Annotated in this window: 56 protein-coding genes (2 of these 56 running past the window's edge); 17 read left to right on the forward strand and 39 right to left on the reverse strand. The window is 64.9% G+C overall.

All coding sequences use genetic code 11. The features are described from left to right. The 3 genes from plsX to J4G43_RS30340 all read right to left on the reverse strand — a co-directional run. A protein-coding gene (plsX, locus tag J4G43_RS30330) for a phosphate acyltransferase PlsX (RefSeq protein WP_063982863.1) crosses the window boundary here: on the reverse strand, nt 1-686 show its 5' portion. It extends 376 nt beyond the left edge of the window; only the first 686 of its 1,062 coding nucleotides appear in the window; it begins with the start codon at nt 684-686; its stop codon lies beyond the left edge, outside the window. Between the two features lie 298 nt (nt 687-984). After that, nucleotides 985-1,554, reverse strand: a complete 570-nt coding sequence (locus tag J4G43_RS30335; protein ID WP_208087229.1) for a YceD family protein — start codon at nt 1,552-1,554, stop codon at nt 985-987. After that, nucleotides 1,551-2,132: a ubiquinol-cytochrome C chaperone family protein gene (locus tag J4G43_RS30340; protein ID WP_208087230.1), complete on the reverse strand. Its 582-nt coding sequence runs from the start codon at nt 2,130-2,132 to the stop codon at nt 1,551-1,553. Before J4G43_RS30340 ends, J4G43_RS30335 begins: the two co-directional genes overlap by 4 nt. 98 nt (nt 2,133-2,230) lie before the next feature. On the opposite strand from J4G43_RS30340, the gene J4G43_RS30345 reads away from it, so the two are divergent. Continuing rightward, entirely contained in the window at nt 2,231-2,716 is a 486-nt protein-coding gene (locus J4G43_RS30345) for an outer membrane protein assembly factor BamE (RefSeq protein ID WP_028152489.1), read from the forward strand. Between the two features lie 117 nt (nt 2,717-2,833). Next, nucleotides 2,834-3,835 carry a Bug family tripartite tricarboxylate transporter substrate binding protein gene (locus J4G43_RS30350; protein WP_208087231.1) on the forward strand — a complete coding sequence of 334 codons (1,002 nt, stop codon included), beginning with the start codon at nt 2,834-2,836 and terminating at the stop codon, nt 3,833-3,835. A gap of 168 nt (nt 3,836-4,003) precedes the next feature. Here the strand turns inward: J4G43_RS30350 and J4G43_RS30355 are convergent, their stop codons facing one another. The 9 genes from J4G43_RS30355 to glyA form a co-directional block, all read right to left on the reverse strand. Beyond that, nucleotides 4,004-6,124 carry a sodium-translocating pyrophosphatase gene (locus tag J4G43_RS30355; protein ID WP_071913231.1) on the reverse strand — a complete coding sequence of 707 codons (2,121 nt, stop codon included), beginning with the start codon at nt 6,122-6,124 and terminating at the stop codon, nt 4,004-4,006. Between the two features lie 283 nt (nt 6,125-6,407). After that, on the reverse strand, nt 6,408-7,016 hold the full coding sequence (locus J4G43_RS30360) for a hypothetical protein (protein ID WP_208087232.1): 609 nt from the start codon (nt 7,014-7,016) through the stop codon (nt 6,408-6,410). A gap of 121 nt (nt 7,017-7,137) precedes the next feature. Next, nucleotides 7,138-8,136, reverse strand: a complete 999-nt coding sequence (gene thiL / locus J4G43_RS30365; protein ID WP_208087233.1) for a thiamine-phosphate kinase — start codon at nt 8,134-8,136, stop codon at nt 7,138-7,140. 175 nt (nt 8,137-8,311) lie between these two features. Then, on the reverse strand, nt 8,312-8,809 hold the full coding sequence (nusB, locus tag J4G43_RS30370) for a transcription antitermination factor NusB (RefSeq protein ID WP_208087234.1): 498 nt from the start codon (nt 8,807-8,809) through the stop codon (nt 8,312-8,314). 2 nt (nt 8,810-8,811) lie between these two features. After that, a complete protein-coding gene (gene ribH / locus J4G43_RS30375; protein ID WP_166342075.1) occupies nt 8,812-9,303 on the reverse strand; it encodes a 6,7-dimethyl-8-ribityllumazine synthase in 492 nt (163 codons plus the stop codon). A 186-nt stretch (nt 9,304-9,489) separates the two neighbouring features. Next, nucleotides 9,490-10,098, reverse strand: a complete 609-nt coding sequence (locus J4G43_RS30380) for a riboflavin synthase (RefSeq protein ID WP_208087235.1) — start codon at nt 10,096-10,098, stop codon at nt 9,490-9,492. Next, entirely contained in the window at nt 10,098-11,246 is a 1,149-nt protein-coding gene (gene ribD / locus J4G43_RS30385) for a bifunctional diaminohydroxyphosphoribosylaminopyrimidine deaminase/5-amino-6-(5-phosphoribosylamino)uracil reductase RibD (RefSeq protein WP_208087236.1), read from the reverse strand. The genes J4G43_RS30380 and ribD overlap by 1 nt, the downstream gene beginning before the upstream one ends. Further along, nucleotides 11,243-11,725, reverse strand: coding sequence for a transcriptional regulator NrdR (nrdR, locus tag J4G43_RS30390; protein WP_007603426.1), 483 nt, complete (start codon nt 11,723-11,725; stop codon nt 11,243-11,245). Before nrdR ends, ribD begins: the two co-directional genes overlap by 4 nt. A 15-nt stretch (nt 11,726-11,740) precedes the next feature. Further along, on the reverse strand, nt 11,741-13,039 hold the full coding sequence (gene glyA, locus J4G43_RS30395) for a serine hydroxymethyltransferase (protein WP_208087237.1): 1,299 nt from the start codon (nt 13,037-13,039) through the stop codon (nt 11,741-11,743). A 299-nt stretch (nt 13,040-13,338) separates the two neighbouring features. Here glyA and J4G43_RS30400 point away from each other — a divergent pair, with 299 nt between their 5' ends. Continuing rightward, a complete protein-coding gene (locus J4G43_RS30400; RefSeq protein ID WP_208086805.1) occupies nt 13,339-14,403 on the forward strand; it encodes an IS630-like element ISRj1 family transposase in 1,065 nt (354 codons plus the stop codon). 9 nt (nt 14,404-14,412) lie between these two features. Here the strand turns inward: J4G43_RS30400 and J4G43_RS30405 are convergent, their stop codons facing one another. The 4 genes from J4G43_RS30405 to J4G43_RS30420 all read right to left on the reverse strand — a co-directional run bounded on the left by J4G43_RS30405 (nt 14,413) and on the right by J4G43_RS30420 (nt 16,657). Beyond that, on the reverse strand, nt 14,413-14,634 hold the full coding sequence (locus J4G43_RS30405; RefSeq protein WP_008131709.1) for a hypothetical protein: 222 nt from the start codon (nt 14,632-14,634) through the stop codon (nt 14,413-14,415). A 37-nt stretch (nt 14,635-14,671) separates the two neighbouring features. After that, nucleotides 14,672-14,908, reverse strand: coding sequence for a hypothetical protein (locus J4G43_RS30410; RefSeq protein WP_028152498.1), 237 nt, complete (start codon nt 14,906-14,908; stop codon nt 14,672-14,674). Between the two features lie 199 nt (nt 14,909-15,107). Continuing rightward, on the reverse strand, nt 15,108-15,626 hold the full coding sequence (gene ldtR, locus J4G43_RS30415) for a transcriptional regulator LdtR (RefSeq protein ID WP_011087797.1): 519 nt from the start codon (nt 15,624-15,626) through the stop codon (nt 15,108-15,110). A 527-nt stretch (nt 15,627-16,153) separates the two neighbouring features. Next, nucleotides 16,154-16,657, reverse strand: coding sequence for a DUF6163 family protein (locus J4G43_RS30420; RefSeq protein WP_028155097.1), 504 nt, complete (start codon nt 16,655-16,657; stop codon nt 16,154-16,156). A gap of 138 nt (nt 16,658-16,795) precedes the next feature. Between J4G43_RS30420 and hemB the strand changes: the two genes are divergently transcribed. From hemB to J4G43_RS30435, 3 genes are all read left to right on the forward strand, one after another. Further along, nucleotides 16,796-17,857 carry a porphobilinogen synthase gene (gene hemB, locus J4G43_RS30425; RefSeq protein WP_063986325.1) on the forward strand — a complete coding sequence of 354 codons (1,062 nt, stop codon included), beginning with the start codon at nt 16,796-16,798 and terminating at the stop codon, nt 17,855-17,857. 275 nt (nt 17,858-18,132) lie between these two features. After that, nucleotides 18,133-18,672 (forward strand): RDD family protein, encoded by a 540-nt coding sequence (locus J4G43_RS30430; RefSeq protein WP_063982851.1) that lies wholly within the window; start codon nt 18,133-18,135, stop codon nt 18,670-18,672. 130 nt (nt 18,673-18,802) lie between these two features. After that, nucleotides 18,803-19,579: an arginyltransferase gene (locus J4G43_RS30435; protein ID WP_208087238.1), complete on the forward strand. Its 777-nt coding sequence runs from the start codon at nt 18,803-18,805 to the stop codon at nt 19,577-19,579. Between the two features lie 131 nt (nt 19,580-19,710). Here J4G43_RS30435 and J4G43_RS30440 read toward each other — a convergent pair whose 3' ends face one another. Then, on the reverse strand, nt 19,711-21,063 hold the full coding sequence (locus tag J4G43_RS30440; protein ID WP_208087239.1) for an Nramp family divalent metal transporter: 1,353 nt from the start codon (nt 21,061-21,063) through the stop codon (nt 19,711-19,713). Nucleotides 21,064-21,229: 166 nt separating this feature from the next. Here J4G43_RS30440 and J4G43_RS30445 point away from each other — a divergent pair, with 166 nt between their 5' ends. Both J4G43_RS30445 and J4G43_RS30450 read left to right on the forward strand, forming a co-directional pair. Then, a complete protein-coding gene (locus tag J4G43_RS30445) occupies nt 21,230-22,474 on the forward strand; it encodes an MFS transporter (protein ID WP_208087240.1) in 1,245 nt (414 codons plus the stop codon). A 42-nt stretch (nt 22,475-22,516) separates the two neighbouring features. Beyond that, a complete protein-coding gene (locus J4G43_RS30450) occupies nt 22,517-23,581 on the forward strand; it encodes an IS630-like element ISRj1 family transposase (protein ID WP_208084520.1) in 1,065 nt (354 codons plus the stop codon). Nucleotides 23,582-23,590: 9 nt separating this feature from the next. On the opposite strand, the gene pdxR is transcribed toward J4G43_RS30450, so the two are convergent. Next, nucleotides 23,591-25,075, reverse strand: a complete 1,485-nt coding sequence (gene pdxR / locus J4G43_RS30455; RefSeq protein WP_208087241.1) for a MocR-like pyridoxine biosynthesis transcription factor PdxR — start codon at nt 25,073-25,075, stop codon at nt 23,591-23,593. Between the two features lie 162 nt (nt 25,076-25,237). Here pdxR and J4G43_RS30460 point away from each other — a divergent pair, with 162 nt between their 5' ends. Next, complete coding sequence (locus J4G43_RS30460) at nt 25,238-25,801, forward strand: pyridoxamine 5'-phosphate oxidase family protein (RefSeq protein WP_063982847.1); 564 nt, start codon at nt 25,238-25,240, stop codon at nt 25,799-25,801. Here the strand turns inward: J4G43_RS30460 and J4G43_RS30465 are convergent. After that, nucleotides 25,798-27,057, reverse strand: coding sequence for an adenylate/guanylate cyclase domain-containing protein (locus tag J4G43_RS30465; protein WP_208087242.1), 1,260 nt, complete (start codon nt 27,055-27,057; stop codon nt 25,798-25,800). The two genes, J4G43_RS30460 and J4G43_RS30465, sit on opposite strands and share 4 nt — an antisense overlap. A gap of 175 nt (nt 27,058-27,232) precedes the next feature. Here J4G43_RS30465 and J4G43_RS30470 point away from each other — a divergent pair, with 175 nt between their 5' ends. Together J4G43_RS30470 and J4G43_RS30475 are read left to right on the forward strand one after the other, a co-directional pair. Further along, entirely contained in the window at nt 27,233-28,390 is a 1,158-nt protein-coding gene (locus J4G43_RS30470) for an MFS transporter (RefSeq protein ID WP_063986324.1), read from the forward strand. A gap of 31 nt (nt 28,391-28,421) precedes the next feature. Further along, nucleotides 28,422-28,613, forward strand: a complete 192-nt coding sequence (locus tag J4G43_RS30475) for a hypothetical protein (protein ID WP_071913207.1) — start codon at nt 28,422-28,424, stop codon at nt 28,611-28,613. On the opposite strand, the gene J4G43_RS30480 is transcribed toward J4G43_RS30475, so the two are convergent. The 3 genes from J4G43_RS30480 to dmeF form a co-directional block, all read right to left on the reverse strand. Then, a complete protein-coding gene (locus J4G43_RS30480) occupies nt 28,610-29,488 on the reverse strand; it encodes a DMT family transporter (protein ID WP_208087243.1) in 879 nt (292 codons plus the stop codon). The two genes, J4G43_RS30475 and J4G43_RS30480, sit on opposite strands and share 4 nt — an antisense overlap. Nucleotides 29,489-29,569: 81 nt before the next feature. Beyond that, nucleotides 29,570-30,403: an N-acyl homoserine lactonase family protein gene (locus tag J4G43_RS30485; RefSeq protein WP_208087244.1), complete on the reverse strand. Its 834-nt coding sequence runs from the start codon at nt 30,401-30,403 to the stop codon at nt 29,570-29,572. 86 nt (nt 30,404-30,489) lie between these two features. Continuing rightward, nucleotides 30,490-31,452: a CDF family Co(II)/Ni(II) efflux transporter DmeF gene (gene dmeF, locus J4G43_RS30490; RefSeq protein ID WP_208087245.1), complete on the reverse strand. Its 963-nt coding sequence runs from the start codon at nt 31,450-31,452 to the stop codon at nt 30,490-30,492. 194 nt (nt 31,453-31,646) lie between these two features. Here dmeF and J4G43_RS30495 point away from each other — a divergent pair, with 194 nt between their 5' ends. The 3 genes from J4G43_RS30495 to J4G43_RS30505 all read left to right on the forward strand — a co-directional run bounded on the left by J4G43_RS30495 (nt 31,647) and on the right by J4G43_RS30505 (nt 34,749). Then, entirely contained in the window at nt 31,647-32,465 is an 819-nt protein-coding gene (locus J4G43_RS30495; RefSeq protein WP_063982842.1) for a chromate resistance protein ChrB domain-containing protein, read from the forward strand. Beyond that, nucleotides 32,465-33,850, forward strand: coding sequence for a chromate efflux transporter (chrA, locus tag J4G43_RS30500; RefSeq protein WP_208087246.1), 1,386 nt, complete (start codon nt 32,465-32,467; stop codon nt 33,848-33,850). Before J4G43_RS30495 ends, chrA begins: the two co-directional genes overlap by 1 nt. A gap of 248 nt (nt 33,851-34,098) precedes the next feature. Continuing rightward, complete coding sequence (locus J4G43_RS30505; protein ID WP_249814661.1) at nt 34,099-34,749, forward strand: outer membrane protein; 651 nt, start codon at nt 34,099-34,101, stop codon at nt 34,747-34,749. A gap of 2 nt (nt 34,750-34,751) precedes the next feature. On the opposite strand, the gene J4G43_RS30510 is transcribed toward J4G43_RS30505, so the two are convergent. The 13 genes from J4G43_RS30510 to rpoZ all read right to left on the reverse strand — a co-directional run bounded on the left by J4G43_RS30510 (nt 34,752) and on the right by rpoZ (nt 49,057). Continuing rightward, entirely contained in the window at nt 34,752-36,296 is a 1,545-nt protein-coding gene (locus J4G43_RS30510; protein WP_208087247.1) for a GMC family oxidoreductase, read from the reverse strand. A gap of 4 nt (nt 36,297-36,300) precedes the next feature. Then, nucleotides 36,301-37,851 carry an ABC transporter substrate-binding protein gene (locus tag J4G43_RS30515; RefSeq protein WP_208087248.1) on the reverse strand — a complete coding sequence of 517 codons (1,551 nt, stop codon included), beginning with the start codon at nt 37,849-37,851 and terminating at the stop codon, nt 36,301-36,303. 314 nt (nt 37,852-38,165) lie between these two features. Then, nucleotides 38,166-40,424, reverse strand: coding sequence for a DNA topoisomerase IV subunit A (gene parC, locus J4G43_RS30520; protein ID WP_208087249.1), 2,259 nt, complete (start codon nt 40,422-40,424; stop codon nt 38,166-38,168). A 60-nt stretch (nt 40,425-40,484) separates the two neighbouring features. Beyond that, nucleotides 40,485-40,763 carry a hypothetical protein gene (locus J4G43_RS30525; protein WP_208087250.1) on the reverse strand — a complete coding sequence of 93 codons (279 nt, stop codon included), beginning with the start codon at nt 40,761-40,763 and terminating at the stop codon, nt 40,485-40,487. A 105-nt stretch (nt 40,764-40,868) separates the two neighbouring features. Beyond that, nucleotides 40,869-41,621: a DNA repair protein RecO gene (gene recO, locus J4G43_RS30530; RefSeq protein WP_208087251.1), complete on the reverse strand. Its 753-nt coding sequence runs from the start codon at nt 41,619-41,621 to the stop codon at nt 40,869-40,871. A gap of 140 nt (nt 41,622-41,761) precedes the next feature. Further along, entirely contained in the window at nt 41,762-42,142 is a 381-nt protein-coding gene (locus J4G43_RS30535) for a hypothetical protein (RefSeq protein ID WP_028150631.1), read from the reverse strand. A gap of 21 nt (nt 42,143-42,163) precedes the next feature. Further along, nucleotides 42,164-43,090 (reverse strand): GTPase Era, encoded by a 927-nt coding sequence (gene era / locus J4G43_RS30540; RefSeq protein ID WP_085399877.1) that lies wholly within the window; start codon nt 43,088-43,090, stop codon nt 42,164-42,166. Next, complete coding sequence (gene rnc, locus J4G43_RS30545) at nt 43,080-43,946, reverse strand: ribonuclease III (RefSeq protein WP_208087252.1); 867 nt, start codon at nt 43,944-43,946, stop codon at nt 43,080-43,082. Before rnc ends, era begins: the two co-directional genes overlap by 11 nt. Next, nucleotides 43,943-44,707, reverse strand: a complete 765-nt coding sequence (gene lepB, locus J4G43_RS30550; protein ID WP_014494746.1) for a signal peptidase I — start codon at nt 44,705-44,707, stop codon at nt 43,943-43,945. Before lepB ends, rnc begins: the two co-directional genes overlap by 4 nt. Before the next feature lie 250 nt (nt 44,708-44,957). Continuing rightward, nucleotides 44,958-45,377 (reverse strand): holo-ACP synthase, encoded by a 420-nt coding sequence (gene acpS / locus J4G43_RS30555; protein WP_014494745.1) that lies wholly within the window; start codon nt 45,375-45,377, stop codon nt 44,958-44,960. Beyond that, nucleotides 45,374-46,126 (reverse strand): pyridoxine 5'-phosphate synthase, encoded by a 753-nt coding sequence (locus J4G43_RS30560; RefSeq protein WP_208087253.1) that lies wholly within the window; start codon nt 46,124-46,126, stop codon nt 45,374-45,376. The genes acpS and J4G43_RS30560 overlap by 4 nt, the downstream gene beginning before the upstream one ends. Nucleotides 46,127-46,171: 45 nt before the next feature. Then, nucleotides 46,172-48,457 (reverse strand): RelA/SpoT family protein, encoded by a 2,286-nt coding sequence (locus J4G43_RS30565; protein ID WP_071913178.1) that lies wholly within the window; start codon nt 48,455-48,457, stop codon nt 46,172-46,174. A 207-nt stretch (nt 48,458-48,664) separates the two neighbouring features. Beyond that, nucleotides 48,665-49,057: a DNA-directed RNA polymerase subunit omega gene (gene rpoZ / locus J4G43_RS30570; RefSeq protein WP_014494742.1), complete on the reverse strand. Its 393-nt coding sequence runs from the start codon at nt 49,055-49,057 to the stop codon at nt 48,665-48,667. 329 nt (nt 49,058-49,386) lie between these two features. Here rpoZ and J4G43_RS30575 point away from each other — a divergent pair, with 329 nt between their 5' ends. Together J4G43_RS30575 and J4G43_RS30580 are read left to right on the forward strand one after the other, a co-directional pair. Then, nucleotides 49,387-50,034, forward strand: coding sequence for a LabA-like NYN domain-containing protein (locus tag J4G43_RS30575; protein WP_014494741.1), 648 nt, complete (start codon nt 49,387-49,389; stop codon nt 50,032-50,034). Further along, nucleotides 50,015-50,689 carry a uracil-DNA glycosylase gene (locus tag J4G43_RS30580; protein WP_063982832.1) on the forward strand — a complete coding sequence of 225 codons (675 nt, stop codon included), beginning with the start codon at nt 50,015-50,017 and terminating at the stop codon, nt 50,687-50,689. The genes J4G43_RS30575 and J4G43_RS30580 overlap by 20 nt, the downstream gene beginning before the upstream one ends. Here J4G43_RS30580 and J4G43_RS30585 read toward each other — a convergent pair. From J4G43_RS30585 to dapA, 4 genes are all read right to left on the reverse strand, one after another. Next, entirely contained in the window at nt 50,686-51,267 is a 582-nt protein-coding gene (locus J4G43_RS30585; protein ID WP_208087254.1) for a peroxiredoxin, read from the reverse strand. The genes J4G43_RS30580 and J4G43_RS30585 overlap by 4 nt on opposite strands. A 17-nt stretch (nt 51,268-51,284) precedes the next feature. Then, nucleotides 51,285-51,758 (reverse strand): SsrA-binding protein SmpB, encoded by a 474-nt coding sequence (gene smpB, locus J4G43_RS30590; protein ID WP_008133025.1) that lies wholly within the window; start codon nt 51,756-51,758, stop codon nt 51,285-51,287. Nucleotides 51,759-51,832: 74 nt separating this feature from the next. After that, complete coding sequence (gene mscL, locus J4G43_RS30595; protein WP_208089454.1) at nt 51,833-52,246, reverse strand: large conductance mechanosensitive channel protein MscL; 414 nt, start codon at nt 52,244-52,246, stop codon at nt 51,833-51,835. Nucleotides 52,247-52,296: 50 nt separating this feature from the next. Next, nucleotides 52,297-53,187, reverse strand: coding sequence for a 4-hydroxy-tetrahydrodipicolinate synthase (dapA, locus tag J4G43_RS30600; protein WP_038975901.1), 891 nt, complete (start codon nt 53,185-53,187; stop codon nt 52,297-52,299). A 280-nt stretch (nt 53,188-53,467) separates the two neighbouring features. Here dapA and J4G43_RS30605 point away from each other — a divergent pair, with 280 nt between their 5' ends. Further along, nucleotides 53,468-55,346, forward strand: the 5' portion of a protein-coding gene (locus J4G43_RS30605) for a lytic transglycosylase domain-containing protein (RefSeq protein ID WP_208087255.1). The gene runs 518 nt beyond the window's last position; the window shows 1,879 of its 2,397 coding nt (coding positions 1-1,879); it begins with the start codon at nt 53,468-53,470; the stop codon falls past the right edge of the window.

Here is a 55,346-nt window from a genome sequence, read left to right on the forward strand (position 1 = left end):
ACGTCGGCCAGCCCTTTGCCGATACCATCCCCCTCGACGAAGCCGAGATAATCGAGCTCCGGCAGGTTCACCGCACGCAGCCTGTCCCCGGCCTCGCGGATCTCCTCGTGCCCCTTGATCTCCTCGGTCCCGATATTGAGCAGGCCGACCGTGGGCCGGGGCTTGTCGAACAGGACGCTCGCCATCGCGGCGCCCATGACGGCGAGCGACACCAGATGGTGTGCGTCGCCACCGATGGCGGCACCGAGGTCGAGCACGACCGATTCGCCGCGCTTGGTCGGCCATACTCCGGCAATCGCCGGGCGGTCGATGCCCGGCAGCGTGCGCAGGTGGAAGCGCGACATCGCCATCAGCGCGCCGGTATTCCCGGCGGAGATCACGACATCCGCCTCACCCTTCTTCACCGCGTCGATGGCGAGCCACATCGAGGAGGTCTTGCGGCCGCGCCGCAGCGCCTGGCTCGGCTTATCATGCATGGCGACGGCGACGTCGGTATGGATGATCTTCGAAGCGGCCTTGAGGGCGGGATGCTTCTCGAGCTCGGGCTCGATCTTGGCGCGGTCCCCGACCAGCAGGAATTCGATCTCGCGATGCCTGTGAAGCGAGATGGCGGCGCCTGGAATGACCACGGCGGCGCCGACGTCGCCCCCCATGGCGTCAAGCGCGATGCGAACCTTGCTTGGCATAAAAGTCCTGGAAACCTGGTCTGGTGCGGTCTTGAACGAGCGGTGCCGCAAAATGGGTCCGCCATGGACATGGCGACCGGTCAGGCGCCACGCGGCGCCCGGACCGGGGCGCGACAATAGCGTTTTGTTATCCCGAAACAACCTCTTGCCCCCAGCCTTTTGCATTCGGGGCGACCCGCGGGCGGCGGCGAAAATTCACAATAAGCGTATTGAAATCAAACAGATATAAGCTCCTTTCAAAGCATCCGGACAGGCATCTCACGCACCCCGCAAAGCGATCCCCACCGGGAATGCCCAGCTATTTGCCCTTCTTCTTGTCCTGGAGCGCCTTCAGCGCCGCGAACGGATGGTCCTCGGGGTCCAGCGCGGTGACCTCGGCCTCGAACTTGACGCCCGGCTTGCGCGGATAGGGATCGACCGCCAGGAACAGCGCATCGGTGGCAATCCAGCCGAGATCGATGATGCCGTTCACGATTGCCTCCGGCGGATCGATCACCTCCGGCGGCTCCGCGTCGTCCTGCCCCTCCTCGATCAGGTCGGCCATCTTCCGAACCTCGGCTTCGGGGGCGAACACCAGATCGACGTCCTCCTCGATCTCGCTCTCGATCGGATCGAGGGTGACGACACAGATCTGGCCGATCCGGGCGCGGACGTGCCCCGTAACCTGGATCCGGCCGCCGCTCTTGGGGACGACGTCGAAAGCAGCCTGGGCGGAGAGCACCTCCCGCAAGCCGCCGACCTCGGCGATGGCCTGCAGCTCGGCGACCGAAGCCTTGAGCTTGCGGTGCAGGCCGGTGTCGGGGATCTGCGCGACGATGACGGGGGACCGCCAGGGATCGGGTCGGGATTCGGCGTTCGGTCGGCTCATCGCGTGATGTCCTCAGTGAGCGCTGGGGGATACTTGAAGGATGCGCACAGCAGCTTGGCCTCGTCTGTCCGGCCGAGATCGGCCTCGGTGGCCCGGGCGTAGGCCGCGAGCTGGCGCGCCTGGTCCATGCCGGTCCCATTCAGGATATTCTTGCAGATGGCGGCCGCCAGCGCCTCGCCGCCCCCTTCGATGGCTTGGTCATAGGCCTGGACGCGGCCGTAAAACGCCTCGCCGAAGGCCCGCATCCGCTTCGGCACGGTCTGGTCGCCTATCCCCATCTCGCGCAGATTGTCGTCCATGTCCTCGCAGAAGCGGTCGAACAGCGCCTGCGACAGCTCCGTGGCGCCTTGGCCCTGGTTGGCGGCTTGGTTGACGCTCTGGACCGTGCGCAGGCGTCGCAGCAGCAGCCAGAGATGCAGCAGCAACAGGTCGAAACGCCCGTTAACCGTATCGGGCACGCCCAAGTCGCGGTAAAATATGGGTTCTCGCGCCTGCGTCACGATCATGCCATAGATGGCTTCAATGGTGCCGCGCGGGGCTTGCCGGGGTTTACTGAAGTGATTGAACGGCCAAACCATTGTGGGTTCCGCAAGCGGGCGTGCGCGTGTTGCAATTGCAGTCTCCGCCCGGTACTTCAGCGCCTCGCGCGACGCAAGGGGACGGAATCAGTTCCACGATGACGATAACGAACCAGACCAGCCTGCGCGCCAACAAGCCGCGCGGCCTTCATGCACGCTGGCGCGGTTTGCGCATGCTCGCGGCCGTCGCCCTGGTCGGCGCCGCCCTTGCCGGCTGCACCGGCGAGCAATTCCAGAAGGGTTACATCCTGCCGCCCGGCGCGCTGGAGCAGATTCCGATCGGCGCGAGCCAGGACCAGGTGCTGATCGTGATGGGCACCCCCTCCACGGTCGCGACCCTCGACGGCGAGGTGTTTTATTACATCTCGCAGCGCTCGGAGCGGATGGTCGCCTTCATGAACCAGAAGGTGGTCGACCAGCGCGTCATCGCGGTCTATTTCGACAAGAATCGGCGCGTGCGCCGGCTGGCGAATTACGGCCTTCAAGACGGCAAGATCTTCGACTTCATCAGCCGGACCACGGCGACGTCGGGTCAGGAGATGAACTACCTAACGCCGCTGTTCAAGCTGCTCAGCTTTAACTGAGTCTTCAGCCTGCGGCGTCGTGCCGCCCTCCGCGCGGCACTTGCCGTCGCGTGCGGCTTGCCGTTGCGCGCCCGGTTCCATACGCTCCCTGCAAAACAAGAAGCAGGGAGTGGATTCGTGCCCAAGACTTTGTTGTCCCGCCGTCGCGTGCTCGCCGGTGCTGCCGGCCTCTCGGCCGCAGCGATCCTGCCGCGATCGAGCCTGGCGGACTGGAAGCCCACCGAAAACGTCCGCATCATCGTGCCGGCTGCGGCCGGCGGCTCGACCGACGTCATGGGCCGGCTGCTGGCCGCGCATCTGCAGACCGCCTGGGGCCAGTCGGCGGTCGTGGAGAACCGCTCCGGCGGCGGCGGTACGATCGGCACGGCCGAGGCCGTCCGCGCCAAGCCTGACGGCCACACCATCCTGATCGGCAACCCCGGGCCGAACGCGATCGCCTACAGCATCTTCAAGAACCTCACCTACAAGCCGGACCAGCTCCAGCCGGTCTCCAACATGATCCGGATCCCGAACATCGTCTCGGCGCATCCGAAGACCGGCATCAAGTCGGTCGCCGAGCTGATCGCGTATCTGAAGACCAACCCAGACAAGCTCAGCTACGCCTCGTCCGGCGTCGGCCAGAGCCCTCACCTCACCGGCGCCTGGTTCCTCCAGCTCACCGGACTGAAGATGACGCACATCCCGTTCCGCGGCGCGGGCCCCGCGCTCCAGGCCGCGCTGGCCGGCGACATCCAGATCCTGTTCGACAATCTCTATCCGAGCCTGCCGCAGGTGCAGAACGGCACCCTCACCGGCCTCTGCGTCACCACGACCGACCGCAGCGACCTCGCGCCGAACCTGCCGACCATGCGCGAGAGCGCGCCGGAGCTGGCCAATTTCGATGTGTCGTCGTGGTTCTCGGTGTTCCTGCCGAAGGGTGTGCAGCCCGCCGTGCTGGAAGCGCTCAATCTTCAGGTCAAAGCGATGCTGGAGCGCGACGACATCAAGAAAAACATCGCCGCCATGGGCGCCCGCGCCGATTACGGCTCGCCGCAGCAGTTCGCCGACTTCGTGGACGCCGAGACGAAGAAGTTCGCCGGCATCATCCAGAAGGAAGGCCTGCAGATGGACGTGCAGTAGGCACCACATCCGTCATTGCGAGCGCAGCGAAGCAATCCAGACTTTCGCCGCGGGAAGATTCTGGATTGCTTCGCTACGCTCGCAATGACGTGGTGAGAGCCTCCAGCCCATCAAACAAAAACCCCGCGGCTCGCGCCGCGGGGTTTTGTCGTGTGTCGCTTGCGCCGTTCAGTGCGCGAGGATCGCCAGCAGCAGCAAGGCCACGATGTTCGTGATCTTGATCATCGGGTTCACCGCCGGTCCCGCCGTATCCTTGTAGGGATCGCCGACGGTGTCGCCGGTGACGGCCGACTTGTGGGCATCACTGCCCTTGCCGCCGAAGTGACCGTCCTCGATGTACTTCTTGGCGTTGTCCCAGGCGCCGCCGCCCGAGGTCATGGAGATCGCGACGAACAGGCCCGTCACGATCACGCCGAGCAACATCGCGCCCACCGCGGAGAACGCAGCCGACTTTCCGGCCGGGCCGCCACCCGCGATCGCATAGATCACGAAGTAGACGAAGATCGGCGACAGCACCGGCAGCAGCGAGGGGATGATCATCTCCTTGATCGCCGCCTTGGTCAGCAGGTCGACCGCCTTGCCGTAATCCGGCTTGTCGGTGCCCTGCATGATGCCCGGCTTTTCGCGGAACTGCCGGCGCACCTCCTCGACGATCGCGCTTGCCGCGCGACCGACCGCAGTCATGCCCATCGCGCCGAACAGATACGGCAAGAGGCCGCCGAACAGCAGGCCGACAACCACGTAGGGGTTGTTGAGCGAGAAGTCCGGATTGACGCCGGCGAAGTACGGATGGTGCGCGGAGTCCGCAACGAAGAACTTGAGGTCCTGGTTGTAGGCCGCGAACAGCACGAGGGCACCGAGACCGGCGGAACCGATCGCGTAGCCCTTCGTCACCGCCTTGGTGGTGTTGCCGACCGCATCGAGCGCGTCGGTCGACTTGCGCACCTCCTTCGGCAGGCCCGCCATCTCGGCGATGCCGCCCGCGTTGTCCGTGACCGGGCCGAAGGCGTCGAGGGCGACGACCATGCCGGCCAGCGCCAGCATGGTGGCCGTCGCGATCGCGATGCCGAACAGGCCCGCCAGGCTGTAGGTGACCAGGATGCCGGCGATGATGACGATCGCGGGCAGCGCGGTCGCTTCCATCGAGACGGCGAGACCCTGGATCACGTTGGTGCCGTGACCGGTCACCGACGCCTGGGCGATCGACTTCACCGGCCGATAGTCGGTGCCGGTGTAGTATTCGGTGATCCAGATGATCAGCGCGGTGACGACGAGGCCGACGATGCCGCATTGGAACAGCGACATGCCGGTGTAGTCGACGCCGTCGAGCTTGCCGAAGCCGATCAGATAGTAGATCACGCCGGCGATGCCGATCAGCGACAGGATGCCGGTTGCGATCAGGCCCTTGTAGAGCGCGCCCATGATCGACTGGCTCGGCCCGAGCTTCACGAAGAAGGTGCCGATGATCGAGGTGATGATGCAGATGCCGCCGATGGCGAGCGGCAGCGTCATCATGTTCATGAGGATCGGCGTCTTGGCGAAGAAGATCGCCGCGAGCACCATGGTGGCGACCGCAGTCACCGCATAGGTCTCGAACAGGTCGGCAGCCATGCCGGCGCAGTCGCCCACGTTGTCACCGACGTTGTCGGCAATGGTGGCCGGGTTGCGCGGATCGTCCTCGGGGATGCCGGCCTCGACCTTGCCGACGAGGTCGCCGCCGACGTCCGCACCCTTGGTGAAGATGCCGCCGCCGAGACGGGCGAAGATCGAGATCAGCGAGGCACCGAAGCCGAGCGCCACCAGGGCGTCGACCACGAGACGGCTATCAGGCGCCAGTTTCAGTGAGTGCACCAGGAAGCCGAAATAGAGGGTCACGCCGAGTAGCGCGAGACCCGCCACCAGCATGCCCGTGATGGCGCCTGCCTTGAAGGCGAGCTCGAGGCCGCCGGCAAGCGACGTGGTCGCTGCCTGGGCGGTGCGCACATTGGCGCGAACCGAGACGTTCATGCCGATGAAGCCGGCCGCCCCCGACAGGACGGCGCCGATCAAGAAGCCGATGCCGACGTAGAGACCAAGGAAATAGACAAGCAGGACGAAGATGACGACGCCGACAATACCGATCGTCGTATACTGGCGCCGCAGATACGCCTGTGCGCCTTCAGCGACTGCGCCTGCAATTTCCTGCATGCGCGGTGACCCCGCATCCGCACTCAACACCGAAGACGTCGCCCAGATCGCGTAGACGATGGAAAGCACTCCGCAGAGCACTATCAACCATAATGCTGTCATGTGATTTTTGCCTCAGATCCTTGATGTACGTACCCCCGGCGCCTTTTGTTTTTCCGTCATGCGGTGGGCGCCCTTATGTTGAACAGGGCCGCCCCTCGCACGAAGGTGTGGCCCTGGTCGGTCACAAGCTTGCCAAAATCAAATTGAGGGTGCAACGCCGGATAAGGTCGAAAAAGCCGATCTCGGCAGGTATTTAGGCCAATTCTGGTGCGTTTGACCGACGGCTTGACGCAACTCCGCGAGGCGCCTCTTCGAAACCGGCGAGGCTTGGCCGCGGCCACGCCTATGCGGCCGACCTCACGGGATGGCGAGACGCTGCCGCCAGGTCCAAGGTCTGCCCGTCGGCTGTCGTGCGTCGGTTGAAGATCTTGACGTCGTAGACGCTGCCATTGGGGCCAGCCTCCAGCGTCACCGAAACGGCCTGCTCGGGCTTGAGGACGCCGAGCGGCACATCCTGGTCGGGCAGGATGAGCGTCGCCTGCTCATTGACCAACACCACGACAAGATGGCCTTTCGCCATGTTGGCCTTCGACAACCCGCGCAACTGGCCGTGATAAGGCTCCCGGGTCCAGGCCGATGGCAGGCCGGGATCGACCACGACATGGATGTTGTTAGTCCCGGGATGCAAGGTGAGCACCATCTTCGACTGATCCGGCTTCCATTGCATGGACATCGACGGCATGGTTTTCCAGAGACAATTGAACGCGGCGCACTCGTCCGGCAGATTGTCGTGGATCGTGCAACCCCGGCCGGGCTTGCAATGCGAGCACCATTTGCCAGCGGCCTTGCCGAGCTCGACCACGTTGTAGACCTTGCAACAGAGCGTGCAGCTTCCGCACTCCCTCCCGGGAACAATCTGCGCCTCGCTCAAACCCGCAACGGCCGCCGTCATCGAATCAAATCCATTGGCTTCATTCGCACCAACGGTTCGGATACATCTACTTGCTTTCGTCGGGGTTGCGGCAAGCGGCGAACGGCAAATCCGGACAGATCGGGCTTGAGGCGGGTCGAATTCAGAAGTGGCTGTAGGACAGGCGCTTCAAGGCCAGTTCCTGGCCCTGACCGTCCAAAAAGCGCGGCCGTTCGCGGCCCGCGACGATCGTGCCGATCGCCGTGACGGCCACGCCCGCCGCCTGCCCTGCGGCAATCAGCGCCTCACTTTGCGCCGGCGGCACCGTGCACAGCACCTCGTAGTCGTCGCCCCCGGCGAGCAGCGTCTCAACGCAAATAGCGTTGCGCGCGATCAGGCCGGCCGCAGCAGCCGAGAGCGGCACGTTCGCGACGTCAACCGTGGCCGAGACGCCCGACGCTGCACAGAGTTTCGCCAGATCGCCGGCGAGCCCGTCGGAGACATCCATCGCGGCCGTCGCGTGGTCGCGCACGGCCTGCGCCACCACATTGCGCGGCTGCGGCACGCGATAGCGTGAGACCAGCATCTCCTTCGCTTGCTGTTCGGACGCGAGCGCCCCGGCCACGGCGCCGCCTGTGAGCACGTCGAGGCCGAGCGCGGCGTCGCCGATCGTTCCCGTTACCAGGATGAGGTCGCCCGGCCGCGCGCCGGTACGGCCGACCATCCGTCCCTTCGGCACGCGGCCGAAGGCGGTGATCGAGATCATCTGCGGCCCCGGCGTCGACACCGTTTCGCCGCCAAGCAGCGGGCACGCGAAAGCCCTGCTGTCCTCGCCGAGCGCATCGGCGAACGGCCTGAGCCAGGCATCCTCCTTGCTGCGCAGCGCCAGCGTCAGCACGAAGCCGGCGGGCGCCGCGCCCTTGGCGGCGAGATCCGACAGGTTTACCCGCAGCGCCTTGCGCGCGATGGTGCCGGGCGGATCGGTGGCGAGAAAATGCACGCCTTCGACGACGGCGTCGGTGGTGACGACGATGTCGTCGCCGGACGAGGACAAGACCGCGGCATCATCGACCAGCCCGAACGCGCCGGGGTCAGTCGCCAGCGGCTTGAAATAGCGCGCGATGAGGGAGTCTTCGGCGGAGGGGTTTTGAGAGTCTGCCATCGGCCTTAGCCACACCCAATGCTGTCATCGCCCGGCTTGACCGGGCGATCCAGTACGCCGAGACGGCAGCGATGAATTACGACCGCCGCGGCGTACTGGATCACCCGCCTTCGCGGGTGATGACAGCGGAGTATGGGGCAGCCGCATCGCATCTCTTCACCGCCCTCGTGGATAACTACCCCCGCCCGAACTCATCGCCGCGGAACAGGCGGCCGATCTGGTCGAGCACGGCGTTGACCATGCCGGTCTCCTCGCGGTCGACGAATGCATTCGCAACGTCGACATATTCGGACACGACGACGCGGCCCGGCACGTCCTTGCGATGCTGGAGCTCATAGGCCCCTGCCCGCAGCACCGCGCGCAGGATGGCCTCGATCCGCTTCAGCGGCCAGCCCTTCGACAGCGCCTCGTCGATCAGGGGATCGAGCATCTTCTGGTCGCGCACGACGCCGGAGACCACGTCGCGAAAGAAGGCGGCTTCCGCCGGCAGATAGGTATCGCCCTCGACCTCGTTGCCGAGCCAGTGGCTCTCGAACTCCGCAAAGATGTCGTTGATGCCGGCGCCGGCGATGTCCATCTGATACAGGGCCTGGACGGCCGCGAGCCGCGCCGCACCGCGCCGGTTCGCTTTCTTCTCGGTGCCGGCCGGCGGCTTTTTGCTGTGATCGGCCATGATCAAGCCCGCGCCAGCCGGCGCTTGATGCGCAGCATCGCAAGCGCGGCGCGCGCGGCATCGCCGCCCTTGTTGAGCTCGCTGGCGCGCGCCCGCGCCCAGGCCTGCGCCTCGGTGTTGACGGTGAGGATGCCGTTGCCGAGCGGCAGCTTTCGCGAAACCGCAAGATCCATCAGCGCGCGCGAGGATTCCTGCGAGACGATCTCGAAGTGGATGGTGTCGCCGCGGATCACGCAGCCGAGCGCGATCACCGCGTCATAGGGCTTGCCGTTCGCCGCCGCGGCATCGATCGCGATGGCGACCGCCGCCGGGATTTCCAGCGCGCCGGGAACCGTGATGACGTCATGCGTCAGACCGGCTGCCTTCAGCTCGGTCACCGCGCCGTCCAGAAGCGCATCCTGGAGATCGTCATAGAACCGCGCCTCGACAATCAGCGCGCGTGCGCCGGAAATGTCGGTCTGGTCCTTCAGGGGTGCGCGTCGCGCGTCTGCCATCGTCTAAATCCGTTCTACAGAGGTCGGCGCTATGTAGTCGCCGGACGCATGTAAGCCAAGTTCAAAAGACACTGTCATTCCGGGGGCGATGCGAAGCATCAAGCCCGGAATCTCGAGATTCCCCGGTGCGCAATTGCGCACCTGTGGTCTGGTCCTTCGGACCATCCCGGAATAACGGCTCCGCCGTCACTTCATTTCCGTCAGCCGCGCGGCATAGCGGGCCATCAGGTCGACCTCGATATTAACCTCGGCGCCCGCTTTCCAGCCGCCGATCGTCGTGACCGTCAGAGTATGCGGGATGATCAGCACCGAAAAGGTCACGTCTCTCACCGTATTGACCGTCAGCGAAACGCCGTCGAGCGTGATCGAGCCCTTGGTGGCGATGAAGCGCGCGAGCTCCCGCGTGGTCGAGAGCTCGAACCGCGCCATATCAGGCAGGTCCTCGCGACTGACGAGGGTGGCGACACCGTCGGCATGGCCGGCGACGATATGGCCGCCGAGCTCGTCGCCAATCTTGAGCGCGCGCTCGAGATTGAGCCTCGTGCCGACCTTCCAGTGCCTTGCAGTCGTCAGCGCCAGCGTCTCGGCGGCGGCATCGACGTCGAACCAGGTTGTGCCGCCTTCGACGCCGGAAGCAACCACCGTCAGGCAGACGCCGTTGCAGGCGATCGAGGCGCCGTCGGCGATGGTGGTCTGATCGTAGCGGCAAGCGATGCGCAGCCTGTGCAACTGGCCCTGCGCTGTTGGCGTGAAGCCGACGATCTCGCCGATATCGGTGACAATGCCAGTGAACATTACGCGCGCTCGTAGATGGTGAGAGTATCCTTGCCGAATGTCTCGCTAGCATGAACCTTATAGGCCTGCGACTGCGTGATTTTCGACAGGGGCAATGCATCGAGCGCATCGACGCCGCCCGGGCCGACCTCTTCCGCTCCGCGGAACAGCCAGATCTCGTCGGCGAGGTCGGCCGCGACGAAGGACGCCGCGACGCGGCTGCCGCCCTCGACCATCAGCCGCGTGATGCCTTTCTCCGCCAGCACATGCAGCACGGCCGAAAGATCAAGCCCGGAAGCGCTTCCTGGCGGTACGCGGATGATCTGAGCGCCGGCCGCTCCGAGCCGCGTGGCGGCGGCGGCTTCCGCAAGCTCCGAGCCGATCACCCAGAGCGGCGTCTCCCGCGCGGAACGACCAAGCTGGCTCGCGGCCGAAATGCGCAGATTCTGGTCGAGCACGACGCGTATGGGAGAACGCGCTTCCATGCCCGGCAGGCGACAATTGAGCTGCGGATCATCCGCCAGCACCGTGCCGATGCCGACCAGGATGGCGTCGCTCTGGGCGCGGAGCAGATGCACGCGATTGCGGACGGCCTCGCCCGTGATCGCAAGCGGCTTGCCGCCAGCCGCACCGATCCTGCCGTCAGGCGAGACCGCGAGCTTCAGGATCACGTGCGGGCGCTTGTCACGGATGCGGCGGAAATGCCCGGCGTGGTCGAACGCGGCCTCTGCCGCACACAGACCCACATCCACCGTGATGCCGGCGGCGCGCAAGCGAGCATGACCCTGGCCCGCGACTTCCGGATTGGGATCCTCGATCGCCGCGACCACCCGCGTGATGCCGGCGGCGATCACCGCGTCTGCGCAAGGCGGCGACTTGCCGAAATGCGAGCACGGCTCCAGCGTGACATAGAGCGTGGCGCCTCGCGCGGCCTCGCCGGCCCGGCGCAGCGCTTCGGGCTCGCCATGCGGTCGCCCGCCTGGCTGCGTCCAGCCGCGGCCGATGATGACCCCGTCTTTGACGATGACAGCGCCCACGGCAGGATTGGGCCAGGTGCGCCCCTGCCCGCGCTTGCCCAGCGCCAGCGCAAGCTGCATGAAGCGGCGATCAGCGTCCTTGGACTCGCGGGCCTTCTGCGCGAACTGATCCTCCAGGATCCGGAAGATCATTTGCGGATCGCGGCGAGCCGCGCTTCCTCCTCACCGGAGAGCTCGCCGAGCACGTCAGCGAAATCCTTGGCCTCGCGGAAATTGCGATAGACCGAGGCGAAGCGCACATAGGCGACGTCGTCGAGCGTGCGCAGATGCTCCATCACGGTCTCGCCGATCACTTCGGAGGAGATCTCGGCCTCGCCACCGGTCTCGAGCTCGCGGACGATGGTGGAGACCATCTTCTCAACCCGCTCCGGCTCGACCTGCCGCTTGCGCAAGGAGATCGACACCGAGCGCATCAGCTTGTCGCGGTCGAACGGCACGCGGCGGCCGTTGCGCTTGATCACCGTGAGCTCGCGCAACTGCACGCGCTCGAAGGTGGTGAAGCGGAAATTGCAGGCGACGCACACGCGCCGCCTGCGGATCACGGAAGAGTCCTCGGTCGGACGCGAGTCCTTTACCTGCGTATCGAGACTGTTGCAGTTCGGGCAGCGCATCCGTGTACCTTGACCTTACTGATAGATCGGGAACCGATCGGTGAGCGCCTTGACCCGTTCCTTGATCGCGGCTTCGACCAGCGGCGCCTTGCCGTCGTCGGACTGCGCGATCGCGTTGAGGACCTCGGCGATCATGCCGCCGACCTGCTGGAATTCGGCGACACCGAAACCGCGGGTCGTCGCCGCCGGGGTGCCGAGACGCAGGCCCGAGGTGACGAAGGGCTTTTCGGGGTCGAACGGAATGCCGTTCTTGTTGCAGGTGATGGCGGCGCGGACCAGCGCCTTCTCCGAGACGTTGCCCTTCAGGCCCTTCGGCCTGAGGTCGACCAGCATCAGATGGTTATCGGTGCCGCCGGAGACAATATCGAACCCGTGGCTCTTCATCGCCTCGGCCAGCGCCTTGGCGTTCTCGACGACGTTCCTTGCATAGATCTTGAAGTCCGGACGCAGCGCCTCGCCGAAGGCGACCGCCTTCGCCGCGATCACATGCATCAGGGGCCCACCCTGCAGGCCCGGGAAGATCGCCGAATTGAGCTTCTTGGCGAGCGCCTCGTCGTTCGAGAGGATCAAGCCACCGCGCGGACCGCGCAGCGACTTGTGCGTGGTGGTGGTGGTGACGTGGGCATACGGCACGGGCGAGGCATGCACGCCGCCGGCGACGAGACCGGCGAAGTGCGCCATGTCGACCAGGAGGTACGCGCCGACGCTGTCCGCGATCTCACGGAAACGCTTGAAGTCCCAAGCGCGCGAATAGGCCGAGCCGCCAGCGACGATCAGCTTGGGCTTGACCTCTTCGGCCTGCTTGGCGACCGCGTCCATATCGATAATCTGGTCCTCGCGGCGCACGGTGTAGTGCGCGGCCTTGAACCACTTGCCGCTCATGTTGACGGGCGAGCCGTGGGTGAGATGGCCGCCGGCCGCGAGGTCGAGGCCCATGAAGGTGTCGCCGGGCTGCAGCAGCGCCAGGAACACCGCCTGGTTCATCTGGCTGCCGGAGTTCGGCTGCACGTTGGCGAAGTTGGCGCCGAACAGCTTCTTGGCGCGATCGATCGCGAGGTTCTCGGCGACGTCGACCCACTCACAACCGCCATAGTAGCGCGCGCCCGGATAACCCTCTGCGTACTTGTTGGTCATCACCGAACCCTGCGCTTCCAGCACGGCACGGCTGACGATGTTCTCGGAGGCGATCAGCTCGACCTCATGGCGCTGCCGGCCGAGCTCGCCCTTGATGGCGGCGGCGATTTCCGGGTCGGCCTGGTCGAGCGAGGCGGTGAAAAACGAGTCGGGCGCGGAGGCGGTTCTGGCTGAGGTCATCTTGCGAATATCTCCACCGCCGCAGCCTTTTGGCGGGCTACGGGCGGTCTGGTGTGGCGATCGGAAGCGGCGAGCGCGATCTACCACATCACCCGCCCCCGGCCAAGTATTTGCGGGTCGAGAGCGAGAATTATGCCAGATATGGTGGGGATTGAAGAATCCGGGCGAGAGGACGGCTGCTTGAACCGTCCGCCCCGATCAGTCCTGAAGGGTCCGATTTGGACCTTAAAATCCGTGCGGGCCGGACCTGCCCCTAGTACCCACTTTTCTTGGAACGTGAGTCGTGATTCAAGGTCGGGATGATACCCGAAGCAAGAGAAGTCCACCTTTCGAGGAAAGATCGCAAGGTGCTTGAGGCGTGTTATCGCTCTCCGGTGACGTTGCAGCGCGATTTGAAGCGGGCGCGGATAGTTCTGTTGGCGGCGGATGGGCGCAGCACCCGGTCGATCGCCAAGGAAGTTGGGGTCCAGCCGCGGATTGTCAGCCTTTGGCGGCATCGCTATGCCGACCATGGCCTTGAAGGGCTGCAAGACAAGCCGCGGCCTGGCAAGCAGCCGATCTATACGAAGACGACCGACAAGCGGATTCTGAAGCTGCTGGATAAGCCGCCACCGCAAGGGTTTGCGCGCTGGACCGGCCCCCTGCTGGCCGAGGCGCTGGGCGATGTCGATGTCCAATATGTCTGGCGGTTCCTGCGCAGCCACAAGATTGACCTGGTGGCTCGCAAGTCCTGGTGCGAGAGCAACGACCCGAACTTTACGGCCAAAGCCGCCGATGTTGTCGGCCTCTATGTCGCGCCGCCGGCGAAGGCCATTGTGCTGTGCGTGGACGAGAAGCCCTCGATCCAGGCTTTGGAGCGAGCGCAGGGTTATCTGAAGTTGCCCAATGGCCGCGCCTTAACCGGCCAAAGCCACGATTACAAGCGGCATGGCACCACAACATTGTTTGCGGCGCTCGAAGTCGCCACCGGAAAGATCATCGCGACCCATTCAAAACGCCGGCGCCGCGTCGAGTTTCTCGATTTCATGAACAGCGTCACCGCGACTTTTCCGAACCGCAAGCTTCACGTCATCCTCGACAACCTCAACACCCATAAAAAGAACGAGGACTGGCTCAAGGCCCACCCCAACGTGCAATTTCATTTCACGCCGACAAGTGCGTCATGGCTCAATCAGGTCGAAGTATGGTTTTCCATCTTGCAGGGGCAGTCGCTCAGCGGCACCTCCTTCACGAGCCTCAAGCAGCTTCAGGAACACATCGATGCCTACGTCAACGCATACAACGACAGAGCCGAGCCCTTCGTCTGGACCAAGAAAAAGGTCCGTCAACGCCGTTTCAAAGGCCGCCGTATCACTCAGCTCTGATTCCGGGTACTAGAGCCCGGTATACCCCGCCTTCACGGGATCGACGCTGCCGTCGAGCTGGCGCAGATAGGTCAGTCCGCACACCGTCAACCTGTGGGTGTCCTTCTCGCCGGCTTCCATCAACGTATTGAGGTAGTTCGTGACCTTGGCCCGTGCCTCCGCGCTCGCCGCGGACGTGCGGTTCGCAAGCAGGTCATAAGTCTGCATGATCCGGTCGATGGCAGCTTCCATGTCACCCTCTGGTTCTGTCGAATTTTGGGAGTTTTGATCAGGCAACCGCGCGGGCCCCGGACTGGGCCTCGAACCGACCAATGGCCTTGTTAGCGAGCCTGATCTTGTTCAATTCGCCGTGCTGGAGCAGCTTGATGATGATCTCGAGCAGGCTTTCGTTGGTGACCAGCGTGTCGGGAATCGCGCCGGAGCGGCGGAGGTAATTCGCTGCGATGGCATAGGCGTCGCTCACGAGTTCGACGTTCATTGCCTGAAGCCCGCGCTCGACCAGCATCGCATCCTCCGATCCGCAGTAACAACTGCGGTGCGGGGAACTGGTTCCGCCTGGCCGGCAATTATTTCGCAGTCGCGAAACGACAAAACGCACCGGTCCGGGGCAGAGCCGGGCCGGCGCGCTTGGGGAGGTCAGGCACGTTCGGGAGGCTTGCCGGTCTTGTTGCGGGCCGGCTTGGCCAAGTCCCGTCGCAAAGAACTCAGAGACGATACAGGATCTGGTCGGTCCAGAACCGCTCGAGGCGGTGCAGCGACTTGTTGAGGGTCGAGAACTCCTCGCCCGAGATGCCGCCGACCTGCTCCACCGTCTTGACGTGCTTCTGGTAGAGGGAGTCGACGATGCGGCGGACTTCCTGGCCCTGCGGGGTCAGGCGGATGCGCACCGAGCGGCGATCAACGCGCGAGCGCTGATGATCGAGGAAGCCGAGCTCGACGAGCTTCTTCAGATTGTAGGAGACGTTGGAGCCGAGATAGTAACCGCGCGTGCGCAGCTCGCCCGCGGTCAGCTCCTTGTCGCCGATGTTGTAGAGCAGGAGCGCCTGGACCGAGTTGATGTCCGCACGGCCGCGGCGATCGAATTCATCCTTGATGACGTCGAGGAGCCGGCGATGCAGCCGCTCCACCAGAGTCAAAGCTTCCAGATAGAGCGACTGCACCGAACCCTGCTGGCCGGAGACGCGCTCTGCGGTATCTGCCGCAGTTGCGACGGCTTTCATCATGACACTTCCCCTGTTGTCGTTTTTATCGACACTCATTCGACGAAACTTGTGCTCCGTCTGATAGGTGCAACTTAAGGGGGGCGTTTGAAGATCGGCTTAAATAAGAGAATAAAGAGATCATGAATTTAAGACAGTGAATTGCGGATTAAGCCTGTGTCACAAGGGCTTTTCGCAACCGTCTGTTGACCCTCGCAAGGTCCTGTTCACCCTCCGTCCGCCACCTCTGTCGCATTCCAGTACAGGGCCGCCCCGTTTCGAAACGGGCGCGTAAGAGCTGTGGCGGAACGCACGGAGTCAATGAAAAGTTACCTCGAATTTTAGGCAACGAACGGTCAACCAAGCCACGACTTCGGAAATGCCGCTCTCGTGTCCCGGACAAGCGCAGCGAAGCGGAGCGCAGAGCCGGGACCCAGAAGCCGCAAACGAGATCGTGGAGAGCTGGGCCCCGGCTCAGCAGCGCATCACTGCGTGCTGCGCTGCGTCCGGGGCACGAGAGAGTGTGAGTGTGCGTTGAAATCGTAAGCGCGCTACGGCGGCCGCTCGCGCGCGGCCATCCAGGCGAGCGCGAGATAGGCGGCGAGCATGAAGGCTTCGACACCGACGACGATCAGGCTGCCGCCGTAGATGCCCGGGAACATCAGTTCGATCACCGCCATCGACACGACGGTCGTCAGCCAGACCACCGCGCCCCACGGCGTCGCGAGCCAGAGGCCGACCGCGGCAACGAGCTCGATCACGGCAAAATAGACGGTGGCGGCCTGCCAGGCCATCGACTGGTTCTCGAACGCCTCGTCCTCGCCGCCGACGAAGCCGGTGACCTGGGCCCAGTGATAGAGGCCCTTCAGAATCGACAGCAGTGCCATCACGCGCAGGAACAGCACGAGCCGGCGCGTCCAGACATTGTCGTCGGACTCGGGGCGCTCCGACGAGATCGCCGCCACCGACATCGCGTTGTCTCTGGCGTTGTCTCTGGCGGCGTCCCTGGCACTGGCGCCGTCGCGGGCCGCATCGCGGGTGGAGATTTCGGACATGGTCCCCTTCTGGCTGCTTCGCCCCGCAAAATCAATCGGCTGCCCGATTGACCTCAATTTTGCCTTGCGGCAGGTCAAGCCGCGGTGACGGGAACCATGCGAGCTGGTATAAGAATAATTCCAGCCGGAGGAAGAATGATGGCGATCAAATACGGACGACCGATCGAATTGCGCGAGGTTTCGCGCCGGGATGGCGCCAGTGCCTCCCCTGCCCTCGATCTGGCCGTCCGCCCGCGCCGCAACCGCAAGGCCGAATGGGCCCGGCGCATGGTGCGCGAGAACGTGCTGACCACCGACGATCTGATCTGGCCGCTGTTCCTGATCGACGGCAACAACAAGCGCGAGCAGATCGCCTCGATGCCGGGCGTCGACCGCCTCAGCGTCGACCAGGCCGTGCGCGAGGCCGAGCGCGCCATGAAGCTCACCATCCCCTGCCTCGCGCTGTTTCCCTACACCGACCCGTCCCTGCGCGACGAGGAAGGCTCCGAGGCGACCAATCCGAACAACCTGGTCTGCCAGGCGGTGCGCGCGATCAAGAAGGAGTTTCCTGACATCGGCATCCTCTGCGACGTCGCGCTCGATCCCTTCACCAGCCACGGCCATGACGGCCTGATCTCCGACGGCAAGATTTTGAACGACGAGACGGTCGCGGTGCTGGTGCGTCAGGCGCTGGTCCAGGCCGAAGCCGGCTGCGACATCATCGCGCCCTCCGACATGATGGACGGCCGCGTCGCCGCGATCCGCGAGGGGCTGGACCGCTCTGGCCTGCTCGACGTGCAGATCATGGCCTATGCGGCCAAATACGCCTCCGCCTTCTACGGCCCGTTCCGCGACGCCATCGGTTCGGCCAAGACGCTGACCGGCGACAAGCGCACCTACCAGATGGACAGCGCCAACACCGACGAGGCGCTGCGCGAGGTCGATCTCGACATCTCCGAGGGCGCCGACATGGTGATGGTGAAGCCCGGCATGCCCTATCTCGACGTGGTCCGGCGCGTGAAGGACACCTTTGCGATGCCGACCTTCGCCTACCAGGTCTCCGGCGAATACGCGATGATCGCAGCGGCCGCCAACAATGGCTGGCTCGACGGCGAGCGCGCGATGATGGAGAGCCTGTTGGCGTTCAAGCGCGCCGGCGCCGACGGCGTGCTCAGCTATTTTGCGCCGAAGGTGGCGGAGAAGCTGCGGAGCCAAACGTAAGGCATCGCGGGGTGGGCCAAGCGGCTTGTCCGCCGTAGCTCGAAGAGCGAAGGCGGAAGCGTGCCCACCATGCCAGCTAGCGATCGCGGAACGATGGTGGGCACGGCGCTAACGCGCCTTTGCCCACCCTACGACGCCTTCCCTGAACGACAGCGGTAACAGCCCCGCCCCCGAATTGCCGGAATATTTCGGCTTGTTGACGCCCGCACGCCCTTGGCACGGGGATGACTTGCTCCCATGTCCTGCCACGGGAGTTTCGCTTGGGAGAACGGACTATGTCGTATTCGGACTCGGGCAATGCCTGGCGCAATGACGGCGCCATGCAACCGCACGCCTTCGATCCCTATCTGCACCCGGAATTGTTCCGTGGCGTGGCAACGCGGCGGGCGTTCGCGTTCCTGATCGACATGGTCGTGATCTCCGTTCCCGTGATCCTCGGCTACATCTTCATCGCGCTGTTTGGCATCGTCACGCTCGGCATCGGCTGGGCGCTGTTCTGGCTGGCCTGGCCGGCCTCCGTTGTTTGGGCGATCGTCTATTACGGTGCCTGCATCGGCGGTCCGTCGTCCGCGACGATCGGCATGCGCCTGATGGATCTGGAGTTGCGCACCTGGTACGGCGCGCCCGGCTATTTCGTGCTCGGCGCCACCCATGCCGTGCTGTTCTGGGTGACGGTCTCGTTCCTGACACCTTTCGTGGTGCTGGTTGGGCTGTTCAACGGCCGCCGGCGCCTGCTGCATGATGTCGTGCTGGGAACGGTCGTGATCAACAATTCTGTCCGCGCGCCCGTGCCGCAGGCCGCAAGGACCTACTGAGAGCCTGATGATCAAGAACCTATCAACCAGGACCGACTAAACTGACCGATCAGACCTGCCGAGTAGACCGATTGACCGGGGGCCTTCGTAGCGCGATGTTAATGCCCACTTTGGAGGCCCACGACGTCCCTTGACCCAGCACTCGCGCGACACCCCCCAATTTTACCTCACGGCGCCCTCTCCCTGCCCGTATCTGCCGGGCCGGCATGAGCGCAAGGTGTTTACGCACCTCGTGGGGGAGCGCGCGGGCGACCTCAACGACCTCCTGACCCATGGCGGGTTCCGCCGCAGCCAGTCGATCGCCTACCGGCCGGCCTGTGACCAGTGCCGCGCCTGCGTCTCCGTCCGGGTGGTCGCCAACGAATTCCGCCCCTCCCGAAACTTCCGCAAGGTGATCGCGCGCAACGCCGACATCATCGGCGAGCAGCGCAGTGCGGTGCCGACCTCCGAGCAATATTCGGTGTTCCGCGCCTATCTCGACTCCCGCCACCGCCATGGCGGCATGGCCGACATGACCGTGCTCGATTACGCCATGATGGTCGAGGACAGCCATGTCGAGACCCGCATCATCGAGTACCGCAAGCGCGGCCCCGACAGCGGTATCACCGGCCGCGGTGAGGAGCTGATCGCGGTGGCGCTGACCGACGTGCTCAGCGACGGCCTCTCGATGGTCTATTCGTTCTTCGAGCCGAGCCAGGTCAGCCGGTCGATGGGCACCTTCATGATCCTCAACCACATCGCCCGCGCCCGCCGCCAGGGGCTGCCTTACGTCTATCTCGGCTACTGGATCGAAGGCTCGAAGAAGATGGACTACAAGGCCCGCTTCCTGCCGCAGCAGCGCCTCGCGCCGTCAGGTTGGCTGCGCATCGACGCGCAAGGTGACGCGACGTCAGAGCCGCAGGATTAGCTCGCTGTCATGCCCCGGCTTGACCGGGGCATGACAGTACGCCGCGGCTTCTCGGCTCAATCACAAACGTCTCTGGAATACCGGGTCGCCCGGTCAAGCCGGGCGACGATGGCGGTGTGTTGGGCGAACACTCACCCGAACAGCGTATCCACCAGCAACTTCACGTTCAAAATCACGATGATGCCCGCGACGATCCACGCGATCGCGGCGACGTATGGCGGTATCGCGAACTTCCCCATCTTGCGCCGATCCGAGACGAAGCGCACCAGCGGGATGACGGCGAAGGGCAGCTGCATCGACAGCACGACCTGGCTGAACACCAGCAGATCGGCTGTGCCACGTTCGCCATAGATCGCGGTGACGACGATCACCGGAACGATGGCGATGCCGCGCGTCAGCAATCGCCGCGCCCAGCTCGGCAAACGCAAGTCAAGAAAACCTTCCATCACGATCTGGCCGGCGAGCGTCGCTGTCACCGTCGAGTTCAGGCCCGAGGCGAGCAGCGCAATCGCAAACAGCGTCGAGGCGATACCGAGGCCGAGCAGCGGCGACAACAGCTCGAAGGCCTGGCCGATCTCGGCGACGTCGGAATGGCCGCTCTTGTGGAAGGTCGCGGCTGCCACGACAAGGATCGCGGCATTGATGAACAGTGCCAGCATCAGGGCGATGGTCGAGTCCGTCGTCGCCCATTTGATCGCTTCGCGCCGGCCGGTGTCGTTGCGCTCATAGGCACGCGTCTGCACGATCGAGGAGTGCAGATAGAGATTATGCGGCATCACGGTCGCGCCGATGATGCCGATCGCGATGTAGAGCATTTCCGGATTGGTGAAGATCTCGGTCTTCGGCATGAAGCCGTGCAGGACTTCCGCCATCGGTGGCGCGGCGGCCACGATCTGGACCACGAAGCAGACCGCGATCACGACAAGCATCGCGATGACGAACGCTTCGAGGAAGCGAAAGCCGCGGTTCATCAGGAGCAGCAGCAGGAACGCATCGAGCGCAGCCAGCAGCGCGCCGCCGATCAGGGGAATGCCGAACAGCAGTTTGAGCGCGATCGCTGTGCCGATGACCTCGGCGAGATCGCAGGCGATGATCGCCGCCTCGCAGGCGAGCCAGAGCAGGAAGTTCACCGCCGGCGAATAGGTCGCGCGGCAGGCCTGCGCGAGGTCGCGGTCGGTGACGATGCCGAGCCGCGCCGCCAGCGACTGGAGCAGGATCGCCATCAAATTCGAGAGCAGGATGACCGAAAGCAGCGTGTAGCCGAACTTCGACCCTCCGGCGAGGTCGGTCGCCCAGTTGCCGGGGTCCATGTAGCCGACCGAGACCAGATAGCCGGGGCCGACAAAGGCGAGGAATCGCCGCCACCACACCCCCGCCGTGGGGATGGCAATCGTGGCGTTCACCTCGGCGAGGCTCTTGGTAGCAGGCGCATCAGTGCGCCTGCCGGCGGCATCTTGGGTCAAATCGGGGGAGCGGGCATCCATAGCAGCAGAATACCGAAGTCGAAGCTTATTGCAACTCATTTGCAACTGCATCTAGCCGATGAGGTCCCGACGCGGCGGTTATCCGCCGCCCTGTCGGGAAGCGGGTGGGTTTGGCCGTCCTCGGGGGCGGATACTGGCGCCAACACGACTTTGCAGGAAATGCGCCATGTCAAACCCGCTTCGCCTCCCCGACACCTTCAACCGCCTCGCCTGGTCCAACCTGGCGGCGCAATCGGCCGAGCAGATCGCGCTGGCCGCGGCCCCCATCGTCGCCGTGCTCACGCTGGGTGTTGCGGAAGGCCAGACCGGCCTGCTCCAGACCGCCCTCACCCTGCCCTTTGTCCTGTTCGCCATTCCGGCCGGCCTACTCGCCGACCGCATCTCCCGCCGCTCGCTGATGGCGGGTGCCGAAGCGCTGCGCGCGGTCGCGCTGGCGGCCATCGTGCTGCTGCTCACACTTGGCGCGTTCAATTTGCCGCTGCTGGCTCTGCTCGGCTTTGCCGCCGTATGCGGCACGGTCGTCTACAGCGTGGCGGCGCCGGCCCTGGTGCCCTCGCTGGTGAGCGCGGAGCTGTTGCCGTCGGCAAATGCCCGCATCGAACTCGCCCGCACCATCGCCTTTGCAAGCGGGCCTGCGCTCGGCGGCGCGCTGGTCGGCTGGTGGGGTGCGAGCCCGGCCTTCGGCTTCGCCGCGGCGCTCTCGGCCATCGCCGTCGTGCTGCTCTCCGGCATCTACGAGCCCACCCGGACTCCCTCGCCGCGGCGCCATCCGTTCCAGGACATCCGCGAGGGCGCGGCCTTCGTGTTCCACCATCCGCTGCTGCGGCCGGTGTTCATTACCCAGTTCATCTTCAACACCGGCTGGTTCCTCCAGATCGCCGTGTTCGTGCCGTATGCCGTGCGCCATCTCGGCCTGACGGCCGCAGGCGTCGGCAGCGTGCTGACGATGTACGGCGTCGGCATGGTGATCGGCGCGCTGTTCGCCACGCGCGTGATGAAGCGCATCGCCTTCGGGACGGTGGTCGGCCTTGGTCCGGTTACGGGTTTCGTCGCCGCGGTGGTGATGGCGCTGACGGTGCTGGTCCCCTCGCCCTCGCTCGCGGCCCTGAGCTTCTTCCTGCTCGGGGTCGGGCCGATCCTGTGGGTGATTTCGACCACGACCCTGCGCCAGTCCGTGACGCCGCCGCGCCTGCTCGGACGCGTCTCCGCCATCAACATCATGAGCTACGGCGCCCGCCCGCTCGGCTCGGCGCTGGGCGCGATCGTCGGCGGCTTCTGGAGCGCGGAGGCCTGCCTGTATCTCGCAGCCGCCGTGTTCGGCGTTCAGGCGCTGGTGATCTGGCTCTCTCCCGCCGTGGCGCTGGATCGGCAGCCGGCCATGGTGGGGGACGAAGTGCCGGCGCGGTGCTAGTACCCACTTTTCTTGGAACGTGAGTCGTGATTCAAGGTCGGGATGATACCCGAAGCAAGAGAAGTCCACCTTTCGAGGAAAGATCGCAAGGTGCTTGAGGCGTGCTGTCGCTCACCGGTGACGTTGCAGCGCGATTTGAAGCGGGCGCGGATAGTTCTGTTGGCGGCGGATGGGCGCAGCACCCGGTCGATCGCCAAGGAAGTTGGGGTCCAGCCGCGGATTGTCAGCCTTTGGCGGCATCGCTATGCCGACCATGGCCTTGAAGGGCTGCAAGACAAGCCGCGGCCTGGCAAGCAGCCGATCTATACGAAGACGACCGACAAGCGGATTCTGAAGCTGCTGGATAAGCCGCCACCGCAAGGGTTTGCGCGCTGGACCGGCCCCCTGCTGGCCGAGGCGCTGGGCGATGTCGATGTCCAATATGTCTGGCGGTTCCTGCGCAGCCACAAGATTGACCTGGTGGCTCGCAAGTCCTGGTGCGAGAGCAACGACCCGAACTTTACGGCCAAAGCCGCCGATGTTGTCGGCCTCTATGTCGCGCCGCCGGCGAAGGCCATTGTGCTGTGCGTGGACGAGAAGCCCTCGATCCAGGCTTTGGAGCGAGCGCAGGGTTATCTGAAGTTGCCCAATGGCCGCGCCTTAACCGGCCAAAGCCACGATTACAAGCGGCATGGCACCACAACATTGTTTGCGGCGCTCGAAGTCGCCACCGGAAAGATCATCGCGACCAATTCAAAACGCCGGCGCCGCGTCGAGTTTCTCGATTTCATGAACAGCGTCACCGCGGCTTTTCCGAACCGCAAGCTTCACGTCATCCTCGACAACCTCAACACCCATAAAAAGAACGAGGACTGGCTCAAGGCCCACCCCAACGTGCAATTTCATTTCACGCCGACAAGTGCGTCATGGCTCAATCAGGTCGAAGTATGGTTTTCCATCTTGCAGGGGCAGTCGCTCAGCGGCACCTCCTTCACGAGCCTCAAGCAGCTTCAGGAACACATCGATGCCTACGTCAACGCATACAACGACAGAGCCGAGCCCTTCGTCTGGACCAAGAAAAAGGTCCGTCAACGCCGTTTCAAAGGCCGCCGTATCACTCAGCTCTGATTCCGGGTACTAGTCCGGTACGCAATCAGCGGCGATGGCCCGCGCCAATCGGGCAACCGCCGGCGCAATGGTCTGCTGCGGGTAGCCGCTAAAGCCCAGCATCAGCGCCGACTGCGCCGGCGCCTCGATATAGTGGCGGCTCATCGCGCGAACGGTGACGCCGTGGTCGCGAGCGGCCCGTTCGATCTTCACGTCGGAAAGTCCCCGTCGCGTGTAGGCAACCAGGTGCATGCCCTGGTCCGGCGGCTCGACCGACAAATGGTCGCCCAGGCGCCGCCTCAGTGCCGCAACGAGGGTATCGCGCTGGCGGCGGTAGACTTCCCGCATTCTGCGGATGTGGGCTGCGAAATGCCCCTCCTCCATGAAGGCCGCAGCAACGGACTGGCAGAGGCTCGACGGTTGACGGTCGATCAGATAGCGCGCGGCAACGAAATTCCGCACCAGCGGGTGTGGCAGCACGGCGTAGCCAAGCCGCAGTTCGGGGAAGAGCGCCTTGTTGAGCGTTCCGACGTAAATGACCCGGCCGGCCTCATCCAGGCCCTGAAGCGAAGCGAGGGGACGGCCGCCGTAGCGGAATTCGCTGGCGTAATCGTCCTCGATGATCCAGGCGCCGGACTCGCGGGCCCAGGCGAAAAGTTCGAGGCGGCGCGCCATCGACAGGGGAACGCCTGTCGGAAACTGATGCGAGGCCGTTATGAAAACTGCGCGCGCCTTCGGGGCGCGGCGGATCCCTTCCGTGACGTTGACGCCGTGCTGGTCAACCGGGATGGCGCAAACCTTCGCGCCCGACGCAGCGAGCGTAAGACGGGTCAGGGTATAGCCGGGGTCTTCGATCCAGACCTCCTTGTCCGGCCCGGGCATGACACGTGCGACGATGTCCACGGCTTGCTGCGTGCCGGCGGTGATCACGATCTGGTCGACCTCGCAGCGCACGCCGCGTGCGGCCCGAAGATAGTCGCAAACCGACTTGCGCAGCTCCAGCAAACCACGCGGATCGCCATAGCCGAGATGATGTCGCTCAAACGATCGCAGCGTGCGCGCCGTCAGTTTGCGCCACAATTCGGCGCTACGTGCATCCAACAGCGTGCGACCCAGGTTGAAGGGACGCTCGTCATTCTGCGTCGTCACATCGACGAAATCGCCGAGGCCGTGAAAGGAGGCCACGCCTGCCGCGGCCGGTGCCGTCCGCGTCTTGCGGCCATGAGGCGCGGCAAACGGTTCAGGCAGATCGGACGCAACGTAAGTCCCCGCCCCCTTCCGGCCGAAGGCATAACCTTCGGCCAGCAGCTGCTCGAAAGCCGAAACAACCGCGGTACGCGAGACGCCGAGCTGCGCCGCAAGGTCGCGCGTCGAGGGCAACTTGGCCGCCGGACGAAGCGCTCCGGACAGAATTGCCGATCGTAGTTCGAGGTAGATTTGGCGGAATACCGGCGCCTCCGCAGTACGGTCGACGCTGAAGGAATAGAGTTCTGCCCAGCTCTGCCTGCTCTTCACGGGTCCTCGTCCGACAGGGTGAGCCGCACGTCGAGAAGTGGTATGCCGCATTAGGACCAAGTGGACCTTTGCTCAAGACCACTATTTTTCTATCCTGTTTCGGATAACAAGGAAACCTGAAATGTCCGCTCATTCGGATCGCGGCGCGGAGCGTCTTGCACCATGAGTTCACCGCAAATCCGTCGCGAGGACCGCGCCATGTCGCAGGAGCGGATCCTGGAGATGCTGGCACGCGGATATGCTGGCCATCTTGCGACAGTCAGCGAGGACGGCTTTCCCTACTGTATCCCGCTCCTCTATCTCTGGCTCGACGGTGAGGTGTATCTGCACACGACGGCCGCCCGGGGACATCTGCGCGCAAACATCGAGCGAGATCCCCGCGTCTGCATCGAGATCGATGAGCACGAAGGTGTCTTCGACTATGGCCGGTTCGAATGCGATTCCGGTCTCGCCTATCGAAGCATATGCCTGTTCGGCCGCATCAGGGTCGTGGGCGACACGGGCATCAAGCAGCGGTTCTGCGAAACGTTGATGGCCAAATACGGCAAGCCAGACACGACGCGACCGAAGGGGTTCTTCCCGCGGCTCGACATCATCACCGTCTACGCCGTCGCAATTGAGCGCATGACCGGCAAGGAGACTTCGATGCCGCCGCTTTCCGAACAATGGCCCGCCAAGGATCGAACGAAAACGCCCAATGTCTCGGCCCCTGCGATCCGCCGCTAATTCGCCAGATATCGCTCGTAGCTCCCGGTCACCGGCTCGCTCGTATCGACCTCAGGATCGAGCGTGTAGAGGTCCTGCGCGCGGCCGATGCCGCGCAGCGCGTAGCGTCCGGTGGAGACGAGGTAGCGACGGCCGGTGGCGTCCAGGCCCTTGTAGAACTCGGCCGAGGCCAGCAGCTCGCGGTCGACCGAGCGGCTCATCGAGGCGATGCGACTGACCTCGTTGACGGTGGGGCCGACGACGGTGAAGTCGAGCCGGTCCGCGCTGCCGATATTGCCGTAAAAGACCTCGCCGACATGCAGGCCGATATAGGCCGACGTCGTGGGACGGCCGTCGGCCTCCCGCCGCTTGTTCAGCGCAGCGACGTTCTTGCGGAACAGATGCTCAGCGCGCAGCGCAGCGCGCCGCGCGTCCGACATGTCCTCCCCCCAGAACATCGCGAGCACGCCATCGCCGATCAGCTTCAGGACGTCGCCGCCGGCATCGTGGATCGCGTCGATCACGGCCTGGGCATAGTCGTTGAGGAACGGGATGATCTCGTCGGGGCCGATGCTCTCGCTGATCCCGGTCGAGCCGCGCAAATCCGAATACCACAGCACGGCGTTGATGCGCTCGGTGACGCCGCGCGTGATGCGCCCGCCCAGCACCTGCGCGGAGGCATCGCGGCCGAGATAGACGCGGCCGAGGGTTCGCGCGATGTCGACCTGCTGCGCCGACTTGATCGCGAGCCCCAGCACCGGCACGAGATCGCGCAGAGCTTCGAGCTCGGGTTCGGAGAAGCCGCTGTCGCGGCGCGTGGTCCAGCAGGAATAGAGGCAATCCATCAGGCCGAGCGCGCCGTTCTCGCCGAAGCGATGCACGAAGGCGAGATAGTGCTTGTGGCCTTTTTCCGCGAGCTCGCCGATCTGCGAGAAATCCATCGAGGGCGCATCGGCGAGATCAATCACCATCTCGTCGTTGCCGTGCTCGAGCATGTGGAAGAACACCGAGCGGCGCCAGCTCCTGGCCGCGTCGCCCTCGGCAGTCGAGCCGTATTCGAACGCGTCGCTCTCGTTGCTGGGACGGTCGCTCCAGCGGAAGCCGCGGCCCTCATAGATCGGATGCAGCGTGTCGATCACGACGAGCCCGCGCGAGAGTTCCAGCCCTTCGGCGCGGCAGCGCTCGCAGAAGCCGCGGAGCAGCTCGTTTTCGAGCAGGCCCGTGAGCCCCTGGCCGGTCAGCCAGTTCATCAGCGCGAGGCGCGAGGTCAATTGCATGCGCCATTATGGCGTGCATTCGTGACGAGCGAAAGGCCACGCGCGAACCGTGCGCAACCAGGGCTCCCGTCCGCAGCAGATCGAATATGTCGCGGACGCTGTTGACGCACTCTCGCCACGGGCCGCAAATGCAACCAATGACACCGCCGCACACCGAGACCAGATTCGCACCAACATGAGCCAGCGCCAGCTTCCAATCATCCTGGCGCTCGGCACCACGCAGACCCTGGCCTGGGCTTCCAGCTACTACCTGCCGGCGCTGCTCGCCGATCCCATGGCGCGCGACCTCGGCGTCTCCTCCAACTGGATCTTTGGCGCGTTCTCGGCCTCACTCGTGATCTCGGCGATGCTCGGCCCGCGCATCGGGCGGCAGATCGATCTGTTCGGGGGCCGGCAGGTGCTGTCGGTCTCGAACCTGACGATGGCCGCGGGTCTCGTCCTGCTCGGCCTCTCGCACTCATTGGCGGTGATGGCGTTCGCCTGGCTCGTGCTCGGCATCGGCATGGCGATGGGGCTCTATGACGCCGCCTTCGCCGCGCTGAGCCGCATCTACGGCACCGAGGCGCGCAGGCCAATCACCGGCATCACGCTGATGGCAGGCTTCGCCTCCACCGTCGGCTGGCCCCTCACCGCCTGGGGCCTGTCCCATATCGGCTGGCGCGAGACCTGTTTTGCCTGGGCGGCCGCCAATCTCCTGATCGGCCTGCCCCTGAACTTCTTCGTGCTGCCGGCGATCAAGGGCGCCAGGCAGGCCGCGGCGACGGCCGAGAAGCCGCATTTGCCGCTCGACCGCACCATGGTGCTGCTCGCCTTCGTCTTCGCGGCGGTCTGGACCGTCACCGGCGCAATGGCCGTCCATTTCCCGCGCCTGCTGGAGGCCACGGGCGCGACGCATGTCGAGGCCATCGCCGCCGGCGCGCTGATCGGCCCGGCACAGGTGGCCGCGCGCATTCTCGAAGCGGGCTTTCTGAGCCGCTTCCATCCGCTGTGGTCGACGCGCCTTGCCTGCGTCACCCACCCGCTCGGCGCCGCAATCCTCGCCATCTTCGGCGCCCCCGCCGCAAGCGCGTTTGCGCTGCTCCACGGCTCGGGCAACGGCATTCTCACGATCGCGCGCGGCACGCTGCCGCTGTCGATCTTCGGCCCGAAGGATTTCGGCTACCGCCTCGGCATCATCGGCGCGCCGGCACGGATGGCGCAGGCGGTGGCGCCGCTGGCCTTCGGCCTGCTCATCGACGTCATGGGCGCCAAGGTGCTGATGGTCTCCTCCGCACTCAGCCTCTCGGCGCTGGCGGCGCTGTTCCTGATCCGCACCGAGCGGCGGCCGGATTGACCGGGCCAAGGCTTTCGCGCACAAGCGGGCCATGAGCGAAGACAACAGCCCGCCCCGCACCTTCAAAGGCCTGCTGCGCTGGGCAACCACGCCGCCACAGGCCTGGGGCGTCTATCTCCTCGCCATCATCCTGGTGTGGCTGCTCTCGTTCTACGCCGGCACGCTCAAGCCGAAGAAGACACCGGACGCCAGCCCGCCCCCGGTCACTGCACCGCGCAACTAGGCCGGCTTCGCCTGGCTGGTCGCGATCCAGATGCCGGCGAACACAGCAACTAGCCCGATCAGAAGGTTTGCCGTGATCGGCTCGCCGATGAGCAGCGCCGCCAGCAAGGTCGCGGCAATCGGATTGACCGTCATGGTATTGGCAACGCGGGTCGGCGTCGCCCGCGCCAGCGCCATCACCCAGAGGATGAAGGCGAGCGCGCCGCCGCCGATGCCGAGATAGACGCCGGCGATCCACTGCGCCGTCGTGAAATGATCGAGCGCCGCAAAGCTACCCTTCACGAACCCCGCCAGCACCAGCACGGCGGCGCCCGCGCCCATGCCGACGGTGAGAAAACCCAATGCGCTTGAGCGCTGCATCAGCGGGCGCGACAGCACGTTGTAGAACGCCATGCAGAACACGGCACCGGTCATGATCAACTCGCCGCGCCAGGCGCCGGGCGGGCTCTGGGCGAGCCCCGCTGCCAGCGCGGCTGTCACACCGAGCACGGCGATGCCGACGCCGATGATCTTGCGCGCCGTCAGCCGCTCGACGCCGAGGATCGCACCGACGACCATGGTGTGGAGCGGCAGCGTCGCCAGCGCGAGACTGGCGCGCGCGGCGGTCGTGTAGGACACCGCGATATTGTAGAGGATGAAGAACAGTCCGAAGAAGCAGGTGCCGAGCAGCGCCACGGCCGGCCAGTCGGGCCGCTGCGGCCAGCGCACGCCGAGCAGGAGCGCACACGGCAGGAGGCAGAGAAAGCCGATCCCCCAGCGCAGGATCGCGAGCAGAACCGGATCGGCGCCACCGACGAGATAGCGGGTGATCGCCGCAGCGGTGCCGCCGAGGCTGCTCGACGCCAGCGCGATCGCAACCCCTGCCCACTCTCCCACGATCATCTCCTGTCGCGGAGTTTTCCTGGGCCGTAGCACGCTGCTGCTGCCAGCGTCATGGCAGCAGCCTCGGCGCAAACGCTAGTCGTAAAACTCAGGCGCCATCTTCTGGCTGTCGCGCTGGGCCTTGTCGTGGTTGATCCAGAGCTGCGCCTTCTCCTTGACGAGCGTGTCCGCGATCTTCTGCATCGACGCCGCGCTCTGGTCCTTGTTGGCGTTCATGCTGGGGACGCGGCGGTTATCCCAATTGTCCTTGAAGTGGACGGCGTCGCCCGACAGCACCACCGCGCCGGTTTTCGGCAGTTTCACCAGCAGAGACTGGTGTCCCGGCGTGTGGCCGGGCGTCGACAGGATGGTCACGCTGCCGTCGCCGAATACGTCCTTGTCACCCGCGAGCAACTCGACCGGATGCGAGGGCTTGAAGCGCGGTTCGTTGTTGGCGCCGGGCCAGTCATATTCGGCCTTCTGCACGTAGAGCGTGGCCTGCGGGAACAGCTCGACATTGCCGGAGTGATCAGGATGCGTGTGCGACACCGCCATCGCCTTGACGTCATCCGGCTTGAGGCCGAACTGTTCGAGCTGGGCGGCCAACGTCTTCGGCCGGCGCCAGGTGACGGCCTTGGGATCGGCGGGGACAAGGCCATTCGGCATGGCGGCGACGGCATCGGCGATGCCGGTGTCCCACAGGAACCAGCCCTTGCTGCTGTGCTTGATGAGATAGCAGCTGTCGACGAAGTCCATCGCCTTGCCCTCGTTCAGGCCGGGCGTCCAGCGCGAGATGTCCCCGGCGGTGCCCTCCCCGCAATTGAGGACGTAGAGCTTTTCGACGCCCGATTTCTCGGACTGCGCAACGGCCGCGTGGCCGGACAGAGCCAGCGCGGCGACGGCGAGAGCAAACTTGATCCTGGGCATCATCCTTGGTCCCTCTTGCAGCGCCCTGTATGGCTGCGACCGAGGATCAACCCCGGCCGCGCCGCCGAATTCCGTTTCGGCAGATCACATCAATGCGGGCAGGTCTCGACCTCGACCGTGACGTGGCTCAGGCCCTTCAGCCCAGCGAGCCGCTTCTTATAGACGGCCGGCTGCTTCGGCTTGTCCGACACCACCGAGACCAGCACGGCGCAATGGCCGGGCCCGACCTGCCAGAGATGCAGGTCGGTGACGCGGTCCTCTCCGACCTCCATGCGGGCGCGGATGGTGCGTTCGAGCTTCTCGTCGGCGCGCACGTCGAGCAGCACCGCGCCTGATGACTTGACGAGGCCGAACGCCCAGCTCGCGATCACGGCGCTGCCGATCAGGCCGACGGCGGGATCGGCCCAGACCCATCCCGAATACATCGCGACCACCAGCGCTGCGATCGCCAGCACCGAGGTCGCCGCATCGGCCATGACGTGGACATAGGCCGCACGAAGATTGTTGTCGTGATGATGGTGGTGATGACCGTGATCGTCGTGATCATCATGCGCATGCCCAAGGCCGTAGTCATGGCCGTGATGATGGTGATCATGGCTGTCGCGCAGCAGCCACGCGCTGGCGAGGTTGACGCAAAGGCCAAGGGCGGCGACCGCGATGGCCTCGCCATAGACGATCGGCACCGGCGTGAACAGCCGCAGCACGCTCTCATAGGCGATCTCGACCGCGATCAGGCCCAGGATGATCGCGCTGGAGAAGGCGGCGAGATCGCCGAACTTGCCCGTGCCGAAGGTGAAATGCGCATTCCCCAGATGCCGGCGCGCGAAGCGGTAGGCAAAGGCGGCAATGCCAAGCGCGGCCGCATGCGTGCCCATGTGCCAGCCGTCGGCCAAAAGCGCCATCGAGCCGAACAGCGAGCCGGCAACGATCTCGCCGACCATCATGACCAGGGTCAGGACGACCACGAGCCAGGTGCGCCGCTCGTTCTCGTCGTGCTTCTCGCCGAGAAAGGCGTGGTCATGGGTCCATTGCTCGATCGAATGGGAATGCATCGAAAAGTCTCCGAAAGGTCCGGTCCGTTGACCCGCAATATAGACCTGCGGAATGTCCGGGCAAAATCAAGTCAACGAGCCGATTGACAGCCCGGGGCGGTTTCGTTGTAATGACGCTCATGGGGACTGAGCGATCTCCCCACGAGGCGACAAGCCCAAGTATCGCGTCCCGTTTGTTCTTACGAGGGCGCATCATGTCTTCCTACACAACGATATCATCTGACAAATTGGCACGGCTGATCGGCACGGCGAACGCACCTGTCCTGATCGACGTGCGCACCGACGAGGATTTTGCCGCCGACCGGCGACTGATTCCCGGCTCGATCAAGCTCAGCCACGACAACGTTCCGGACTGGGGCGGCGAATTCTCCGGCCGTTCCGCCATCGTCGCCTGCCTGCGCGGCGAAAAGCTCGCACAGGGCACGGCCGCCTGGCTGCGCCAGCTCGGCGTGCAGGCCGAGACGCTGGAAGGCGGTTTCGAGGGCTGGAAGAACGCAAAGCTGCCGCTGGTCGATGCTGCAAAACTGCCGCCGCGCGACGCCAAGGGACGCACCGTCTGGGTGACGCGGGCCCGGCCGAAGGTCGACCGCATCGCCTGCCCCTGGTTGATCCGCCGCTTCGTCGATCCCAACGCGGTGTTCCTGTTCGTCGCGCCCTCTGAAGTGGTCGCCGTGGGCGAGCGTTTCAACGCGGCGCCGTTCGACATCGAGAACGTGTTCTGGAGTCACCGCGGCGAGCTCTGCACCTTCGACGTGATGATCGAGGAGTTCGGGATTGCAACACCGCCTCTGCTGCGGCTCGCCACGCTGGTCCGCGGCGCCGACACTGCGCGGCCCGACCTCGCGCCGGAAGCCCCTGGCCTGCTCGCGGCCTCGCTCGGGCTGTCGCGGATGTACGACGACGATCTTGAACAGCTCGAAGCCGGCATGACGCTCTACGACGCCTTCTACCGCTGGTGCCGCGATGCTACGGCCGAGACCCACAACTGGCCGACCAACAAGGTGAAGGCGTGATGGACACCCGCGCCAATCCAACGGAAGCTGATGCCGGTCACGGCATCAGCTTCGGCGAAGCCTTCCGAGTCTGGCTCCGCGTCGCCTGCCTGAGCTTTGGCGGCCCCGCGGGCCAGATTGCGGTCATGCATCGCATCCTGGTCGAGGAGAAGAACTGGATCTCCGAAGGCCGATTCCTGCATGCGCTGAACTACTGCATGCTCTTGCCGGGACCGGAGGCGCAGCAGCTTGCCACCTATGTCGGCTGGCTGATGCATCGCACCGCCGGCGGGCTGATGGCGGGCGGGCTCTTCATCCTTCCCGGCATCATCGCCATCATGGGCCTCAGCTACATCTACGCGGCTTTCGGCAATGTCAGCTTCGTCGAGGCGCTGTTCTTCGGGCTGAAGGCGGCCGTGCTGACCATCGTCCTCGAGGCCGTGGTGCGCGTCGGCAAGCGCGCGCTGAAGAACCGCATCATGATCGCGCTCGCCGCAATCGCCTTCGTCGCGATCTTCTTCTTCGCGGTCCCCTTCCCGGTCATCATCATCGCCGCCGGCGTGATCGGATATGTCGGCGCCCGGGCTGGCCGCCCAGAGTTTGCCCCGGCGGCTCACGGCTCCGGCGGCAGCACCGCCGTGATCGACAGCATGCTCGGCGAAGCCGTTCCCGAGCATGTGCGCCCCAACACCGCGCGCGCGATCCGCGTCGGTGCGCTATGGCTCGCACTCTGGCTGGTGCCGGTGATCGCGCTGCTTTTGATTCTTGGTCAAGCCAGCGTGTTCAGCCAGATCGCGCTGTTCTTCTCGAAGATGGCGCTGGTCACGTTCGGCGGCGCTTATGCGGTGCTGGCCTATGTGGCGCAGCAGGCGGTCGAGCATTATCACTGGCTGAAGCCGCACGAGATGCTCGACGGTCTCGGCATGGCCGAGACCACCCCGGGGCCGTTGATCATGGTGCTTCAGTTCGTTGGCTTCATGGCCGCCTATCGCGATCCAAGCGGCCTGTCGCCGATGCTTGCAGCGACGCTCGGCGGATTGCTTGCGACCTGGGTCACGTTCACCCCCTGCTTCCTCTGGATCTTCGTCGGCGCCCCCTACATCGAGCGCCTGCGCGGCAACACGGGCCTCGCCGGCGCACTCAGCGCGATCACCGCCGCCGTCGTCGGCGTGATCCTTAACCTCTCGATCTGGTTCGCGCTGCACACGCTGTTCCGCGAGACCGTACCGGTGCACGCTTTCCCGTTCGCCTTCGACAGGCCGGTGCTGACGAGCGTTGACGTCCCGGCGCTGCTGCTGTCGATCGCGGCCGCGACCGCGATCTTCCGCTTCAAGCTCGGCATGCTCACCGTGCTCGCCGGTAGCTGCGCCGCGGGCGTGGCACTCCGGCTGGCGGGGGTGATCTGAGCAGCAGCTTCATCGAGCTGTCATCCTCAGGCCGCAACCTCATTGCGTGACATTTGCGCCACGCTCTACCAAAACTTGTATGGATCGGATCGATGCGACCTTCCGCCACGCCCACCATATCTGGCAAAGATGCATGCACGTTTTGGGCATGTGGGGACATTTCAGAAATGACGCGTTGCATCAATCTTTGCGCCGGTATGCTTTTGACAGTGGGATTTTCCAGCGCGGCCTTGGCGGCTGATCTGGCGGTGAAGGCACCTCCCCTCGCGCCCATCCCTTTCACCTGGACCGGTTGCTACGTCGGCGCACACGTCGGCGGTGTCGTCAGCGACGACCGGACCACCAACTCGCTTGGAAACTCTGTCTCCTTCAGTTCAACAGGCTTCGTTGGAGGCGGACAGGTCGGCTGCGACTATCAATTTGCGACCAGATGGGTCGTGGGTGCCGAAGGCCGTGCGGCCTGGAGCAGCCTCCGCAACTCGCACGCCGGCACCGTCAGAAACCTCGTGACCGGCGTCGTCGTCCCCAGCCAATTCACGATGAGCAACGACTTCCTGGCCTCGGCCACCGCGCGGCTCGGCTACGCGTTCGCTGATCGCTGGCTGGTGTTCGTCAGGGGCGGCGGCGCCTGGACGCGTGAAAAGCTTGACGAGGCCTTCACGCCCGCTGGTGGCGTCCCCGTCAATCCCAGCGGAGCCAGCACCCGAACCGGCTGGACCGCCGGCACCGGCGTCGACTGGGCGTTCGCACCGCATTGGTCCGCGGTTTTCGAATACGACTATTACGACTTCGGCGACCACAGCGCGTTCCTGAGCAATGGGGCCGGCACGACCGTCAACATCTTCAGCCTGAAGGATCGCATTCACGCCGTGACGGCAGGCGTGAACTATCACTTCTAGCGCTAACGCATCATCATCCGCGCAATCGCCTCGCCGATCACCACCGTCGTGAAGTGGGTGTTGGCGCGGCAATCGGACGGCATGATCGAGGCGTCGGCGACGCGTAGGCCCGAGATACCCTTCACGGTGCCGTCGGGGTTGACCACGCCATCGGGGTCGTTGACCCCAGTCATGCGGCAACTGCCGGCGGCATGCTGGATGTCTCCGGTCTCGCGGCGCAGCAGCGCATCGAGCTCGTGATCCGGCAAGGCCGCAGCTTGCGGCAGCGTCAGATCGGTGTCGGTCAGCCTGATCCAATCGGCAATGCCTGAAAGCGCCGGCTGCGAGGTGATCACGGCCAGCCGTTTCACCGCGTCCATCATGCGCAGCATGTCGCGGGGATCGGCAAGCATGTTCTCCTCGACGATGGGATCGATCGCCGGATCGGTCGAGGCCAGCTTGAGCGTGCCGCGCGAATAGGCGTTGAACAGGCCGGCGCCGATCGCTCCAGGCACGCCGATGCCGCGGTGGTTGAACGCGATCAGGATCATGTCGCGCTTGCCGCCATCGGCGAGGCCGGAGGAATAGGTCACGCAGCAATTGGTGTGGCGGGTGTCCGGATCGGTCGGCCGCAGATTTTCGTGGAGCTGGACCGTGGCGCGAAACAACGGGTGGTCGAAGAAGTGGCGGCCGACCGGCAGATCGCGCTCGACCGCGATCCCCATCGCCTTCAGCTCATCCGCCGGTCCGATGCCAGAACGCAGCAGGATCGCCGGACTGTGGATGGCGCCGGCGCAGAGCACGATCTGGCGCGCGCTGATCTCGTGGGTGCCCTGCCCTTCGATGTGAACACGAAGGCCGGTCGCCCGGCCGTCGCTGATCAGCACGCGATCGACCAGCGCATGCCCGCGAATCTCGAGATTGGCGCGGCCGCGCGCCGGCTCGAGATAGCCCTCGTTGGTCGTGATGCGGCGGCTGTCCCGGCTGTTGATGGGATAACAGGCGACGCCCTCGCCATCAGGACCGTTGAGGTCGGCGCACCAGGGATAGCCGCTCGCCAGCGCGGCATCGCGCAGGCCACGATCGATCGGGCCCCACTTCTCGGGCGGAGCGCGATAGACCGGCAGCGGTCCGCCGCTTCCATGGCCCGGGGCGTCACCAAATTCCAAATCATCCTCGATCACCGAGAACAGCGGCATCACGTCCTTGGCCGACCAGCCGGTGCAGCCATTGGCCGCCCACTCGTCGAACGCGTCGGCGACGCCGCGGATGGCAATCTGGCCGTTCATCATCGATGAGCCGCCAAGCCCCTTGCCGCGCCAGTAGAAGCGCGGCTCCTGCCCGGCCACCCGGCGCGTCAGGAGATCGGCCCATTGCCATTTCTCCTGGTACTCACGCTTGTGGATGATCGGGATCGGATTTGGCGTCATCACCTCCCAGGGCGCCTCGTCGGCGCGCCAGTCCAGCCCCGCCTCGAGCAGCAGGACACGCCGTGCGGGATCCTCGGAAAGCCGTGCCGCAACAGCGGCGCCGGCGGAGCCGCCGCCGACAACAATGACATCGTACATCGCGTTACTTCTCAACGTTCCAGAACACCGGGATGGCGGACGGTATCAGACCACGCAGGGTGGCGCGATAGGCCGCCGGCTGCGCGAACTGGCCCCACGGGATCGCGGGCGCTTGATCGTACATGACGCTCTGAATCTCGCCGGCGATCTTCTTGCGATCCTCCTCGGCAGGCGCCTTGGCGAAGGCTTCCATCAAGGGCGTGATACGTGCGTCGCATTGCCAGCCGGTGAAGTCGGCGCAGTTGAAGGCGACCATGACGTTGGTCAGCGGCGAGCCCAGGTCAAAACCGCCGGCGTGGACGCCATAGACGCTCCAGCCCTCCTTCTTGGCGCGGCGCGCCAGCACACTCGCCCAGTCCATCACCTGGAGATCGACGTTGAACCCGGCCTGCTTCAGCCGTTCGGCCAGCACCTGCGCCGAGACGCGCGGGGCTTCGAGATCGTTGGCTTCCATGACGACGACGGGCTCGCCGGCATATTTGGTCGCCTTCAACGCAGTTTTCGCCGCTTCAATCGACGTCTTTGCGGCAGCTTCCGTGCCGGCCTTGCTCTCATAGGTGGTGCCGCAGGTGAAGAACGTCGCGCAAGGCGCGGCGTATTTGGCATCGAGCCCGAGTGCATCCAGCACCTCGCGCTGGTCGACCAGCTTCCACAGCACGCGGCGAATTTCCGGATCATCAAACGGCTTCGATGCGGCGTTGAGACGATAGGCGCCAGCGAACATGTTGCCGCCGGTGAAATTGACCAGCTTGACGCGGGAATTCTTTTCCAGCTGCGGCAACAGATCGAACGGCGCATATTGCATGAAGTCGACTTCGCCCGCCTGCAGCGCGGACGCGGCGGTCGCACCATCAGGGATGACGCGGATCTCGAGCGTGTCGATGCCGACGCGCTTGCCGCCGGCGAGGAAATCGGCGGGCTCGGGGCGCGGCACATAGTCGGCGAATTTCTTCAGGATCATGCGATCGCCGGTGCGGTGATCGGCCTTGCTGTAGACGAACGGGCCGGAGCCGACGATCTCGGTGATGCGCTGGTCGCCGGGCGTCTTGGCGATGCGCTCGGGCATCATGAAGGCGACGGGGCTGACGGGATTGCCCAGCGCATCGATGACGAGGCCGGACGGCTCCTTCAGCGTCAGCACGAAGGTTTTCGCATCCGTCGGCTCGAGCGAGGCCGTGATCGCGAAGATGCGACGGCCGAGCGCGCTGCGGGTGCCCCAGCGGCGCAGCGACGCCACGCAATCGGCCGCCGTGACCGGCTGGCCGTCATGCCATTTCAGGCCGTCGCGCAGCGTGAACGTATAGGTCAATCCGTCGGATGAGACTTTCCAGTCCTGCACCATCTGCGGCTTGATGTCGCCCTTGGAGTCTTTCGCAAAGAGCGTGTCGAACACCATGTAGCCAAACGTGCGCGAAATGTAGGCCGTGGAAAAATGCGGATCGAGCGTGACGATCTCCGCCTCAAGCACCGCAACGAGATTGCCCGCGGCATGCGCCGGAGCCGCGATCAGCGCGAACCCAAGCAGCGCGGGGATGAAAGCCTTCAGTTTGAACATTGTGCCTTTTGCTTCTTCTTGAGAGTTCATTTGCAGGCAAAGAAAAAGCAATGTTCGTGCCCGATCGACGCAGGCACTTATGCGCTCACGCCTATCTGCCAAGCGTTTGCGCCACACTCGCTGTCATCGCCCGCCTAGTGCGCAATTGCGCACAGGGGCGGGCGATCCAGTATTCCAGAGAGGGGCGTGATGAAACCGAGAAGCCGCGGCGTACTGGATGCCCCGGTCAAGCCGGGGCATGACACCTGTGTTGTGGCGTCCCGGCTCTGCGCAGCAGCGTTTCACGCTGCAGCGCGTCCGGGACACGAGCCTGCTTACCCAATCACCCTGCCGAACCTGTTCGACTTCGGGAAACCCTTCGGCGGCATGCGGCCGGCATCCGCACGGGTGCCTTGCCACTCGGCAAGCTCCTTCATGGTCGCGGAGAATTCGCGGCCGGCGGAGTCCTTCCAGGTCAGGCCCGCCTTGGCCTCGAACACGGCGACGTCGGACAGGCCGCCGTCCTTGTACTTCTGCAGCCGCACGCCGCGACCGCGGGCCATCTCCGGCACCTGGTCGAGCGGGAAGATCAGCATCTTGCGGTTCTCGCCGATGACCGCGACGGTGTCGCCGATCACCTCGGTGACCGTGCGCGCCTCGTTCGGCATGTCGACGTTGAGGACTTGCTTGCCCTTCTTGGTCGTGCCGACGCAATCGTCCTCGTTGACGACGAAGCCCTGGCCCTCGTGGCTCGCGATCAGGAATTTGCGTCCGCCCTTGTTGACGAACAGCGCGACGGGGGCCGCCTCCTGCTCGAGGTCGATGAACAGACGGATCGGCTCGCCGTGGCCGCGACCGCCCGGAAGCTTTGCGACATCGAGCGAGTAGAATTTGCCGTTGGTGGCGAACAGCAGCAGCTTCGAGGTCGTCTCCGCGAAGAAGGCAAAGCCGAGCTTGTCGTCCTGCTTGAAGGCCAGCCCCGAGAGATCCTCGACATGGCCCTTCATGGTGCGGATCCAGCCCTTGTCGGAGACCACGACCGTCACCGGCTCGCGCTCGACGAGGGCTTCCTCCATCGCGGCGAGATCGTGCTCGGGCGCATCAGCAAAGGTGGTGCGGCGCTTGCCGAGCGGCGTCTTGGGTCCAAACATGTCGCGGACCTTGCCGACCTGCTCGCCGACCTTCTTCCACTGCTCCGGCTCCGAGGCGAGCACCGCGTTAATGCCCTTGAGCTCGGCGCGGAGGTTCTTGTCCTCGGTGCGGATCTCCATTTCCTCGAGCTTGCGCAAGCTGCGCAGGCGCATGTTGAGGATGGCTTCGGCCTGCACCTCGGTAAGCTTGAACGCCTTGATCAGCGCCGGCTTCGGTTCGTCCACGGTGCGGATGATCCTGATCACCTCGTCGAGGTTCAAGTACGCGATCAACAAACCGCCCAGAACTTCGAGCCGGTGCTCGATCTGCGTCTTGCGGAAGTTGGTCCGGCGGATCAGGACGTCGCGCAGATGGTCGAGCCATTCGCGCAAGCACTCCGCGAGCCCCACGACCTTGGGGATGCGGCCCTTGATCAGCACGTTGAGGTTCAGCGGAATCTTGTTTTCGAGCTCGGTCAGCCGGAACAACGATTCCATCATCAGCGCGGGATCGACGTTCTTCGACTTCGGCTCGATCACGATGCGGACGTCTTCGGCCGACTCGTCCCTGATGTCGCCGACCAGCGGCAGCTTCTTCTGGTCCAGCAGCTCGGCGACCTTCTCGATCAGGCGCGACTTCTGCACCAGGAAGGGGATCTCGGTGACGACGACGACCCAGGTGCCGCGCGTACCCTCTTCCTGCTCCCATCGAGCGCGAACACGGAACGAGCCGCGACCGGTCGCATAGGCTTCAGCGATCGCCTGCTTGGAATCGACACAGATGCCGCCGGTCGGGAAATCCGGGCCCTTCACCCACTTCAGCAACGCCTTGGATTTCGCGTCGGGCTTCTCGATCAGGTGCAGCGCGGCGTCGCAGAGCTCGGCCGCGTTGTGCGGCGGGATCGAGGTCGCCATGCCGACCGCGATGCCTTGCGCGCCGTTGGCAAGCAGGTTCGGAAAGCCGCCGGGCAGCACGACCGGCTCTTTCGACTGGCCGTCGTAGTTGGGCCGGAACTCGACGCCGTCCTCGTCGATGCCCTCGAGCAGAAGCCGCGCGACGTCGGTCATGCGCGCTTCGGTGTAGCGGTAGGCAGCCGGGTTATCGCCGTCGATATTGCCAAAATTGCCTTGGCCGTCGACCAGCGGGTAGCGCGAGGAGAAATCCTGCGCGAGGCGTACCATGGCGTCGTAGATCGCCTGGTCGCCATGCGGATGGAACGAGCCCATCACGTCGCCGACGATCTTGGCGGATTTCTTGAACGCCGTGCCGGGGTCGAGCCGGAGCAGGCGCATGCCGTAGAGGATGCGCCGGTGCACCGGCTTCAGACCGTCGCGCGCATCCGGCAGCGCACGGTGCATGATGGTGGAGAGCGCATAGGCGAGATAGCGCTCTTCCAGCGCCTCACGCAGCGGCACCTCGTGAATTTCGGCCGGTTCCTCCGGCGGAATCAATCGTTTTCCCATGCCGCCCGGTTAAACCGTGGAAGCGAATCGGGCAAGGATCGATTGGTTCCCTGTGGGCGGCTATTGCCCTGCCCAGCCGGCGGTCACTGGCTGCTGGGTCTTGGCTTGCGCGGTGACCGGCGCATTGGTGAGGCAACGCCGGGCGACCTCGATTTCGGCCTCCGTTGCCCCCTTGGACCGCGCCCATGTCTCTGCGGCCGCAGCGGAATATTTCGCCACGTAATACCGGATCACGGTGCAGGATGCCCGGCGAAAGACACCCGGTTGCAGCTCGCCAGCCACGGCGTCAGGCGCGAACGCAAGCAACGCCGCCGACACGGCGAATCCCTTGATCAACATTTTTGGCTGTTCCCGTTGTGGAACCCTGCGAGGGCCAATTCGACCAGGCGGATTTCGTTCCCGGGGAACTTCCATGTCTGGCGACAGGGCAGAAGCGCTCTCAGGTCATGGCGCCGGAATGGCCAAATTCGCCTGCTGCCGCGTCAGCGCATTGATGAAGCCGGCGCGCGCGTCGGAATGGCCCTGGCCGCGCGGCTCCAGCACATGGCGCAGCAGGAACAGGCCGGTGAGCCGGAAGCCGTCCTGGAGATCCTGGTCGGTGAGGTCGCTCGCGGCCTCGCCACGACGCAGGAACGGCGGCAGGCGCAACAGCCGGTCGCGCCATGGCTCGCCGGCCCCGCGCGACACCGCGCCGCCGGATTTCGGCGAAACATAGATCAGATCCGTGGTCTCGCCGGTCACCGCGCAGTTTTCCAGCGCCAGCCCAAAGCCGAGCTCGGCGAGCATCGCCAGCTCGAAATGGATGAGGTGCACCGCGGCACTGCCGATATCGTCGAAATCATCGAGTGAATGTTCGAGCATCGCAAAGATGTCTTCGTGCGGATCGCGCTCCGGCAGCAGCCGCGCAATCGAGGCGAGATGGGTGACGCCATAGACCCCGTGGGAGGATCCCAGCAGCGTCGCCGCGCGCAGCTTGAGGCCCTCAACCGCATAGGTGCCGAGATGCTCGTCGAGCCGCGCCCGCCACACGACGCTGACGCTGTTGCCGGGCTGCAAGAGCGGCCGCATCCGCGAACCGGCGCCACCGCGCACGAGGCCGAGATGCCGGCCGTGCGCACGCGTCAGCAGCTCGACGATGGCGCTGCTCTCGCCATGCCGCCGCACGCCCAGCACGATGCCTTCGTCGGTCCATTCCATGGAACGGAGCTTATCGCATTTCAGGTGAGTGTAGGACGGGCAAAGCGAAGCGTGCCCACCAATTTGATCCGCAGCGCGATTATGGTGGGCACGGCGCGCAAGGGCGCGCCTTTGCCCACCCTACGGCATCGCGCAAGACGTTAGGCGTTGAACCAGCCCTGGGCGTCGCCGCTGAACGAGAAATACAGCCCCATCGCGGTCAGCACGCAGGAGACGATCTCGATGACGCTGTCGAGCTCCAGGCCCTTCTCGCCGATGATCTGGCCGAGCGAGATCACGGACAGCACAAGGGCCGCCGCCAGCACCCAGCGCGGCCAGTTCTTGCGCCAACGCGCAGCCAACCAGACGAAATAGACCAGCAGCAGGATCATGCCGCCGGCGAGCATGGTCGCCATCATGATCATCTGCTCGGTCATCTCGGCATTGGGCGTGCGGTCCTGCACCGCGACCGACAGGGCATCCAGCATCAATGACGCATAGAGCAGCGCTTCGAAGCGCCGGACGTTGCTGGGTACGCTCATCGGTGACCGATCTTTTCTTGGTTATTCTTTGGGAAATTCCAGGCCCATCTCGCGATAGCGATCGGGATCGTCGCCCCAGTTTTCGCGCACCTTGACGAACAGGAACAGGTGCACCGGCACGCCCAGGATCTCGCCGATCTCCTTGCGCGAGTCCGCGCCGATCGACTTGATGGTGGCGCCGCCTGCGCCCAGCACGATCTTGCGCTGGCTCTCGCGCTCGACGAAGATCGTCTGCTCGATGCGCACCGACTTGTCCTTGCGCTCCTCCCACTTGTCGGTCTCGACCGTGGATTGGTAGGGCAATTCCTGGTGCAGCTTGCGATAGATCTTCTCGCGCGTGATCTCGGCCGCAAGCTGCCGCATCGGCGCGTCCGACATCTGGTCTTCGGGGTAGAGGAACGGGCCCGGCGGCACGATTTCGGCCAGCGTATGCCTGAGGTCGTCGACGCCGTCGCCCGAGATCGCCGCGATCATGAAGGTCTTTGCAAAGGCCATGCGCTCGTTGGCGGCCTGCGCCAGCGCCAGCAGCTTCTCGCGCTGGACCAGATCGACCTTGTTGATGACCAGGATCTTCTCGTGCTTGACGCTGGCGACCTTGGTGAGGATCGCCTCGGCCTCTTCATCAATCCCGGCCTTGGCGTCGAGCAGCACGCAGACGAGGTCGGCGTCGTGCGCCCCGCTCCAGGCCGTCGAGACCATGGCGCGGTCGAGCCTGCGCTTGGGCAGGAAGATGCCGGGCGTGTCGACCAGGATGATCTGCGCGTTGTCCTCGATGACGATGCCGCGGATCAGCGCGCGCGTGGTCTGCACCTTGCGCGAGACGATCGTGACCTTGGCCCCGACCAGCGCATTGACCAGTGTGGATTTTCCGACATTCGGCGCGCCGATCAGCGCAACGAAGCCGCAGCGCGTTGCGGAGGGCGCTTCGCCGCTTGCTTCAGCCGTCATTGCCGCCGCCAACACCTTCACGTTCGATCATCACTGAGGCCGCCACCTTCTCCGCTGCACGCTTGCTGCCACCGATGCCTTCGGCCGACGCCAATCCCGGCAGATCCACCGCGACGCGGAACTGCGGATCGTGATGCGGGCCGGTGCGCTCGACCTCGCGGTAGACAGGCGTCGGCAGCCCCTTCCCCTGCGCCCATTCCTGCAGCACGGTCTTGGGATCGCGCAAGGGACGCCGCGGCTTGTGCATGCGTTCGGTCCAGTTGCGCCTGACGAATTCCGCCGCCGCCGCGTAGCCACCGTCGAGGAAGACGGCGCCGATCACGGCCTCGCAGATGTCGCCGAGCACGCTCTTGCGCAGGCGGGCATCGGCGCTCGGCCCGACCGAACCGAGCTTGACGTCGTCGAGCAGACCGAGCGACTTGGCAACGTCGGCGCAGCTCTCCTTGCGCACCAGTTCGGCAAGTCGCTTGGACAGCTCGCCCTCATCAGCATTCGGGAAGGCGTGATAGAGCATGTCGGAGACGACGAGCCCCAGCACATGGTCACCCAGGAATTCCAGCCGCTGATAGCTGTCGCCGCGCTTGCGCCCCGACTTCAGCGCCGAGACATGCGTGATCGCCTGCATCAGCAGATTCGGATCGGCAAAGCTGTGGCCGATGCGCGCCTCGAGCGCCGCGTTCGCATCCGAGGCCTTGGCCTTGCTGCTCCGCACCCGCTTCTTCTTTGCAGGCGTCTTGGTTTCAGGTCTCTTGGCTTCAGGCGTCTTGGTCGCAAGCGTCTTGGTCGCAGCTTCGCCGTCGGCGCCCGCCGCGGGCTCGGTCGATTGGATCGGGATGTCCTTGGCTTCGTCTTTCATCGGACGATTTTGAAGAAACGGTTCCAGCGCACCGCCCAAGGCCAGCGCCAGAACATCCAGGCATGCTCGCCTTCGGCGATGGAGAAGAAGATCATCTGGGCGCGGCCGATCAAATTCTCCTGCGGCACGTAGCCGACCTGGCCGAGGAAACGGCTGTCGGTGGAGTTGTCACGGTTGTCGCCCATCATGAAGAAATGGCCCGGCGGCACGTTGTAGACGTTGGTGTTGTCCATGTAGCCGTTGTCGGCGCAGTCCAGCGTCTCATAGGACACGCCGTTCGGCAGCGTTTCCTTCCAGCGCTTCACCCGCGAGATGCCCCCGCCTTCGGAGCCGCAGGGATCCTCGCCGACAAATTCGCTCATGCGCTGCCGCTCGACCGGAGTGTCGTTGATGTAGAGCAGCCCATCCTTCATCTGGATGCGGTCGCCGGGAAGGCCGATGACGCGCTTGATGTAATCGGTGGAGTCGTCCTTCGGCAGGCGGAACACGACGATGTCGCCGCGGTTCGGGTCCGAGCCCCAGATCCGCCCCGAGAACAGCGGCGGCGAGAACGGGATCGAGTAGTGGCTATAGCCGTAGGAATATTTCGAGACGAACAGATAGTCGCCGACCAGCAGCGTCGCCTTCATCGAACCGGACGGAATGTTGAACGGCTGGAACAGGAACGTGCGGATCACGAGCGCGATCAGGAGAGCGTGGATCACGACGCGGATCGTTTCGCCGACGCCGCTTTCAGTTTTCGTTCCCGAAGTCACGCTCATTGCTCTCTCAATTCCGGCCGGCGGTCACAGAGCGCCCTCCTTCCGCGAACAGCCCATCGCTTCGCGGCCCAAGGAGATTGTCCTGATTCTGATAATGAGGGCCAATTCCGGCGTAAAGCCGAATTCGCCCAGCCTGATTTGCGTTCGCGGACTTTTAGACGGTTGTCGGGGGCCACGCAATCAAGGATCGCATCAAAACTGCATAAGACATTGATTTTTAATGTGAATTATAAAAACAGCCCGCCGACGGTCAGGGCTTGGCCAGCGGCACGGCGGAAATGATGACGAAGGCCTGCGCCAGCGGCCAGTCGTCGGTGATCGACAGGTCGATTTTCGCCTCGAACCCCTCGGGCGTCAGGGCCTGGAGCCGGGCCAGCGCCCCGCCCGTCAACTGCATGGTCGGCCGCCCTCCCGGCAGGTTGACCACCCCCATGTCGCGCCACCAGACACCGTTCCGGATGCCGGTACCTAGCGCCTTCGAGCAGGCCTCCTTGGCCGCGAAGCGCTTGGCGTAGGTCGCGACCACCATCTTCTCGCTCTTGGCGCGCCGCTCCGCCTTGGCCCGCTCGGCCGCGGTGAAGATGCGGTCGAGGAAACGCTCGCCATGGCGCTCGATCACCTTGCCGACGCGGGTGATGTCGATCAGGTCGGAGCCGATGCCGATGATCATGCCCGGCTCCGGCCGCGGTCCATCGCCGCGCGCATGGTCCGCACCGTCTCGGCGAGCCCGACGAACAGCGCCTCGCCGATCATGTAGTAGCCGATGTTGAGCTCCATGATCTCCGGCAGGGCCGCGATCGTCTCCGCCGTCGCGTAGTCGAGCCCGTGGCCGGCATGGATTTCGAGCCCGGCTTGCTTCGCCAGCTTCACCCCCGCCACGATCCGCTTCCACTCCGCCTCGGCCTTGTCGGTATGACCGTCGACGACGGCGTCGCACCAGGCGCCGGTGTGGATCTCGATCACGGGCGCCTTCAGCCGCGCCGCCATCTCGATCTGCGCGGGATCGGCGGCGATGAACAGCGAGACCCGGATGCCCGCATCGTTCAGCCGCGCGATGTAGGGCGCGAGCGCATTGTGCTGGCCGACGACGTCGAGGCCGCCTTCGGTCGTCACCTCCTGGCGGCGCTCCGGCACGAGGCACACCGCATGCGGCTTGGTCGCAAGCGAGATGCGCATCATGTTGTCGGTCGCCGCCATCTCGAAATTGAGCGGCTTGGAGATCCCGGCCTTCAGCCGCGCCATGTCCTCGTCGCGGATGTGCCGGCGATCCTCGCGCAAGTGAGCGGTGATGCCGTCGGCGCCGGCCTCGATCGCGAGCAGCGCGGCACGCACCGGATCGGGATGGCGGCCGCCGCGCGCGTTACGCACGGTTGCGACGTGGTCGATATTGACGCCGAGGCGGAGCGGAGAAGCGGGCATTTCAGGACTCACGAAATCGGGGGGACGGACGCCTACGAAAGGCGTCTATCCATTAACACGTTCGACACGGGCCACGACTGCCTTGGCGCGCAACTGAGCGAGGATCGCGCTCAGATGCTTCAGATCGTAGACTTCGAGATCGATCGTCGTCTCCGTGAAATCGGGCGAGCGGCGCTGCATGCTGATGTTGTCGATGTTGCCGTCGTGCTCGGCGATCACGGTCGCGATCTGTGCCAGCGCGCCGGGCTCGTTGACGTTCTCGACCTTGATACGGGCCGGGAAGCGCTGCGGCGCAGAATCCTCGATGTCCCAGCGCACGTCGAGCCAGCGCTCCGGCTCCTCCTCGAAATCCTTCAGGGCCGGCGCCTGGATCGGGTAGATCGTGATCCCCTCGCCCGGCGTGACAATGCCGACGATGCGGTCCCCGGGCACGGCGCCGCCGTTCGGCGCGAACTTCACCGGCAGGTCGGAATTGATGCCGCGGATCGGGATCGCGACCGGGCTGCGCGGCGGCTCCGACGACTTCTCCCTGAGCTTGGCGGCGAGCCCCTTCTTGACGCCGTAGCGCGCGATGCGCTCCTCCTTGTAGTCGGGATACATCGCACGCGCGACGTGGGAGGCCTTGATCTCGCCGCGGCCGACCGCCGCCATGACGTCCTCGATCGAGGTGCGCGCCAGCCGCGGCAGCGCGCCCTTGAGCTTGTCGTCGGCGTATTCGATCTTGGCGCGCTCGAACAGGCGTTCCACGATGCGCCGGCCGAGACCGACATATTGGTCGCGCACCGCCGTCCTGGTGGCGCGGCGGATCGCGGCGCGCGCCTTGCCGGTGACCGCGAGCGTTTCCCAGGCCGAGGGCGGCGCCGCTTGCGCCTCCGAGGTCAGCACCTCGACCTCGTCGCCGTTCTGGAGCTCCGAGGACAGCGGCGCGAACTGGCCGTTGATCTTGCAGCCGACGGCGCTGTTGCCGACGTCGGTATGCACGGCATAGGCGAAGTCGATCACATTGGCATGGCGCGGCAGCGCGATCAGCTTGCCCTTCGGGGTGAAGCAGAACACCTGGTCGTGGAACAGCTCGAGCTTGGTGTGCTCGAGGAATTCCTCGGGGTTGGCGCTCTCCGAGAGGATGCCGATGGTGTGGCGCAACCAGGCGAACGCATTGGACTCGCGCTTGAGAAACTCGGTCGGCGAGCCCACGTCTTCCTTGTAGAACACGTGTGCGGCGATGCCGCGCTCGGCGATCTGGTCCATCGCCTCGGTACGGATCTGCAGCTCGACGCGCTGGTTGCCGGGGCCGATCACCGTGGTGTGGATCGAGCGGTAGTCGTTCTGCTTCGGCGTCGAGATGTAGTCCTTGAAACGCCCGGGCACGACCGGCCAGTTGGTGTGGACGATGCCGAGCGCGCGATAGCAGGCCTCGATGTCGTTGACGACGAGGCGGAAGCCGAAGATGTCGGACAATTGCTCGAAGCCGACCGACTTGCGTTCCATCTTGGTCCAGATCGAGAACGGCTTCTTGCGGCGGCCATAGACCCGCGCGCCAAGGCCCCGGTGGCGCAGATTGTTGGAGAGCTGGTCCTCGATTTCGCCGATCAGGTTGCGGTTGCGCTCGGCGAGCGCGTCGAGCCGCTGCATCACCACCGAATAGGCTTCCGGATCGAGGGTGCGGAAGGACAAATCCTCCAGCTCCTCGCGCATTTCCTGCATGCCCATGCGGCCGGCCAGCGGCGCATAGATGTCGAGCGTCTCCTCGGCAATGCGCCGTCGCGACTCCGGCGGCACGAAGTCCAGCGTACGCATGTTGTGCAGGCGGTCGGCGAGCTTGACCAGCAGAACGCGGACATCGTCGGCAATGGCCAGCAACAATTTGCGCAGGTTCTCGGCCTGCTTGGCCTCGCGCGACACCAGCTCCAGCCGCTTCAGCTTGGTCAGGCCCTCGACCAGCGCGCCGATCTCGGGCCCGAAGATCTGGTCGATCTCGGCACGCGTCGCCTCGGTGTCCTCGATCGTGTCGTGCAGCAGGGCAGCCACGATGGTGGCGTCGTCGAGCTTCAGATCGGTGAGAATCGCCGCCACTTCGAGCGGGTGCGAGAAATACGGATCGCCCGAGGCACGGGTCTGCGAGCCGTGCGCCTTCATGGCGTAGACATAGGCGCGGTTCAGCAGGTCTTCGTTGGTATTGGGATTGTAGGACCTGACGCGCTCGACGAGGTCATATTGACGCATCATGCGCGCGCGAGGCTTGGCCGGGCGCCCCACCGGCGCAGTCGGGGCCACGGCAACCGATTCGGTTGCGGCCAGCATCTGCGTTTGTCTCCGGCGCCGATACACCATGCCATCCTGCCTTCAAACGGACCATGAGCCGTCCGTTGCATACATCTTAGCCCCGATCGCGCGTGCGTCCGATCAATTCGGTGACAGGCGCGCAACGCGATGCGGCAACGCTATGGTAACCACGAAAACGCCAACAAAAGCAAAGGCCCGAACACGGGTTCGGGCCTCTGATAAGATCACAAGAAATCGACGACTGCGACGGGACGATTACTCGTCCTCCTCGGGCTGTTCTTCCGGCGGCGCGAGGCCCTCGAGGCCCTTCAGGAGCTCCTCTTCGGTCATGCGCTCAACGGCAACTTCGGTATCGTCGGCATCGACGCTGGCACCGGCGGAACCGATCAGCGGGACCGTATCGGGCTCGGGCTCGTCGACCTCGACGAATTTCTGGAGCGAGTGGACCAGCTCCTCGCGGAGGTCCTCCGGCGAGATGGTTTCGTCCGCAATTTCGCGTAAAGACACAACGGGGTTCTTGTCGTTATCGCGGTCAACCGTTAGTTGTGAACCGGACGAAATCATGCGGGCCCGGTGGGCGGCCAGCAGGACCAGGTCAAACCGGTTGTCGACCTTGTCGATACAATCTTCTACGGTGACGCGAGCCATGGACTGTCGCTCCGTTGTGGGTGGGACGAAATATGTGGATGATTGGGGCTAGTTATAGGGGACAGGGCGATTTCGCAAGGCCAATTTGTGATTTGGCCTCGCCAAACGGCTCTGCTACCCCCACATTGGGGCTGGGATGGGTGGTTTGCCGGGCTGCTATTGAGGGTGGCACCGGGCGTATGCAGGTCCGCCATAACTATACCTTGATTGCCACGACTTCTCCGGATTTGCGGTTTCGACGGGCTTCGGCGGCACCATAGACCTGCGCGGCTTGCTGTCGCCGCGCCAACAATAAACGATCAATCACGAACGCTACGCGAGCAAACTGAATGTCACCTTCTGCCACTAACAAGATCGCGCTCTTCATCGATGGGGCCAATCTCTACGCGACGGCGAAAACTCTCGGCTTCGACATCGACTACAAGCGCCTGCTGAAGGAGTTTCAGAGCCGCGGGACGCTGTTGCGGGCGTTCTACTACACCGCGATCATCGAGGATCAGGAGTACTCCTCGATCCGCCCGCTGATCGACTGGCTCGACTACAACGGCTACACGGTCGTCACCAAGGCGACCAAGGAGTTCATCGACGCCTCCGGCCGCCGCAAGGTCAAGGGCAATATGGACATCGAGCTCGCCGTGGACGCCATGGAGCTCGCCGAGCACATCGACCAGATGGTGCTGTTCTCGGGTGACGGCGACTTCCGCTCCCTGGTCGAAGCCGTCCAGCGCCGCGGCGTCCGGGTCACCGTGATCTCCACCATCGCGAGCCAGCCGCCGATGATCGCCGACGAGCTGCGCCGCCAGGCCGACGTCTTCACCGACCTCGTCGAGCTGCAATCCAAGCTCGGCCGCGACCCGTCCGAACGACCCGCCCCGCGTGACCGCGGCGAGCGTGGCGAGGGACGCCATCACGCCCCGCAGTTCCTCCAGCGCGCGACCACGATGGCGCCGAGGGGCGATGACGACTTCGAGGAGTGAGGCGGCTCGGTCAAGCCGCCAGCCTCTCACCCTCGTCCCCGACCGTGACTGTCCGCTTTGTCCGCGCCTGGTCGCCTTTCGCGAGGCGAACCGCGCGCGCGAGCCGTTGTGGCACAACGCCCCGGTCCCCCCCTTCGGCGACATCAAGGCGCGCCTGCTGATCGTTGGCCTGGCGCCAGGCATGCAGGGCGCCAACCGCACCGGCCGCCCCTTCACCGGCGACTATGCCGGCGACCTGCTCTACGCCACGCTGCTCGAATACGGCTTCGCCAAGGGCACCTATCAGGCGCGGCCCGACGACGGCCTGAAGCTGGTCGACTGCCGGATCGCCAATGCCGTGCATTGCGTTCCGCCGCAGAACAAGCCGCTGCCGGTCGAGATCAACACCTGCCGCCAGTTCCTCGGGGCTACCCTCGCGTCGATGCCGAAGCTGCGCGCGATCGTCGCGCTCGGACGCATTGCGCACGACACGGTGCTCAAGCCGCTGAACCTGAAGGCCTCGCAAGCTCCCTTCGGCCACGGCGCCGTGCATCAGGCCGGCGCATTCAGGCTCTACGACAGCTATCATTGCTCGCGCTACAACACGAACACCGGCGTGCTGACGACGGACATGTTCCGCAGCGTGTTCGCGAAGGTGAAGGCCGACCTGGACTAGGGCTCGGCTGGATTGGCCTTCAGCCAGTCCAGGACGTCGCCGGCGTTCCGGTCGGGCGGAAACACCGGATAGAACAGATGCGTGACCTTGGCGTCATCGATGATCAGCGCAAGGCGCTTGATCAAGGTCAGGCCAGCGACCTCCATGGTCGGCAGATTGAGGGCGCGCGTCAGCGCCAGCTTCTCGTCCGACAGCACGGGGAACGGCAGGTGCAGCCGCGATGCCATCTCGGTCTGGTACGCGTTGCTTTGGGTCGAGAGGCCGTACACCTGGGCGGCGCCGGCAGCTTTCAGCTCGGCAAACAGATCACGAAACGCGCAAGTCTGCGGCGTGCAACCGCGCGCGCCCGGGATCATGTCCCAATCGTCGACCAGTCCGATCTTGCCGGGCTCGCCGGTGCGCGGATAGGCGAACACCACGGTCCGGCCGGAGAGTGCTGACAGATTCACCGACGTATCGTCGGTCGCGAGCAGGCTGACCGGAGGCAAGGTCATGCCCTTGAGATGCGCGGCGCCGCCGTCGTCGGCGGGTGCCGGAATCTGGCTCCAATCGACCTCGAGCAGGTTCTTCTGAGTCATCCGCCAACCTCTTGCCGCTATCCCCTCGCCCGCAACAGCCGGCCCTTCTCTCGGCTCCAATCGCGCTTCTTCTCGGACTCGCGTTTGTCGTGCAGCTTCTTGCCCTTTGCAACTGCCAGCTGCAACTTGGCCCGCCCGCGCTCGTTGAAATAGAGCTTGAGCGGGATCAGCGTCATGCCTTCGCGGTCGACCGCGCCCATCAGCTTGTTGATCTGCTTACGGTGCAGAAGCAGCTTTCGCGGCCGCTTGGGCTCGTGATTGAAGCGGTTGCCCTGGAGATATTCGGGAATGGTGGCGTTGATCAGCCAGATCTCGCCGTCCTTGGAATCGGCGTAGGACTCCGCGATCGTGCTCTTGCCGTTGCGGATCGATTTGACCTCGGTGCCGGTGAGCGCAATGCCCGCCTCGATCGTGTCTTCGATCGCATAATTGAAGCGGGCCTTGCGATTTTCCGCCATGACCTTGATAGGACGTTCGTTCTTATCGGCCATGACCTAAAAAAACCTGGACAACAAACCTGATCGAGACACGCGCGTAAGCTAACAGCTCGGATGAAGCGCGCGCGTCACTTCTTGTGGAGATCGCGGATCTCAGTCAGCAGCTCGACCTCGGCCGACGGTTTTGCCGGAGCCGCAGGCGCCGCCTCCTCCTTGCGCTTCAGCGTGTTCATGGCGCGGATCACCAGGAACAACACGAAGGCGACGATGATGAAGTTGATCGTCAGCGTCAGGAAGCTGCCGTAAGCAAGCACTGCACCTTGCTTTTTCGCATCCGCTAAGTTGGTGGCGGTCACCGCCTTCGACAAGGGGGCGAAGTAGTTCGAGAAGTCGAGGCCGCCGGTCGCGGCGCCGATGATCGGCATGATAACGTCACCGACCAGCGACGTGACGATGGCGCCGAAGGCCGCACCGATGATGACGCCGACGGCGAGGTCGACGACGTTGCCTTTCATGGCGAACTCGCGGAACTCCGTGAGCATCTTCCTGCCCTTCTCGTCGACGCTCATGAACGGCTCCCCGGTTGGCTAAATCAGTTGATCAGCCCAGCATGAACCATCGCACTGCGCACGGCAACGCGCGTCGGCTCGGTGACCGGAACCATCGGCAGGCGCAGCGTCTCGTCCAGCTTGCCCAGCAGCGACATCGCGTACTTGATCGGCGCCGGATTGCTCTCGATGAAGAGGTTGTTGTGCAGCGGCATCAGCTTGTCGTGGATTGCGAGCGCCGCCTTGGTGTCGCCCTTCGCCCAGGCGGCCTGGAATTCCGAGCACAGGCGCGGCGCGACGTTCGAGGTCACCGAGATGCAGCCATGGCCGCCATGCGCCATGTAGCCGAGGATGGTCGCGTCCTCGCCGGAGAGCTGGTTGAAATCCTCGCCCATCGCCGCGCGCTGCTGCGAGACGCGGACCATGCTGGCGGTGGCGTCCTTGACGCCGGCGATGTTCTTCAGCTCCCACAGCCGCTTCATGGTGTCGACCGACATGTCGATCACCGAGCGCGGCGGAATGTTGTAGATGATGATCGGGATGCCGATCGCATCATTGATTGCCTTGAAGTGCTGGTACATCCCTTCCTGGGTCGGCTTGTTGTAATAGGGCGTCACGACCAGCACGGCGTCCGCGCCGGCCTTCTCGGCGTGCTGCGCGAGCTCGATCGCCTCCTTCGTCGAATTGGAGCCGGCACCCGCGACCACGGGTACGCGCCCCTTGGCTTCAGCGATGCACCATTCGACGACCTTCTTGTGCTCGTCATGGCTGAGCGTCGGGCTCTCGCCGGTGGTGCCGACCGGGACCAGGCCGTTGGTGCCTTCCGAGATCTGCCAGTTGACCAGCGAGCGGAACGCCGCCTCGTCCAGCGAGCCGTTCTTGAACGGCGTGACCAAGGCGGTGAACGATCCCCGGAATTTCGTCTTGGCTGCCATGGACTTCCTCCGTACGCGGCTATCTCTTGAGCAAGCTGCATTCATATCGGGTCTATCCCGCCGGTAAAAGACCCGCTTCCGTGTGACGCACCGTTTAGGCCGCGATTTTGCCGCGGTGGTGGTGCAAACCGGGCAAAGGTAAGCAGCTGTTGGTATTTTGTCCGCATATTCAAGCGAATACAGCTAGGTCTTGAGCCAACTGACTGATTCGGGGCGACCAAACGCCGTGACCTCCTTTCCTCGTTCCGCATGGCGATCCACCGGTCTGGCCGTGTGCCTCATGGCCGGGCTGTCGGTCGGCTGCGCCGCCCTGGCCAAGTCCAATGAGACGACCGCGGACGGGGCCAAGGACACCGCAAAGCCGGCGGCCAAGGACTCCGCGAAGGGATCAGCCAAAGAAACAACGAAGGGAACCGGCAAGGAAACACCGAAGGGCGCGAGCAAGGGCGCGGCTGCCGCCCCGGCCAAGGATGCCGCGAAGAAACCCGGCAAGGATGCTGGCAAGGACGCCGCCAAGGATGCAGGCAAGAGAGCCGGCAAGGAACCCGCCAAGGACAAGCCCAAGCCCGCAGCCGCCGCGCCAAAATCACAGCCGGCCGCCAACGGCTCGCCCCCCAAGACCGCACCCGCGCCGGCCGTGACGGCCACCGTCAGGCCTGCCGCCCCGGCGCCCGTCGCCAAACCCGTCGCAGCTCCTCTGCTTGCGCCGGCGACCCGCCAGCACGCCACGCCGCGCAAGCCGGTCACGCCGGCCGCGGTCGCTGCGACCTCCTCGACGTCGCAGGCCGACAAGGACACGCTCGAGAACGTCATCGAGCTCGTGCGCAAGCGCAAGGCGGCAGACGCCACCAATTACGCTGCCTCGATCTCGGATCCCGTCGCACGAAAGCTCGCCGAATGGATCATCCTGCGCAGCGAGGACAATGGCGCGACCGTGGAACGCTACCGCGCCTTCCTCTCCGCCAATCCGAGCTGGCCGTCGCAGACCTTCCTGCGCCGGCGCCTCGAGGCCGCGATGTGGGACGACAGGCGCGACGATTCGGTCGCGTGGTCGTGGTTCGAGAATGAATCGCCTGTGTCCGCCAAGGGCCGATTCACGCTCGCCAAGGCGATGCTGGCGCGCGGCGACCGCGCCAACGCCGAGCGGCTGGTGCGCGAGGCCTGGCGCAGTGATCCGATGTCGGAGGAGACCGAGAACAACGCGCTCGACCAGTTCGGCGCCCTGCTGACGCCGGGCGACCAGAAGGCGCGGATGGACACCTTGCTCTACGGCAGCGAGAACGAAGCCGCGCTCCGCGCCGCAAAACGCCTCGGCGCCGGCTATGTCGCGCTGGCCAAGGCCCGCATCGCCTCCGTCAAGAAGGCGCCGAATGCGCGCGCGCTGCTCGACGCCGTGCCGCGCGAGCTGCACAACGATCCCGGCTTCATCTTCAGCAAGATCCAGCTCCTGCGCCGCGAGGAGAAGTTCGCCGAAGCCGCCCAGCTGATGTTGTCGGCGCCGAAGGATCCGAACCGTCTCTACAATCTCGACGAATGGTGGATCGAGCGGCGCCTGCTGGCGCGCAAGATGATCGACACCGAGGAATTCCGCAGCGCCTATCTGATCGCGCGCGACGCGGCCCTGCCCTCGCGCGACATCTACAAGACCGAGCAGGAGTTCACCGCCGGCTGGATCGCGCTGCGATTCCTCAACGAACCCACCGCCGCCACCCAGCATTTCGCCCGCATCGGCGTCGGCAGCGTCAATCCGACCACGCTGGCGCGCGCCGGCTATTGGCAGGGCCGCGCGGCGGAAGCGGCGGGCCGCCAGCAGGAGGCGCGCAACGCCTACGCCCGGGCGGCCGAGCAATCCACCAGCTATTACGGCCAGCTCGCGCGCGCAAAACTCGGCCTGCCGCAGATCGAGCTCAACAGCCAGCCGCGCGGCCGCGGCGCCGAACGGCTGGAGATCGTGCGCGCCGCGCACCTGCTCTACGAGCTCGACGAACGCGAGATGGCGATACCTGTTCTCGCCGACATGGGCGAGAACGGCGATCCCGAGGCGCTTGCCGGCCTTGGCGAGCTCACCCAGCGCTACAGCGACGCGCGCGGCATGCTGCTGCTCGGCAAGGCTGCGCTCAACCGCGGCCTCCCCTTCGACTTCTACGCCTATCCCGTCA

Origin of the sequence: Bradyrhizobium barranii subsp. barranii (assembly GCF_017565645.3) — a bacterium.
GTDB lineage: Bacteria > Pseudomonadota > Alphaproteobacteria > Rhizobiales > Xanthobacteraceae > Bradyrhizobium > Bradyrhizobium barranii.

Bases quoted from the DNA above. Each gene is read 5' to 3' on its own strand.
- J4G43_RS30450 (WP_208084520.1), top strand. From the start codon at position 22,517: ATGATACCCGAAGCAAGAGAAGTCCACCTTTCGAGGAAAGATCGCAAG.
- era (WP_085399877.1), bottom strand. From the start codon at position 43,090: ATGACGGCTGAAGCAAGCGGCGAAGCGCCCTCCGCAACGCGCTGCGGC.
- J4G43_RS30380 (WP_208087235.1), bottom strand. From the start codon at position 10,098: ATGTTCACTGGCATTGTCACCGATATCGGCGAGATCGTCGGCTTCACG.
- nrdR (WP_007603426.1), bottom strand. From the start codon at position 11,725: ATGCGCTGCCCGAACTGCAACAGTCTCGATACGCAGGTAAAGGACTCG.
- recO (WP_208087251.1), bottom strand. From the start codon at position 41,621: ATGGAATGGACCGACGAAGGCATCGTGCTGGGCGTGCGGCGGCATGGC.
- J4G43_RS30420 (WP_028155097.1), bottom strand. From the start codon at position 16,657: ATGTCCGAAATCTCCACCCGCGATGCGGCCCGCGACGGCGCCAGTGCC.
- glyA (WP_208087237.1), bottom strand. From the start codon at position 13,039: ATGACCTCAGCCAGAACCGCCTCCGCGCCCGACTCGTTTTTCACCGCC.
- J4G43_RS30525 (WP_208087250.1), bottom strand. From the start codon at position 40,763: ATGTTGATCAAGGGATTCGCCGTGTCGGCGGCGTTGCTTGCGTTCGCG.
- J4G43_RS30575 (WP_014494741.1), top strand. From the start codon at position 49,387: ATGTCACCTTCTGCCACTAACAAGATCGCGCTCTTCATCGATGGGGCC.
- J4G43_RS30335 (WP_208087229.1), bottom strand. From the start codon at position 1,554: ATGAGCCGACCGAACGCCGAATCCCGACCCGATCCCTGGCGGTCCCCC.
- J4G43_RS30405 (WP_008131709.1), bottom strand. From the start codon at position 14,634: ATGGAAGCTGCCATCGACCGGATCATGCAGACTTATGACCTGCTTGCG.
- J4G43_RS30560 (WP_208087253.1), bottom strand. From the start codon at position 46,126: ATGCCCGCTTCTCCGCTCCGCCTCGGCGTCAATATCGACCACGTCGCA.
- J4G43_RS30535 (WP_028150631.1), bottom strand. From the start codon at position 42,142: ATGAGCGTACCCAGCAACGTCCGGCGCTTCGAAGCGCTGCTCTATGCG.
- lepB (WP_014494746.1), bottom strand. From the start codon at position 44,707: ATGAGCGTGACTTCGGGAACGAAAACTGAAAGCGGCGTCGGCGAAACG.
- rpoZ (WP_014494742.1), bottom strand. From the start codon at position 49,057: ATGGCTCGCGTCACCGTAGAAGATTGTATCGACAAGGTCGACAACCGG.
- J4G43_RS30360 (WP_208087232.1), bottom strand. From the start codon at position 7,016: ATGACGGCGGCCGTTGCGGGTTTGAGCGAGGCGCAGATTGTTCCCGGG.
- nusB (WP_208087234.1), bottom strand. From the start codon at position 8,809: ATGGCCGATCACAGCAAAAAGCCGCCGGCCGGCACCGAGAAGAAAGCG.
- J4G43_RS30340 (WP_208087230.1), bottom strand. From the start codon at position 2,132: ATGGTTTGGCCGTTCAATCACTTCAGTAAACCCCGGCAAGCCCCGCGC.
- hemB (WP_063986325.1), top strand. From the start codon at position 16,796: ATGGCGATCAAATACGGACGACCGATCGAATTGCGCGAGGTTTCGCGC.
- J4G43_RS30400 (WP_208086805.1), top strand. From the start codon at position 13,339: ATGATACCCGAAGCAAGAGAAGTCCACCTTTCGAGGAAAGATCGCAAG.
- J4G43_RS30585 (WP_208087254.1), bottom strand. From the start codon at position 51,267: ATGACTCAGAAGAACCTGCTCGAGGTCGATTGGAGCCAGATTCCGGCA.
- J4G43_RS30440 (WP_208087239.1), bottom strand. From the start codon at position 21,063: ATGGATGCCCGCTCCCCCGATTTGACCCAAGATGCCGCCGGCAGGCGC.
- J4G43_RS30445 (WP_208087240.1), top strand. From the start codon at position 21,230: ATGTCAAACCCGCTTCGCCTCCCCGACACCTTCAACCGCCTCGCCTGG.
- J4G43_RS30410 (WP_028152498.1), bottom strand. From the start codon at position 14,908: ATGCTGGTCGAGCGCGGGCTTCAGGCAATGAACGTCGAACTCGTGAGC.
- ribH (WP_166342075.1), bottom strand. From the start codon at position 9,303: ATGGCAGACGCGCGACGCGCACCCCTGAAGGACCAGACCGACATTTCC.
- J4G43_RS30565 (WP_071913178.1), bottom strand. From the start codon at position 48,457: ATGGTGTATCGGCGCCGGAGACAAACGCAGATGCTGGCCGCAACCGAA.
- J4G43_RS30485 (WP_208087244.1), bottom strand. From the start codon at position 30,403: ATGATGCCCAGGATCAAGTTTGCTCTCGCCGTCGCCGCGCTGGCTCTG.
- J4G43_RS30355 (WP_071913231.1), bottom strand. From the start codon at position 6,124: ATGACAGCATTATGGTTGATAGTGCTCTGCGGAGTGCTTTCCATCGTC.
- ldtR (WP_011087797.1), bottom strand. From the start codon at position 15,626: ATGATGAAAGCCGTCGCAACTGCGGCAGATACCGCAGAGCGCGTCTCC.
- J4G43_RS30510 (WP_208087247.1), bottom strand. From the start codon at position 36,296: ATGTACGATGTCATTGTTGTCGGCGGCGGCTCCGCCGGCGCCGCTGTT.
- smpB (WP_008133025.1), bottom strand. From the start codon at position 51,758: ATGGCCGATAAGAACGAACGTCCTATCAAGGTCATGGCGGAAAATCGC.
- chrA (WP_208087246.1), top strand. From the start codon at position 32,465: ATGGACACCCGCGCCAATCCAACGGAAGCTGATGCCGGTCACGGCATC.
- J4G43_RS30515 (WP_208087248.1), bottom strand. From the start codon at position 37,851: ATGTTCAAACTGAAGGCTTTCATCCCCGCGCTGCTTGGGTTCGCGCTG.
- thiL (WP_208087233.1), bottom strand. From the start codon at position 8,136: ATGGCAGACTCTCAAAACCCCTCCGCCGAAGACTCCCTCATCGCGCGC.
- J4G43_RS30495 (WP_063982842.1), top strand. From the start codon at position 31,647: ATGTCTTCCTACACAACGATATCATCTGACAAATTGGCACGGCTGATC.
- mscL (WP_208089454.1), bottom strand. From the start codon at position 52,246: ATGCTCACGGAGTTCCGCGAGTTCGCCATGAAAGGCAACGTCGTCGAC.
- dapA (WP_038975901.1), bottom strand. From the start codon at position 53,187: ATGGCAGCCAAGACGAAATTCCGGGGATCGTTCACCGCCTTGGTCACG.
- J4G43_RS30460 (WP_063982847.1), top strand. From the start codon at position 25,238: ATGAGTTCACCGCAAATCCGTCGCGAGGACCGCGCCATGTCGCAGGAG.
- J4G43_RS30345 (WP_028152489.1), top strand. From the start codon at position 2,231: ATGACGATAACGAACCAGACCAGCCTGCGCGCCAACAAGCCGCGCGGC.
- parC (WP_208087249.1), bottom strand. From the start codon at position 40,424: ATGGGAAAACGATTGATTCCGCCGGAGGAACCGGCCGAAATTCACGAG.
- J4G43_RS30470 (WP_063986324.1), top strand. From the start codon at position 27,233: ATGAGCCAGCGCCAGCTTCCAATCATCCTGGCGCTCGGCACCACGCAG.
- acpS (WP_014494745.1), bottom strand. From the start codon at position 45,377: ATGATCATCGGCATCGGCTCCGACCTGATCGACATCACCCGCGTCGGC.
- J4G43_RS30465 (WP_208087242.1), bottom strand. From the start codon at position 27,057: ATGCAATTGACCTCGCGCCTCGCGCTGATGAACTGGCTGACCGGCCAG.
- J4G43_RS30580 (WP_063982832.1), top strand. From the start codon at position 50,015: ATGACGACTTCGAGGAGTGAGGCGGCTCGGTCAAGCCGCCAGCCTCTC.
- rnc (WP_208087252.1), bottom strand. From the start codon at position 43,946: ATGAAAGACGAAGCCAAGGACATCCCGATCCAATCGACCGAGCCCGCG.
- ribD (WP_208087236.1), bottom strand. From the start codon at position 11,246: ATGATCTTCCGGATCCTGGAGGATCAGTTCGCGCAGAAGGCCCGCGAG.
- J4G43_RS30475 (WP_071913207.1), top strand. From the start codon at position 28,422: ATGAGCGAAGACAACAGCCCGCCCCGCACCTTCAAAGGCCTGCTGCGC.
- dmeF (WP_208087245.1), bottom strand. From the start codon at position 31,452: ATGCATTCCCATTCGATCGAGCAATGGACCCATGACCACGCCTTTCTC.
- J4G43_RS30430 (WP_063982851.1), top strand. From the start codon at position 18,133: ATGTCGTATTCGGACTCGGGCAATGCCTGGCGCAATGACGGCGCCATG.